The 55925-nt window shown below is 66.8% G+C and carries 54 protein-coding genes (2 of these 54 only partly in view); 31 read left to right on the top strand and 23 right to left on the bottom strand.

What is annotated here, in order from left to right; translation table 11 throughout:
- Positions 1–295, bottom strand: the beginning of a protein-coding gene (locus VEA80_RS02730) for a class I SAM-dependent methyltransferase (RefSeq protein WP_325059153.1). It extends 368 nt beyond the left edge of the window; the window shows 295 of its 663 coding nt (coding positions 1–295); the start codon lies at positions 293–295; its stop codon lies beyond the left edge, outside the window.
- Positions 296–349: 54 nt separating this feature from the next.
- Between VEA80_RS02730 and VEA80_RS02725 the strand changes: the two genes are divergently transcribed.
- Positions 350–793, top strand: coding sequence for a MarR family winged helix-turn-helix transcriptional regulator (locus tag VEA80_RS02725; RefSeq protein ID WP_325059152.1), 444 nt, complete (start codon positions 350–352; stop codon positions 791–793).
- Between the two features lie 58 nt (positions 794–851).
- A complete protein-coding gene (locus VEA80_RS02720; RefSeq protein ID WP_325059151.1) occupies positions 852–2060 on the top strand; it encodes a cytochrome P450 in 1209 nt (402 codons plus the stop codon).
- Positions 2061–2082: 22 nt separating this feature from the next.
- On the opposite strand, the gene VEA80_RS02715 is transcribed toward VEA80_RS02720, so the two are convergent.
- The 5 genes from VEA80_RS02715 to VEA80_RS02695 form a co-directional block, all read right to left on the bottom strand.
- Positions 2083–2979 (bottom strand): NAD(P)/FAD-dependent oxidoreductase, encoded by an 897-nt coding sequence (locus tag VEA80_RS02715; protein ID WP_325059150.1) that lies wholly within the window; start codon positions 2977–2979, stop codon positions 2083–2085.
- Positions 2969–3424: an Rrf2 family transcriptional regulator gene (locus tag VEA80_RS02710; RefSeq protein ID WP_325059149.1), complete on the bottom strand. Its 456-nt coding sequence runs from the start codon at positions 3422–3424 to the stop codon at positions 2969–2971. Before VEA80_RS02710 ends, VEA80_RS02715 begins: the two co-directional genes overlap by 11 nt.
- A gap of 133 nt (positions 3425–3557) precedes the next feature.
- Positions 3558–3962, bottom strand: coding sequence for an HU family DNA-binding protein (locus tag VEA80_RS02705; protein WP_325059148.1), 405 nt, complete (start codon positions 3960–3962; stop codon positions 3558–3560).
- Between the two features lie 318 nt (positions 3963–4280).
- Entirely contained in the window at positions 4281–5063 is a 783-nt protein-coding gene (locus VEA80_RS02700) for an SDR family NAD(P)-dependent oxidoreductase (protein ID WP_325059147.1), read from the bottom strand.
- Positions 5064–5142: 79 nt separating this feature from the next.
- Complete coding sequence (locus VEA80_RS02695; RefSeq protein ID WP_325059146.1) at positions 5143–6300, bottom strand: hypothetical protein; 1158 nt, start codon at positions 6298–6300, stop codon at positions 5143–5145.
- Positions 6301–6368: 68 nt separating this feature from the next.
- On the opposite strand from VEA80_RS02695, the gene VEA80_RS02690 reads away from it, so the two are divergent.
- Positions 6369–7052: a lysoplasmalogenase gene (locus VEA80_RS02690; protein WP_325059145.1), complete on the top strand. Its 684-nt coding sequence runs from the start codon at positions 6369–6371 to the stop codon at positions 7050–7052.
- Positions 7053–7072: 20 nt separating this feature from the next.
- Here VEA80_RS02690 and hutU read toward each other — a convergent pair whose 3' ends face one another.
- Positions 7073–8737 carry a urocanate hydratase gene (gene hutU, locus VEA80_RS02685; protein ID WP_325059144.1) on the bottom strand — a complete coding sequence of 555 codons (1665 nt, stop codon included), beginning with the start codon at positions 8735–8737 and terminating at the stop codon, positions 7073–7075.
- Between the two features lie 188 nt (positions 8738–8925).
- Positions 8926–10263, bottom strand: coding sequence for an amidohydrolase family protein (locus VEA80_RS02680; RefSeq protein WP_325059143.1), 1338 nt, complete (start codon positions 10261–10263; stop codon positions 8926–8928).
- A 55-nt stretch (positions 10264–10318) separates the two neighbouring features.
- On the opposite strand from VEA80_RS02680, the gene VEA80_RS02675 reads away from it, so the two are divergent.
- Complete coding sequence (locus VEA80_RS02675) at positions 10319–11221, top strand: arginase family protein (protein ID WP_325059142.1); 903 nt, start codon at positions 10319–10321, stop codon at positions 11219–11221.
- Here VEA80_RS02675 and VEA80_RS02670 read toward each other — a convergent pair.
- From VEA80_RS02670 to VEA80_RS02655, 4 genes are read right to left on the bottom strand one after another with little or no spacing between them, the layout of a single operon-like run.
- Positions 11218–11685 (bottom strand): hypothetical protein, encoded by a 468-nt coding sequence (locus VEA80_RS02670; protein WP_325059141.1) that lies wholly within the window; start codon positions 11683–11685, stop codon positions 11218–11220. The two genes, VEA80_RS02675 and VEA80_RS02670, sit on opposite strands and share 4 nt — an antisense overlap.
- 4 nt (positions 11686–11689) lie before the next feature.
- Positions 11690–12583, bottom strand: coding sequence for an alpha/beta hydrolase (locus VEA80_RS02665; protein ID WP_325059140.1), 894 nt, complete (start codon positions 12581–12583; stop codon positions 11690–11692).
- A gap of 41 nt (positions 12584–12624) precedes the next feature.
- Positions 12625–13227, bottom strand: coding sequence for an isoprenylcysteine carboxylmethyltransferase family protein (locus VEA80_RS02660; protein WP_325059139.1), 603 nt, complete (start codon positions 13225–13227; stop codon positions 12625–12627).
- On the bottom strand, positions 13224–14219 hold the full coding sequence (locus VEA80_RS02655) for an NADPH:quinone oxidoreductase family protein (RefSeq protein ID WP_325059138.1): 996 nt from the start codon (positions 14217–14219) through the stop codon (positions 13224–13226). Before VEA80_RS02655 ends, VEA80_RS02660 begins: the two co-directional genes overlap by 4 nt.
- Before the next feature lie 77 nt (positions 14220–14296).
- On the opposite strand from VEA80_RS02655, the gene VEA80_RS02650 reads away from it, so the two are divergent.
- The 7 genes from VEA80_RS02650 to VEA80_RS02620 are packed head-to-tail and all read left to right on the top strand — an operon-like array spanning position 14297 to position 17347.
- Positions 14297–14590: a hypothetical protein gene (locus VEA80_RS02650; RefSeq protein WP_325059137.1), complete on the top strand. Its 294-nt coding sequence runs from the start codon at positions 14297–14299 to the stop codon at positions 14588–14590.
- 14 nt (positions 14591–14604) lie between these two features.
- On the top strand, positions 14605–15462 hold the full coding sequence (locus VEA80_RS02645; protein WP_325059136.1) for an isoaspartyl peptidase/L-asparaginase: 858 nt from the start codon (positions 14605–14607) through the stop codon (positions 15460–15462).
- Between the two features lie 11 nt (positions 15463–15473).
- Entirely contained in the window at positions 15474–15770 is a 297-nt protein-coding gene (locus VEA80_RS02640) for an MliC family protein (RefSeq protein ID WP_325059135.1), read from the top strand.
- An 18-nt stretch (positions 15771–15788) separates the two neighbouring features.
- Positions 15789–16118, top strand: coding sequence for a hypothetical protein (locus VEA80_RS02635; RefSeq protein WP_325059134.1), 330 nt, complete (start codon positions 15789–15791; stop codon positions 16116–16118).
- Between the two features lie 52 nt (positions 16119–16170).
- Positions 16171–16434: a type II toxin-antitoxin system VapB family antitoxin gene (locus VEA80_RS02630; RefSeq protein ID WP_325059133.1), complete on the top strand. Its 264-nt coding sequence runs from the start codon at positions 16171–16173 to the stop codon at positions 16432–16434.
- On the top strand, positions 16431–16817 hold the full coding sequence (locus tag VEA80_RS02625) for a type II toxin-antitoxin system VapC family toxin (RefSeq protein WP_325059132.1): 387 nt from the start codon (positions 16431–16433) through the stop codon (positions 16815–16817). The genes VEA80_RS02630 and VEA80_RS02625 overlap by 4 nt, the downstream gene beginning before the upstream one ends.
- Positions 16817–17347 carry an RNA methyltransferase gene (locus VEA80_RS02620; RefSeq protein WP_325059131.1) on the top strand — a complete coding sequence of 177 codons (531 nt, stop codon included), beginning with the start codon at positions 16817–16819 and terminating at the stop codon, positions 17345–17347. Before VEA80_RS02625 ends, VEA80_RS02620 begins: the two co-directional genes overlap by 1 nt.
- 9 nt (positions 17348–17356) lie before the next feature.
- Here VEA80_RS02620 and VEA80_RS02615 read toward each other — a convergent pair whose 3' ends face one another.
- Positions 17357–17653, bottom strand: coding sequence for a hypothetical protein (locus VEA80_RS02615; protein WP_325059130.1), 297 nt, complete (start codon positions 17651–17653; stop codon positions 17357–17359).
- 115 nt (positions 17654–17768) lie between these two features.
- Here VEA80_RS02615 and rlmN point away from each other — a divergent pair, with 115 nt between their 5' ends.
- From rlmN to VEA80_RS02590, 5 genes are all read left to right on the top strand, one after another.
- Positions 17769–18923, top strand: coding sequence for a 23S rRNA (adenine(2503)-C(2))-methyltransferase RlmN (gene rlmN, locus VEA80_RS02610; protein WP_349257199.1), 1155 nt, complete (start codon positions 17769–17771; stop codon positions 18921–18923).
- Positions 18920–19426, top strand: a complete 507-nt coding sequence (locus VEA80_RS02605) for a GNAT family N-acetyltransferase (protein WP_325059128.1) — start codon at positions 18920–18922, stop codon at positions 19424–19426. Before rlmN ends, VEA80_RS02605 begins: the two co-directional genes overlap by 4 nt.
- The gene (locus VEA80_RS02600) at positions 19423–19935 is read left to right on the top strand and encodes a GNAT family N-acetyltransferase (RefSeq protein WP_325059127.1); all 513 of its coding nucleotides are present in this window, start codon (positions 19423–19425) and stop codon (positions 19933–19935) included. The genes VEA80_RS02605 and VEA80_RS02600 overlap by 4 nt, the downstream gene beginning before the upstream one ends.
- Positions 19936–20134: 199 nt before the next feature.
- Complete coding sequence (locus VEA80_RS02595) at positions 20135–21223, top strand: glycosyltransferase family 4 protein (RefSeq protein WP_325059126.1); 1089 nt, start codon at positions 20135–20137, stop codon at positions 21221–21223.
- A gap of 16 nt (positions 21224–21239) precedes the next feature.
- Positions 21240–23435 (top strand): amylo-alpha-1,6-glucosidase, encoded by a 2196-nt coding sequence (locus VEA80_RS02590; protein WP_325059125.1) that lies wholly within the window; start codon positions 21240–21242, stop codon positions 23433–23435.
- Between the two features lie 20 nt (positions 23436–23455).
- On the opposite strand, the gene VEA80_RS02585 is transcribed toward VEA80_RS02590, so the two are convergent.
- Both VEA80_RS02585 and VEA80_RS02580 read right to left on the bottom strand, forming a co-directional pair.
- Positions 23456–24151, bottom strand: a complete 696-nt coding sequence (locus VEA80_RS02585; RefSeq protein WP_325059124.1) for a hypothetical protein — start codon at positions 24149–24151, stop codon at positions 23456–23458.
- Positions 24148–24648, bottom strand: a complete 501-nt coding sequence (locus VEA80_RS02580; RefSeq protein ID WP_325059123.1) for a sigma-70 family RNA polymerase sigma factor — start codon at positions 24646–24648, stop codon at positions 24148–24150. The genes VEA80_RS02585 and VEA80_RS02580 overlap by 4 nt, the downstream gene beginning before the upstream one ends.
- 145 nt (positions 24649–24793) lie before the next feature.
- Here VEA80_RS02580 and VEA80_RS02575 point away from each other — a divergent pair, with 145 nt between their 5' ends.
- Positions 24794–25978 carry a S8 family serine peptidase gene (locus VEA80_RS02575; protein WP_325059122.1) on the top strand — a complete coding sequence of 395 codons (1185 nt, stop codon included), beginning with the start codon at positions 24794–24796 and terminating at the stop codon, positions 25976–25978.
- An 89-nt stretch (positions 25979–26067) separates the two neighbouring features.
- A complete protein-coding gene (locus VEA80_RS02570) occupies positions 26068–26631 on the top strand; it encodes a hypothetical protein (RefSeq protein WP_325059121.1) in 564 nt (187 codons plus the stop codon).
- Between the two features lie 258 nt (positions 26632–26889).
- Here VEA80_RS02570 and VEA80_RS02565 read toward each other — a convergent pair whose 3' ends face one another.
- Both VEA80_RS02565 and VEA80_RS02560 read right to left on the bottom strand, forming a co-directional pair.
- Positions 26890–28125 carry a DUF4189 domain-containing protein gene (locus tag VEA80_RS02565; RefSeq protein ID WP_325059120.1) on the bottom strand — a complete coding sequence of 412 codons (1236 nt, stop codon included), beginning with the start codon at positions 28123–28125 and terminating at the stop codon, positions 26890–26892.
- A 22-nt stretch (positions 28126–28147) separates the two neighbouring features.
- Positions 28148–29266: a ketoacyl-ACP synthase III gene (locus VEA80_RS02560; protein WP_325059119.1), complete on the bottom strand. Its 1119-nt coding sequence runs from the start codon at positions 29264–29266 to the stop codon at positions 28148–28150.
- 164 nt (positions 29267–29430) lie between these two features.
- Between VEA80_RS02560 and VEA80_RS02555 the strand changes: the two genes are divergently transcribed.
- The gene (locus VEA80_RS02555; protein WP_325059118.1) at positions 29431–30033 is read left to right on the top strand and encodes a hypothetical protein; all 603 of its coding nucleotides are present in this window, start codon (positions 29431–29433) and stop codon (positions 30031–30033) included.
- Here the strand turns inward: VEA80_RS02555 and VEA80_RS02550 are convergent.
- Positions 30030–30899, bottom strand: coding sequence for an NAD(P)/FAD-dependent oxidoreductase (locus VEA80_RS02550; protein WP_325059117.1), 870 nt, complete (start codon positions 30897–30899; stop codon positions 30030–30032). The two genes, VEA80_RS02555 and VEA80_RS02550, sit on opposite strands and share 4 nt — an antisense overlap.
- An 81-nt stretch (positions 30900–30980) precedes the next feature.
- Between VEA80_RS02550 and VEA80_RS02545 the strand changes: the two genes are divergently transcribed.
- A complete protein-coding gene (locus VEA80_RS02545; RefSeq protein ID WP_325059116.1) occupies positions 30981–31388 on the top strand; it encodes a hypothetical protein in 408 nt (135 codons plus the stop codon).
- A gap of 131 nt (positions 31389–31519) precedes the next feature.
- On the opposite strand, the gene VEA80_RS02540 is transcribed toward VEA80_RS02545, so the two are convergent.
- From VEA80_RS02540 to murI, 3 genes are all read right to left on the bottom strand, one after another.
- Entirely contained in the window at positions 31520–33196 is a 1677-nt protein-coding gene (locus VEA80_RS02540) for a DUF4332 domain-containing protein (protein WP_325059115.1), read from the bottom strand.
- 68 nt (positions 33197–33264) lie between these two features.
- Entirely contained in the window at positions 33265–34923 is a 1659-nt protein-coding gene (locus tag VEA80_RS02535) for a DUF262 domain-containing HNH endonuclease family protein (protein ID WP_325059114.1), read from the bottom strand.
- Between the two features lie 122 nt (positions 34924–35045).
- A complete protein-coding gene (gene murI / locus VEA80_RS02530; protein ID WP_325059113.1) occupies positions 35046–35876 on the bottom strand; it encodes a glutamate racemase in 831 nt (276 codons plus the stop codon).
- Between the two features lie 223 nt (positions 35877–36099).
- Between murI and VEA80_RS02525 the strand changes: the two genes are divergently transcribed.
- The 7 genes from VEA80_RS02525 to purH all read left to right on the top strand — a co-directional run bounded on the left by VEA80_RS02525 (position 36100) and on the right by purH (position 46878).
- Entirely contained in the window at positions 36100–37053 is a 954-nt protein-coding gene (locus VEA80_RS02525; protein WP_325059112.1) for a hypothetical protein, read from the top strand.
- Between the two features lie 235 nt (positions 37054–37288).
- Positions 37289–38080 (top strand): DUF3108 domain-containing protein, encoded by a 792-nt coding sequence (locus VEA80_RS02520; RefSeq protein WP_325059111.1) that lies wholly within the window; start codon positions 37289–37291, stop codon positions 38078–38080.
- Positions 38077–39333, top strand: a complete 1257-nt coding sequence (locus tag VEA80_RS02515) for an RsmB/NOP family class I SAM-dependent RNA methyltransferase (RefSeq protein ID WP_325059110.1) — start codon at positions 38077–38079, stop codon at positions 39331–39333. Before VEA80_RS02520 ends, VEA80_RS02515 begins: the two co-directional genes overlap by 4 nt.
- Positions 39334–39389: 56 nt before the next feature.
- Positions 39390–40052, top strand: a complete 663-nt coding sequence (gene rpe / locus VEA80_RS02510; protein ID WP_325059109.1) for a ribulose-phosphate 3-epimerase — start codon at positions 39390–39392, stop codon at positions 40050–40052.
- 4 nt (positions 40053–40056) lie between these two features.
- Complete coding sequence (locus tag VEA80_RS02505; protein ID WP_325059108.1) at positions 40057–41733, top strand: heparinase II/III family protein; 1677 nt, start codon at positions 40057–40059, stop codon at positions 41731–41733.
- A gap of 1095 nt (positions 41734–42828) precedes the next feature.
- Positions 42829–43323: a hypothetical protein gene (locus VEA80_RS02500; RefSeq protein WP_325059107.1), complete on the top strand. Its 495-nt coding sequence runs from the start codon at positions 42829–42831 to the stop codon at positions 43321–43323.
- Positions 43324–45291: 1968 nt separating this feature from the next.
- The gene (gene purH, locus VEA80_RS02495; protein ID WP_325059106.1) at positions 45292–46878 is read left to right on the top strand and encodes a bifunctional phosphoribosylaminoimidazolecarboxamide formyltransferase/IMP cyclohydrolase; all 1587 of its coding nucleotides are present in this window, start codon (positions 45292–45294) and stop codon (positions 46876–46878) included.
- Positions 46879–47002: 124 nt separating this feature from the next.
- Here purH and VEA80_RS02490 read toward each other — a convergent pair whose 3' ends face one another.
- The gene (locus VEA80_RS02490) at positions 47003–47692 is read right to left on the bottom strand and encodes a glutathione peroxidase (protein WP_325059105.1); all 690 of its coding nucleotides are present in this window, start codon (positions 47690–47692) and stop codon (positions 47003–47005) included.
- Between VEA80_RS02490 and VEA80_RS02485 the strand changes: the two genes are divergently transcribed.
- Complete coding sequence (locus tag VEA80_RS02485) at positions 47691–48593, top strand: dienelactone hydrolase family protein (protein ID WP_325059104.1); 903 nt, start codon at positions 47691–47693, stop codon at positions 48591–48593. The two genes, VEA80_RS02490 and VEA80_RS02485, sit on opposite strands and share 2 nt — an antisense overlap.
- On the opposite strand, the gene VEA80_RS02480 is transcribed toward VEA80_RS02485, so the two are convergent.
- Positions 48565–53439 carry an NAD-glutamate dehydrogenase gene (locus VEA80_RS02480; protein ID WP_325059103.1) on the bottom strand — a complete coding sequence of 1625 codons (4875 nt, stop codon included), beginning with the start codon at positions 53437–53439 and terminating at the stop codon, positions 48565–48567. The two genes, VEA80_RS02485 and VEA80_RS02480, sit on opposite strands and share 29 nt — an antisense overlap.
- Positions 53440–53593: 154 nt before the next feature.
- On the opposite strand from VEA80_RS02480, the gene VEA80_RS02475 reads away from it, so the two are divergent.
- The 3 genes from VEA80_RS02475 to VEA80_RS02465 all read left to right on the top strand — a co-directional run.
- Complete coding sequence (locus VEA80_RS02475) at positions 53594–53794, top strand: hypothetical protein (protein WP_325059102.1); 201 nt, start codon at positions 53594–53596, stop codon at positions 53792–53794.
- 456 nt (positions 53795–54250) lie between these two features.
- On the top strand, positions 54251–55795 hold the full coding sequence (locus tag VEA80_RS02470; protein WP_325059101.1) for a helicase HerA-like domain-containing protein: 1545 nt from the start codon (positions 54251–54253) through the stop codon (positions 55793–55795).
- A 76-nt stretch (positions 55796–55871) separates the two neighbouring features.
- Positions 55872–55925: the 5' end (the start) of a TonB-dependent receptor gene (locus VEA80_RS02465; RefSeq protein ID WP_325059100.1), read on the top strand. 1926 nt of this gene lie beyond the right edge of the window; 54 of the gene's 1980 nt are visible here — the first part of the coding sequence; its start codon is at positions 55872–55874; its stop codon lies beyond the right edge, outside the window.

Here is a 55925-nt window from a genome sequence, read left to right as displayed (position 1 = left end):
CATGGGCTGCGAAGTGCGCCGCCGTGGCGGACTGATCGACGCCGGCGACGAAGCCGGCGCGCCCCACCCTCTTCAGCGCGGCGCGCACGCCCATGCCGGGCCCGCAGCCGATCTCCAGCACGCTTTCGCCCGGCTTGGGATCGAGCGCATCGAGCGCCGCTTTGTTCTGGCCGCCATTCTTCAGCGCCATCGCCGCGAGCGCGGCAGCGCCTAAGAGGCCGCGCGGATCGCCGAACATGCAGCCCAACCCTTTGCACGGATCACGTTCGGCGCCGGCTGTCATTGACGCGGGCATGCGCTTCTCCCAAGCTGACAACTGAGCTGTCAAATATGACAAGCGGATTGTCAAATGAAAAAACCGCTACAGGCGACGGCTGAAGGCGTGCTCGATCTCTCCGTCGCCGTGATCGAGTTCTATTTTCGTATCGAGGCGATCACGCAGGCGACGGCCGGCTTCGCGCAGGCTGGCGGCGAGTGGGGTTGCCTGCGTTCGCTGGTGAAAGACGGTCCACAGACCGTCCCGGCAATGGCGCGGGCGCGCCCGGTCTCGCGCCAGCACTGTCAGACCATCTGCAACGCGCTCGAGGCGCAGGGGCTGGTCGAGTTCATCGACAATCCGCGCCACAAGAAAAGCAAGCTCGTGCGCGTGACGCGCAAAGGGCGCGACCGCTTCGAGAGCATGAAGAAGCAATTCCTCGCCGCCGCAGCGGTGTACGCGCCGCTTTTCACGGCGGCGGAAGTGGCGACGGCGACGGACGTATGCCGAAGGGCGCGGGATATGATCGAGGTTTGAGCCCCAACGACACTCGTGAACCGCGGCGGCAAGTGCTAGGCTGGAGCGGGAGGTCCCCATGGCTGCACGTCCGCTCTCGGAAGCGCCGGAGTTCGCATTCGGTCCGGCCAGCGATGCGAATCCGCACGAATACCTGAAAGCGATGCGCGAGCAGGCGCCGATCGCGCGCACGCCCATGGGTATCGTGCTCGCGCTGCGGCACCGTCATTTGGAGCTCGTCACCAGCGACGCGACGCGCCAGCTCGAGACGGAAACCAAAGTGATGCAAGGCATCACCAGCGGGCCGATCTGGGAGATGACCAGGACCGGGATGCTGTTCGCCAACGGGGAGACGCACGCGCGCCGGCGCGCGCCCGTGGCCAAGACATTCGCGTTCAAGCTGATGGACGCGATGCGGCCGGCGGCGGCGGCGCTGGCGGCCGAGCTGATCGAACCGCGGATCGGCGCGGGCCCGATCGACTTCGTGAACGAGATCGCCGCGCAAATTCCAGCGCGCATCATCGCCGATATTCTGGGCATCCCGCGCAGCGATCTGCCGGTGTTCATGGGATGGATCGCCGACACCGCCGAGTCGCTGGGCTTCATCGATTTGAAGCGGCGTGAGCAGATCGAAAAGAGTCTGGTCGAATTCAACGACTATGTAGAGAAGCTGCTGAACGACAGGCGCGCGGCGCCGCGCGAAGACTTCCTCAGCGAATATGTGCGCGCGACAGCGAGCGAGGACGCGCTCAGCGAGGCGGAAGTACGCACGCAGATTCTGGGCCTAATTCTGGCGGGCTCCGACACGACTCGCGGTTCGTTGTGCCTTATCCTCGCGCACCTGTTGCGTCACCCTCAACAATGGCGCGCTTTCTGCGCCGACCCCCAAGGCTTGAAAAAGGCAGTCGTCGCCGAAGGCTTGCGCTACGATCCCATCGTCTCCGGCGTGCCGCCGCGCGTGGCGCTGCGCGACATCGAGCTCGACGGCTATTTGATTCCCGCCGGCACGCCGATCGCGGTCTCGCTGATCTCTGCGTTGCGTGATCCGGAGGTCTATGCCGATCCCGATCGGTTCGACATAGCGCGCACGGACCATCCACGCTGGCATCCGATCTTCGGCGGCGGCGCGCACCGCTGCCTCGGCGAAGCGCTCGCGAAAGCTGAAATGGAAGAGACGCTCGCCGTCATCGCCCGGCTCGCTCCGAACACCCAACTGATCGGCGACGTGCCGAAATGCTCCGCCGGCCCGATCCGGCAGGTCGGCGAAATGCGCGTGGCCTTCGCCTAGCCACTTGCGCGAGGCGACGCGTTCAGAGCCCGATCAAATCGTGATGCGCGCCGAGACCGGCCATCATGCCGTCGGCGGCGGCGAAGGCTACGCTGTGCGGCTGCCGGGCCGCGTCGCCGGCGGCGTAGACGCCCGGCACGGTCGTGCGTTTTTGGCCGTCGGTGCGAATGATCGGGCCCATCGGCGTTTCGTCGATGGCGCAGCCGAGCGCTTCCGCCAACGGGCTCGCCATGGTGACGTTGCTGCCGACGAACAGCGCGTCGACCGAGATGCGGCGCCCATCCGCGAGGCGCAGCGCATCGATCGCGGGCGCTTCGCCTTCGATCGCCTCGATCGGCGTGGGAATGATCGCAAGGTCGCGGCGGTGCAGCAGCTCGATTTGCTCGTCGGCGAGACTGAGGCGACCGGGGAAGAAGACCGTCTCGCCCCAATCGGCGATCAGAGCGGCGTAGCGCGCGGAGTGCTCATTGACGCCCAGCACGCCGATGCGGCGGCCGGCGCCTATTTCATAGCCGTGGCAATAGGGGCAATGCAGCACGGTCTTGCCCCAGCGCTCGGCGGCGCCAGCAATGTTCGGCAGACGATCCGCCACCCCGGTGGCCAGCACGAGCTTGCGCGCGCAGGCAACGCGGCCGTCCTGCAGCGTTGCGCTGAAGCCCTCGCCTTCGGACGTGAGGCTTGCGACCTCGCCTTGCATTAGTTCGGCGGTGTCGTAGCGCAGAAATTGCGCGCGCGCGTCGGCGAGGATCTCGGCGCCGGAACGGCCATCGTGGCCGATTACGTTGTGGGCGTGCGAGGAGAAGCGGTTGCGCGGCGCGCCCGCATCGACCACCAGCACGCGGCGGCGGGCGCGCGCCAGCACGGTTGCGGCGGAAAGGCCGGCGAAACCGCCGCCGATGATCAGCGCTTCATGTTCCATGCTGACGCCTTCCTTTCTTGGCGCGTGCGGCACGCCGCTGGAAATCCGCGGCGACGTCGGAGAGGGTGATTTCCGAGAGCCGCTTCAGCAGCAGCTGTTCGGCTTCCTCGAAAGCTGGGCCCATCGCGTCGCCGACAGCGTGGTCGACCAGGCACGGCGAGACTTCAGCGCGCGGGCCGACGTGAAAAATCTCGGGTTCGCCGATGGCGCGGTAGACGTCGAGGAGGCTGATGCTCGCGGCCGGGCGCTGGAGCTTCCAGCCCCCGCCCCTGCCCCCGCCCGACGCGACGGCGCCGGCTTCACGCAGGCCCGCCATGGTGCGGCGGACAACGACGGGATTGGTGTCGAAGCAAGCGGCAATCTCGTCCGAGGTCATCGGCCCGTCGCGCTCGGCCATGTGGATCAGCGCGTGGAGCGCTTGCGCCAGCTGGCTGTTGCGTTTCATGTAACTAGTATTGTTACGATATCGCCGCTCGTCAAGGGACGAACGAAAACGGCCGGCGCTTCGTAGCGCGCCGGCCGTCTCGACAACCCTTGCGGGTCATTAATTTACTGAAGCGTCAGCGACGCGTCCGCTATTAGCGGCCGCCCATCACTTGCGCCTTCATCACCGCCGACTGGCGGAACGCGAGCTTCTTCGACGCCTTGATCTTCACCGGCTCGCCCGTTTGCGGGTTGCGGCCCATGCGCGCCTTGCGCTGGCGGATCATGATCATGCCGATGTCGCCGATCTTCACCTTCGCGCCCTTCATGACGTAGGCCTTCACCACGTCGGTGTAGCCTTCGACGAAGGTCTTGGCTTCGCTCTTCTTGATGCCGAGATGATCGGCGACCGATTGGAGCAGAGCGCTCGCGGTGACGGTCTTGCCGGCCGTGGCCGCGACCTTCACGGCCTTCGGCGCCGGAGCGGCCTTCTTGGCCGCCTTGCGGGCCGGAGCTTTCTTCGCGGTCTTGGTGGTCTTCTTCGCTGCCTTGCGGGCCATGTGCTATTCCCCTCTTCAAAGGTTGTCGTGCGTTAAACTCAACGAAACCGCCGTCGAGACTGGGATTCTTGCGCCCCCTGCTCGCCGCCGGCACGCGAGTGATGCCATTCAATTCTTGATGGAGCGTGACCGCGCCTCTCTCGAACTGCATCAAAAAGCCCATGAAATGGGGCTTTTTCGACGCTACCGGCGGACTCCCTGACACGGGGCAAGGCGAGTCGCAATGCAAAAAAGCCGATTTGCCGGGCTTTTAGCCGCAACGAAAACGGCGTGTTCCGTGCGGAACACGCCGTTTCCTGTGAGAATACGGCTTTTCGCTCAGCGCGGCGCCATGCGGATGGCGCCGTCGAGGCGGACATCCTCGCCGTTGAAGTACGGATTGCGAATCATTTCGAGCGCGAGAGATGCGTATTCCTGCGGGTTTCCAAGCCTTTTCGGAAACGGCACGCTCGCCGCCAACGCTTCCTTCACTTTCTCCGGCGCGCCCATCATCAATGGCGTTTCGAAGATGCCCGGCAGGATGGTGTTGATGCGAATGCCCTCGCCCGAGAGGTCGCGCGCGATCGGCAGCGTCATACCGACGACGCCGCCCTTCGAAGCGGAATAGGCCGCTTGCCCCATCTGCCCGTCTTCGGCCGCGACCGAGGCGGTCATCACCATCGCGCCGCGTTCGCCGCCTTCCAAGGGATCGAGCGTCAACATGCCGGCGGCGCTCTTGGCGATGCAGCGGAAGGTGCCGATGAGGTTCACCTGGATCGTCAGTTCGAAGATGTTCAGCGGGAAATGCTTGATCTCGCCGGTCTCCTTCGAGCGGCTTGCCGTCTTCATCGCCGAGCCGATGCCGGCGCAATTGACCAGGATGCGCTCCTGGCCGTTGGCCTTGCGCGCCGCGTCGAAACCCGCGGCGACGCTGTCGTCGCTGGTGACGTCGACCTTGCAGAACGTCGCGCCGAGTTCCTTGGCGGCGGCGCCGCCGCGCTCTTCGTCGCGATCGAAGATGGCGACTTTTACGCCCTCTGCGCGCAGCTTCTCCACCGTCGCCTTGCCCAGGCCGGACGCGCCGCCCGTGACGACCGCCGCGATATCTGACGAGAGACGCATCGTTTCCTCCTTCTGCGCGCGTGCGTTAGCGCGGCCCGCGTTGTAGCGGGCGCGGGCACGAACGCAATTGCACGCAACGTCAGTTCGGGTCGGCGTCGCCGCCGCGGCGCGGGCGTTCGTCGTCGCTCTCCTCGCGAGAAGGTGCGGGCGGCGGCGATGGTGGGGGCTCGGCCGCCGCCGGCGGCGTTGGCGGCGTCTGGATCGGCTCCGGACGAGGCGGCGGCGGCGTAGTGTTGGTCGGCAGATCGGGCGCGCGCGGCGGCGGACGCCCCACTGGCGGCGAGGGCGGCGGCGTCACCGGCGGCGACACGACCGGTGGCGACTGGGGCGGCTGCGGTGGCGGATAAGATTGCGCGTCGCGCAGCTGGCGGATGCGACGATGCGCGTCATCGCGATACTCGCCGTCCGGCTGCGTGCTGAGATAGAATTCGTACGCGTCGATCGTGTCGCGCCGGGCCGCGCGATCCCATGCATGACGGTCCTCAGCCCGGATTTGATAGATGCCGCGCTCAGCGTCGCGACGATGCAGACCATCGGGGTAGTCGCGCAGATAGCGTTCGTAATCGCGGATCGTGTGACGGCGCCGCGCCGAACTCCACGCATACTCATCTTGCCGCCGAAACTCATCCAGGATCGCGCGCGCTTCGGTGGCGTACGGCGACTGCGGATAGGCGTAGATAAAGTCGGCGTAGCCTGCGGGCGAGTTGAGACGCCGCGTGCGAATCCAAGCGCCTTCATCCGTGGTCCAGAGATAATTCAGCCGTTCGCGCGCTTCGCCAGCGTGCGCGCCCGAGGGCCAGCGATGGAGAAACGCTTCGTAGCGCTCGACCCGGTCGATATCGGCGACCTCTTCCCACTCGGCGCGCTCTTCCGCCGCCAGCCGCGGCGCCGCCAGAATGTCCCGGCGCGCGCGCGCCTCGACCGAATTCGGCGACCAGGCGTAGCGCGCGAGATATTCATTGAGCGCAGCCTCAGTATCCAGACGGCGCGCTTGCGCCCACGCCGCGCGCTCTTCCGCCTGCAGCGTCTCGATGCGCGCCCGGGCCTCGGCGGCGTGCAAGCCGTCAGGATAGGTCCGCAGGTACGATTCAAAGTAATTGGGGTTTGCCGAACTTTCCGCGGCGATCCACGCCTGCGCCTCGAGCTCTTCCGGTGTCGGCGGCGTTGCGCACGCGGCCATCAACGCGGCGACCGAAGCCGCCATCGTCATCTTCAACCGCCAGAAGCTCCCAGCCATCAGCTTTCCTCCCGTCCCTGTCTCTGCTGTAACACGCCAAGCTGAACGGTGGCAGAACGGGGGCGGAAGTGGGGACGTTGACGCTAGGGCCGGCGTTCTGGGCGCTGGGCGCGCTCGGGCTCGCGGCCGCGATCGCCTACGGGATTTTCTATCTCCAGCGTCCGCCGAGCCTGCCGCGCGCGCTGGTGAAAACGGCGTTCCTCGGCTTCATCGCAGCGGCGCTGATCAACGCCGGCGCGCCCTTCCCGCTCGTCTTCGCCCTCATCGCGTCCGCGTTCGGCGACTTCTTCCTCGCCTTCGGCAAGAAGTGGCTGCTGCCGTTCGGCATTCTCTCCTTCCTGATCGCGCAGCTCACGTACGTGCTGATGTTCGCCGCGATCTGGTTCTTCTCGGGCGACAATTCGCCGCTTTGGCCGCGCTATCTCGCGATGGCCGCCGTGATCGCGACCTCGATCGGATTTTTGATCTGGATGACGCCAAAGCTCGGCTGGATGGCGCTCGCAGTCGTGCCCTACGCGATCGCGATCACGGCGATGGGTGTGGCCGCCATGTGGCTGCCGTGGCCCGCGTGGCCCGCTGCGCTCGGCGCGGTGAGCTTTATTGTCAGCGATTTCGTGCTGGCGGCGGAGCTGTTTCGTTTGCCTGCGGACTCGCCGGCGCGGCGCGTCACGGGGCCGGTGGTTTGGTGGACATACGTCGCCGCGCAAATGCTGATCGTGGCGGGAATGATCGTGGTCGTGCAGATGCAGTGATTGGGTTCGCCGATGGGCCGTCAGCTTAGCGACGGGAGATCCAGGCCCTGCTCCTTCGCGCACTGAATCGCTTCTTCGTAACCCGCGTCGGCGTGGCGCATCACGCCGGTGCCCGGATCATTCCACAGCACGCGGGCGATGCGCTTGGCCGCCGCTTCGCTGCCGTCGCAGACGATGACGACGCCGGAATGCTGCGAATAACCCATGCCGACGCCGCCGCCATGATGCAGCGACACCCAGGTCGCGCCGCCCGCTGTGTTGAGCAGCGCGTTGAGCAACGGCCAATCGCTCACCGCATCGGAGCCGTCGCGCATCCGTTCGGTTTCGCGATTGGGAGACGCGACGGAGCCGGAATCCAGATGATCGCGGCCGATCACCAGCGGACCGATCTCGCCGCGCGCGACCATTTCGTTGAAGGCGAGGCCGAGACGATGGCGCTGGCCGAGACCCACCCAACAGATGCGCGCGGGCAAACCCTGAAACGCGATCCGTTCCTTGGCCATGTCGAGCCAGCGGTGCAGGTGCGCGTCGTTCGGGATCAGCTCTTTGACCTTGGCGTCGGTCTTGGCGATGTCGTCGGGATTGCCGGTCAGCGCCGCCCAGCGGAACGGGCCGACGCCGCGGCAGAAGAGCGGCCGCACATAAGCGGGCACGAACCCCGGATAAGCGAACGCGTCGTCGACGCCCTGATCTTTCGCCACCTGGCGGATGTTGTTGCCATAGTCCACGACCGGGATGCCCATGTTGTGGAAGTCGAGCATGGCTTTGACGTGCACAGCGATCGAGGCGCACGCCGCTTCCTTCACCGCTTCGGGGTTTTGCGCGCGCGTCTGCACCCAGCGTTCGACGCTCCAGCCCGCAGGCAGATAGCCGTTCACCGTATCGTGCGCTGAGGTCTGATCTGTCACCGCGTCGGGGCGGATGCCGCGCTTGACCATCTCCGGCAAAATTTCGGCGGCGTTGCCGAGCAGGCCGACGGATATCGCCTCGCCCTTCGCGCATGCCTCGCTGATCAGGGCCATCGCCTGATCCAGCGACTCCGCACGCTTGTCGAGATAGCGCGTTGCGAGGCGCTTCTCGATGCGGTCGCTCTGGCACTCGATCGCCAGGCAACACGCGCCCGCCATCACAGCGGCGAGCGGCTGCGCCCCGCCCATCCCGCCGAGACCAGCGGTCAAAATCCACTTGCCTTTCCAATCGCCGCCGAAATGCTTGCGGCCCATCTCGGCGAACGTCTCGTAGGTGCCCTGCACGATGCCTTGCGTGCCGATGTAGATCCAAGAGCCGGCCGTCATCTGGCCGTACATCATGAGGCCTTTGCGATCGAGTTCGTCGAAATGCTCCCACGTCGCCCAACGCGGCACGAGGTTGGAGTTGGCGAGCAGCACACGCGGCGCGTCGGCGTGCGTCTTGAACACGCCGACCGGCTTGCCGGATTGGATCAGCAGCGTTTCGTCGTCTTCAAGACGGCGCAGCGTTTCGACGATGCGGTCGTAACTCTTCCAGTCGCGTGCGGCGCGGCCGATGCCGCCATATACGACCAGCTCCTCCGGGTGCTCGGCGACGTCCGGATCGAGATTGTTCATCAACATGCGCAGCGCAGCTTCCGTGAGCCAGGATTTGCAGCTGATGTCTTTGCCTCGCGGCGCGCGGACGACGCGCGATGTGTCGCGGCGGGGATCCATGTTCTGCTCCTGAAATTTGCGCGCGTGTTAGCTGCTACACGCCGTTGCGTCCACTTCTCTTCCGTCATCCCGGACGCGCGGAGCGCGATCCGGGACCCAGGCAAACGCTGTGCTTGCGGCCCCCCGGCTCTACGGCGCTTCGCGCCTCCATCCGGGATGACGACGTGAGTAGGTTCTCCTTTCGATACTCACACCACCCGTCCGCCGAACACGCGCTCCTTCAGCAGCGGTGCGCCGAGCCAATAGCTGAGTTCGGCGGGCGCGTTCACGTCCCAGACGGCGAGGTCGCAGACCTTGCCGACTTCGAGCGTACCAACATCGTCCAACATCCCTAGCGCCCGCGCGCCTTCCCGGGTGATGCCGGCGAGGGCTTCTTCAGGCGTGAGGCGGAAGAGCGTGCACGCCATATTGAGCGCGGCGAGCGGCGAGGTCATCGGCGAAGTGCCGGGATTGCAGTCGCTGGCGACCGCCATGTGAACGCCGGCGGCGCGGAGCTTGTCGATCGGCGGCAACTGTTTCTCACGCAGGAAGTAGAATGCGCCGGGCAGCAGCACGGCGACAGTTCCCGCATGCACCATGGCGTGAATGCCGGCGTCGGCGAGATATTCGAGATGATCGGCGCTGAGCGCATTGTAGCGGGCGGCGAGCGCCGCGCCGTTCTGGTTCGAGATCTGTTCGGCATGGAGCTTGACCTGAAGCCCGTTGGCGCAGGCGGCGGAGAACACGTAGTCCACTTCCTCCGCGGTGAAGCCGATGTTCTCGCAGAAAGCATCGACGGCGTCGGCGAGACCTGCTGCGGCGATGGCCGGAATCATCCCGTCGGCGACAAGTTGGACGTAAGCGGCGCGGTCGTCGCGGAACTCGGGCGGCAGCGCGTGGAGGCCGAGGAAGGTGCGCTTGACGCGGATGTGTGCTTCACCCCCGCCCCCTTGCGGGGCGGGGGCTGGGGGGTGGGGGGCGTTCAAACGATCCGGCGCCGCGCGCGCCCCCTCACCCTGCCCTCTCCCCCACAAGGGGGGAGAGGGTTCAAGCGCGTAAGTCTCCAACGCCTTCGCCGCTTCGAGCATCTTGATCTCGGTTTCGAGATCGAGGCCGTAGCCGGATTTAATCTCGACGGTTGTCACGCCTTCGCGCGTCAAGCCCGCCAAGCGCTTGGCCGCGCTCGCGACCAGGTCTTCGCGCGAAGCGGCGCGTGTGGCCGCGACGGTGGAGACGATCCCGCCGCTGGCGCGGGCGATCTCCTCGTAGCTCTTGCCTTGAAGGCGCATCTCGAACTCGCGCGCCCTGTCGCCCCCAAAGACAAGATGCGTGTGGCAATCGACCAAGCCTGGCGTGATCCAGGCATTCTCACACCGCCGCACCTCGCGCGCGAGATCGACCGCGTGGCCCGGCAAGTCGGCGGCGTACCCGACCCAGGCGATCTTGCCGTCCTTCGCCGCCACCGCGCCGCGCTGGATCGCGCCATACGGCGCGCCGCCCGGAATCATCGTGGCGAGGTTCGCGTTAACCCAAAGCGTGTCCCACATGGTTCGCTCTTAGCACCCCCTCCCCTTGTGGGAAGGGGCGGCGTAGAAGCAGCGCATGATTTCAGATTCTGATTGCCGCTCCTGGTTCTCCGCCGCCGATTTGCTGACGAACGACGCCTCCGCCCCAGCCGCGCTGCTCGGCGCGCCGATGGGGCTGGGTTCGGTCACGCCGGGACGCTGCGACGAGGCGCCCGCCACTGTGCGCGCGGCGATGAAGCGGATGAGCGTCTATGATCTGGAGATGGAGATCGATCTTTCCGCGCTGCGCGTGTTCGATGCGGGCGACGCCGACATCGCCAAGCTGCAGCCGGCGGAATCGCTCCAGCCGATCGTCGAACGCCTTGCGCCGCTGACGCAGAAACACGCGCTCACCATCGTGCTCGGCGGCAATAATGCGATCACGCGGCCGTGCGTCCATGCGCTCGACCCGGCGCTACAACGCGTCGGCGTGCTGACGCTCGATGCGCACTTCGATCTGCGCGACACCGATTGCGGCCTCACCAACGGCAATCCGATCCAGGCGCTGCTGCAGGACGGCCTGCCCGGCGCGCACATCGCGCAGATCGGGCTGCTGCCATTCGCCAACACCAAGAAGGCGCACGACAAGGCGAAGGCGGCGGGGATCTACGTCGCCACCGCGGCAGCGTGCAAAGCCGAAGGACTCGCCGCCATCGCCGCCAGCGCGCTCGAACGCCTCGCCGCCCGCTGCGATGTGATCCACGTCGATTTCGACATCGATGTCGTCGAGCGCAGCGCCATGCCGGGCGCGCCCGGCGCGCGGCCGGGCGGCGTTGCGGTGCAGGACTTCTTCGACGCGACGCGCCTTATCTGTGCGCATCCGAAGGTGCGCAGCGTCGATCTGACGGAGTTCGATCCGAGCTTGGACGTCGCCAGCATCAGCGCCCTGACGGCGGCGCGGTGGGTTTGCGACGTGCTGGCTGGGTTCTTGAAGCGCTAAGGGTGGCTCCCAGAGCGTTGGCTTTCACGCCGGGGCCGATCACAACCGAGCGGACGGCGCTCCACCGGAACGCCGCTCGCGTCATCAAACGAATACTCATGCAAAGCCACGACATACAAGATGCGACGCCATCCGTGCTGCTCGACCCGGCCGGTGATATCTACTTTCATGTCCCGCATCCCGCAAAATCGTTCTCTGAAGACGGCGTCTCCGAGAGCATTGCCATCCGTTGATTCCGAGAACGCTTCTCGCTCCGCCCATTCGACGACCTGCTCTGGACAAGAATTGTCAATCAACCCAGCGGCGTGAACACCAAAAACCGCTCGTGCCTGAACGCGCACAAGCTGACCATCGAAATTGCCCGCCGCGATTTCGCATACGTTGGTTTCGATCGCTGACGGCGCAGCGAGTGGGGCGCAGCATGCCACAAATACGACAGCCGCAGCTGCGCCCCACCTGAGCATCTTCCTACTCCGCCAGGAACGCTTCGACATCGGCGATGAAACGTTCGCGCGCGTCGATCATGATGAAGTGCCAGGCGTCTTCGACCTTCACGATCTCGGCTTGCGGCAGGTTCTGGTACGACATGCGCGTATAGGCCTCGTACTGCTCCGGCGTGATCGGCGCGTTGGGCGGGATCACGAACAACACGCGCACAGGCGCGGTGATGTTCGCAAGCTCCGGGCGCAGATCGGTGACGATCAGTTCGTGGAACGCGTTCGCGACCGTGCGGCGATCGCTGATGCGCGCATATTCCGCATGCTGCGCCCGCGCGCTTTCGGTGCGGATCATGCCGGCGATCATCTCTTCGCTCGTCGACGTTTGATCCGCCGGCGCGGCAAGCATCTGCGCGCGGATCTGATCTGCGACCGGGCGCACGCTTTCGGCCGTCGAGCCCGGCGGGCCGAACATCGCGCCCATCCACGGGATCATGTCGACCACCATCAGCTTGCCGACGCGCTGCGGATGGCGCGCGGCCAGCATCATGCCCATCGTGCCGCCCATCGAATGGCCGATCACGGCCGGCCGCTCGAGCCCCTGCTCGGCGATGTAGCGCGCGATCTCCTCCGCCACCGGCGCGGCGACCGGACCTTCAGCGTTGCCCTCGGCCGGGAAGCCGGCGAAGCCGTTGAGCTGCACCAAGTGCACGCGATAGCGGCCTTCGAGCGCGGTCGCGGTGTCGGCCCAGACGTCGCGATGCGAGGTGAGGCCGGGAATGAAGATGACGTCCGGCCCCGCGCCGCGAGTCACCACCGTGATGCGATCGGAGCTGAAGGCTTGCGGCTGGGGCGTTTCGGCCGTCGACGCGCACGCCGCCAGCAGCGTGGCCGCGAGCATCGCCAGGAATCCACGTCTTTCCATTTGTTCCTCCACCGGCGCGAGTCGACGCGCCTTCCACCTGCTCAACCGCCGCCGGAGCGGCGCGCGGATGCAGCGGCGCCAAATTTCGCAAACGGCAGCAGCATCGGCACGCGCGCGCGATAGCTCGCATAGGCCTCCGCGCCCAAATCGCGGCGCAGGAAACGCTCTTCGAGCTTGGCCCGAAGCGAAACCGCCGCGACCAGCACCAAAGCGCCGGCGAGCGCCTCGATGCGGCCGCGCTCGATTGCGGTCGCCAGCGCCGCCAGCAGCAAGCCGGCATAGACCGGATGACGCACAATTCCGTAAGGGCCGGTGTCGACGATGCGATGCGCTTCCGTCGGCGCGGCGGCGTCGGACCAGAGCGGGCCAAGGTGGAGCCGCGCCGCCCAGGCGAACGCGAAACCGATCACGGCCAACGCCAACATCGCCCAGCCGATCACAACTGGCGTCGTCCACAGCACGCCCCAGGGCGCTGGCCAGTACGCGGCGATCATCATCACTACGGCCGCGAGCGTCAGTACGCGAGAGGGCGACTGAGCGCCGAGATCGGCGCGCGAGGCCGTGCGCGCGCTCCATCCCGCAGCGAGGATCCAGCTCACCAGCCAGAAGATCCACGCCGCGACGATGGCCGCGCTTGGGCTCATTCCATCACCACCACGAGCTTGCCTTGGGCGGTGCGGTCCATCAGCGCGCGGATCGCCTTGCCGGCGTCGCGCAGCGGATAGCGCGCGGAGATGCGTGGTTTGATCTTGCCTTCGCCATAGAGCCTGAACAGGTCGCGCACATTGCCTTCGTGCAGCTTCGGCTCGCGCGCCACCGAGGCGCCCCAGAACACGCCGACGATGGAGGAGCTCTTCAGCAGCGTGAGATTGAGCGGGGGCGTTGGAATTCCGGCGGGGAAACCAATCACCAGATAGCGGCCGTTCCAGTTCATGGCGCGCAGCGCCGGCTCGCAATAGTCGCCACCGACCGCGTCATAGACGACATCGGCGCCGCCGCCGCACGCCTGCTTGAACGCTTCGGCCAAATCCTTGCTCTGCTGCTTCGACATGCCCGAGGCCGGGTAGATCACCGTCTCGTCCGCACCTGCGTCGCGGGCGAACCTGGCTTTGTCTTCGCTCGACACTGCGCCGACCACGCGCGCGCCCATCGCCTTCGCCAGCTCGATGGCGGCGACGCCGACGCCGCCGGCGGCGCCGAGGATCAGCACCGTCTCGCCAGCTTTGAGCTGGCCGCGATCCTTGAGCCCGTAATACGAGGTGCCGTAAGTGAGAATGAAGGCGCTCGCTTCGTCGAACGGCATGGCGTCCGGGATCGGCATCACGCGCGCCGCCGGCAGCTTGATCTTCTCGGCATAGCCGCCCCAGCCGGACGAGCCGATCACGCGCTGGCCGACCTTCACGTGCGTCACGCCCGCGCCGACGCTTTCCACCACGCCCGCGACTTCGCCGCCCGGCGCGAACGGGCGCTCGGGTTTGAACTGGTATTTGTCTTCGATGATCAGCGCATCCGGGAAGTTGACGCCGGCGGCCTTCACCGCGAGCACCACTTCGCCCTCGCCCGCGAGCGGATCTGGCGCCTCGCCGAACTCCAATTGCTCCGGCGGACCGACCTTCGTGCTCAGCAGCGCTTTCATGTGAACTCCCTCACGGCTCCACCGGATCGTGTTCGTCTCTTCTAGCGGCCTGTGCGCAAAGGGTACAAACTCCGCAAATGACCCGCCGCGGCTATTTCCTCCGCCTCGCCTTCTCGATGCTTATCGACGTGCTCGACTTTACCTTGGGTCGCATCCCGATCTTCGGCACGGTCACGGACGGCGTCGGCACGGCCGTCCTGTTCCTGCTGTGGGGCAAAGCGGGCCTCGCCTATGCCTGGGAAGTCGTCGACATTACCGACCAGCTCGACGGCTTCATTCCCACCGCCACCTTGATCGCGCTTTGGGTCGGCTGGAAGCAGGGGATGTTCGGCAGGCGTTCTGGCGTCCCTAGCGCGCCCGCGCAAGAATAGGGCTATAGAGCGCCATGACTTCCACCTGGGCGATCGCCCTACATGGCGGCGCCGGCGCCATCGCCGCGCGCGCTTATCAGCGCGAAGAGGAACACATGGCCGCCCTGCTCGACCGGGGCGCCGCCATGCTGGCGCGCGGCGAGAGCGCGCTCGACGTCGTCACCGCGATGGCGGCGGAGCTCGAGGCCTGCGGGCTGCACGTCGCCGGCAAGGGCGCTGCGCCGAATGCCGCCGGTTTCGTCGAACTCGACGCATCGCTCATGGACGGCTCTTCTCGCGCCGCCGGCGCGGTCGCTGCGTTGCGCGGCTTTCTCTCGCCCGTGCGCGTTGCGCGCGGCGTGATGGAGAAGACGCCGCACGTGCTGCTCGTCGGCGAAGGCGCGGCGCAATTCGCGGCGAAGGAAGGTTTCGAACCGGTCGACGATCCTGTGGCCTACTACGCGCCGGCGGAGAGCGGCCTGCCCAACAGCGGCACCATCGGCGCGGTCGCGCTCGACACCAGCGGCCGGCTCGCCGCCGCCACCTCTACCGGCGGCCTCTCCGGCAAGCTTCCCGGCCGCGTCGGCGATACGCCGATCATTGGCGCCGGCTGCTGGGCGGACGAGCGCGCGGCGGTCTCCTGCACTGGCGTCGGCGAATACTTCATGCGCGTGAACGCCGCCGCCGACGTCTCCGCCCGCATCTTCTATGCCGGGCAGTCGCTGGAACAGGCCGCTGCCGGCGTCATTGACGAAGTGCGCAAGCTCGGCGGCCTCGGCGGCCTCATTGCCGTGGATGCGCGCGGCAACGTCACCGCGCCGTTCGCCAGTCAGGGCATGAAACGCGGCCTCGCCAATGCGAGCGGCCTGCGCGAAGTGAAGACATTCCAGTAGGAGATCACGGCATGAACAAGCTGCTCATCCTCGCCGCCCTCGCCGCGCTCGCCGCGTGCGGGACGACGCAACGCGCCGGCGGGCCGCGCGCCGACTGGCGCTGCGACGGCGGCGCCGCGTTCTCCGTGCGCTTCAACGACAACGCCGCCGAAGTGTTCGCCGGTGGCCAAGTCTACACTCTGCCCGCGGCGCAATCGGGCTCCGGCGCCCGCTATTCGAACGGAACCGTGGAATACTGGGAGCACCAAGGCGAAGCGACCCTCAACGGCGCCGCCGGCGGCCCGTACACGAACTGCCGCAGCAATTGATCTTCGGAGGGGGTGGGGATGACACGAACGTTTCTCCTAGCCGGCGCGCTGCTCGCGCTCGCCGCATGCCAGAGCGCGGCCAATCTCGACGAGGGCGAGCGTCTCGCGTGGCGCTGCGCCGGCGACAAGGAATTCTCCTTGCGCGCTGTCGGCGATGCGATCGAGGTTTACGCCGCCGGCGAAACCAATCGGCTTGAGCCGATCGCCGCGGAAAGCGGCCGCGCGTTCTCCAACGGCGAGATCACCTACGCCGAAGCAGGCGGCCGCGCGACGCTCAGCGGCGTCCACGGCGGCCCCTACGAAAACTGCAGCCGCCAGCGCAGCGACTGGTGGCTGGATTTGTGGTGAGGCGTTTGTGGTACCGCTTCAAACTCAAGTGCTTTCCTGCTATGTTCCCAAAATGGCCGACACCACCATCCTCATTCGCGACCCGGACGTTGTCCGCGACATTGAACGGCTCGCCGAGCGCAAAGGAAAACCGGCGCAGCAGGTGGTGGCTGAAGCGGTGCGAGCGGAACTGGGAAGCGATGCCGCCGCCAATGCTGACAGAGCAAAGCGGGACGCAGAACTCAAAGAAATACTCGCCCGCATCGATGCCCTGCCTCACGACGGCGAACCTCTGACGGACGCGGACCTCTACGACGAAGACGGTCTTCCACGGTGATCGTCGTCGACGCCTCGGCGTTGCTCGCCGTATTCTTCCGTGAGCCCGAACGCGAGCGATTCATCGAAGCGATGCGCCGTGCGGCCGCGCGCCAGATGTCTCCTGTCAACTTCTGGGAAGCGTTTGTGCGCGTGCGCGCCGCTGACGGCCCGAAAGGCGCCGCCGAGCTCGACGTCATGTTGGCCAATCTGGCCATAGAAATCGTCCCGATTGATGAAATGGGCGCCCGGCTCGCTGTTGACGCTTTCGCGCGCTACGGCAAACGCACGCCCGCCAATCTGAACCTAGGCGATTGTTTCGCCTACGCGCTCGCCAAGCAGCGCAATGCGCCGCTGCTCTACAAAGGCGACGATTTCGCCCAAACCGACATCGTGGCGGCCTGATGCGCGGCTATTTCGGCATTGGCGCGGAGGACATTTCCAAGCCCATGAATCTGGGCGCGCTAATGCGCACGGCGCATGCGTTCGGGGCGAGTTTCTTTTTCACCGTCAACGCGCATCCGAAGGTGCGCGAGGCCTACAACAGCGACACCTCCCGCAGCTTCGATCACGTGCCGTACTATCCGTGGGACACGATCGACGACATGCGCCTGCCGAAGGGCTGCGCCCTCGTCGGCATCGAACTCACCGAGGATGCGGTCGAGCTGCCGCGCTTCCAGCATCCGCAGGCGGCGGCTTACGTGCTCGGCCGCGAGCGCGGCTCGCTCTCGCCGGCGCTGCTCGCGCGCTGCCGGCACGTGGTGAAGATCCCAACCAAATTCTGCATCAATGTCGGCCTCGCCGGGGCGCTCGTCATGTACGACCGCCTGCTCGCGCACGGCGGCTATCCGGCGCGCCCGATCATGCCCGGCGGGCCGACGCCGGAGATGACGGAAGCGCCGCGCGTTCGGCGCGGCGCTTCTTCCACGAGTTGAAGCCTCGTTTCAGGCCTGCGGGGCGCCGGCGCGGGCGTTCTTGAGCGCCGGCCAATCGGAGAAGGCGAACCAGATCCAGACCACCAGCATCACGATCGCGCCGATGATGTTGAGAATCGGGATCAGCAGCAGAAGGTTCAGCAGCGCCAGCGCGCCGGGATGGCCCGCCTTCGAGAAGATCTTCCACTGGATGAAAATCATGAACGCGAAGATCGCGATGCCGACGATGGCGAACACGGCGAACATCGGCCCCATCGCCGCCATCATCGCCGACGGGTCGCCGCCATATTGAGAATAATCGTTCATTGGATCCCTCCCTCCTTAGGAACGCGCGGAGCCTAGCTGCGAAAACCTGCGCCGCAAGCGCCGACGGGGCGCTTCGGGGCCACGCTGGGGATTGCGGCGCCTGCGAAGCGTCCCCATAAACCCGCCCGTGACCACGTCCCAACCCTCCGCGTCCAAGCCTTCCTTGGCCGGCCTGACCATGGCCGAACTCGCCGAGAAGCTCGTCGCCGTCGGCGTCGAGCCGAAGAAGGCGAAAATGCGCGCCGAGCAGCTTTGGCGCTGGATCTACCATTATGGTGTGACGGATTTTTCGGCGATGACCAACGTCGCCAAGGAGTTGCGCGCGACGCTGGCCCAGCATTACACGCTGGCGCGCCCGGAGATCGTCACCCAACAGCTCAGCACCGACGGCACCCGCAAATGGCTGATCCGGCTCGGGCCCGGGACGGAAGCGGAAGCCGTCTTCATTCCGGGCGTCGGCCGCGCCGGCGCGCTCTGCGTCAGCTCCCAAGTCGGCTGCACGCTCAACTGCACGTTCTGCCACACCGGCACGCAAAAGCTGGTCCGCAATCTGACCGCGCAGGAGATCGTCGCTCAGGTGATGATCGCACGCGATGCGCTGGGCGAATGGCCGACGCAGGAGCGCCCGCTCAACGACGGCGACCGCCAGCTCACTAATATCGTCTTCATGGGTATGGGCGAGCCGCTCTACAATCTCGACAATGTCGACGCGGCGATCGACGTCATCTCCGACGGCGACGGCATCTCGATCTCGCGCCGCCGCATCACCGTGAGCACCGCGGGCGTCGCGCCGAAGATCGCCGAACTGGGCGAGCGCACCGGCGCGATGTTGGCGATCTCGCTGCACGCCACCAATGACGCGCTGCGCAACCAGCTCGTGCCGCTCAACAAGAAGTACGATCTCGAAGAGCTGTTCGCGGCGATTCGCGCCTATCCGCAGCTCTCCAACGCCAAGCGCGTGACGTTCGAATACGTGATGCTGAAGGGCGTCAACGACTCGCTGCCGGAAGCGAAGGCGCTGGTGAAGCTGCTCGCCGGCATCCCGGCCAAGATCAATTTGATCCCGTTCAATCCGTGGCCCGGCACGCAGTACGAGTGCTCGGACTGGGATACGATCGAGCGCTTCGCCGAAGTGCTGAACCGCGCCGGCTATTCCTCGCCGATCCGGACCCCGCGCGGGCGCGACATCCTCGCCGCCTGCGGCCAGCTGCGCAGCGAAAGCGTCAAACAGCGCGCCAGCGAGCGGCTGAAAGCGGAGGCTGCGCAATGAAGACGCCGCGGCTCGAAGCGCCGGGCGTCGTGCTGCGCCCCCTTGCTCGCGCCGATGCGCCTGCGCTCTTTCTCGCCATGAGCGATGCAGAGGCGCAGCGCTACCGGCGCCAATCGCCGCATCAGACGGTTATGGAGACAGCGAGTTATATCGACGACACGCTGGCGCGCGGCTTCGGCTGGGCGATCACCGTGGATGGCGAGGAAGCGCTCGGCCGCATCGCCTTACGCGTGGATGGCGCTACCGGGCAGATCGGCATCATCCTACGGGGCAGCGCTCAAGGCCGTGGGCTTGGCGCAGCTTCGCTACGGCTGGTGCAGGCGTTTGCGTTCGAGGCGCTGAGGCTCGAAAAGCTGACAGCGGACATCGACAGCGAAAATATGAAATCTCTGCGTCTGTTCGCACGTGCGGGTTTCACACAGACCGGTTTTATGCGCGCAGGCGCGATCACGCATGCCGGCGTGCGCGACAGCGTGATCGTCGCCAAAGCAGCGGCGCAATGACGACGCCGCGCCTCGATGCGGCGGGCGTCGTGCTGCGTCCGCTCGACCTTGCTGACGCCGAAGCGCTCTACGCCGCCCACAGCGATGAGGAAACGCATCATTATTGGTCGAGCCCCGCGCACAAGAGCGTCGAGCAAACCCGCGCCTACATCGCCGACACGCTCGCCCTGCCCGGCGCGCACGTCTGGGCGATCACCGAATCCGGCGGAGAAGCGCTCGGCCGCATCGGCCTCTTCAGCGAGCGCGAGGGAGTCGGCGAGATCGGCGTCATCATGCGCCGTGAAGCCACCGGCCGCGGCCTCGCCTCGAAAGCGCTCAATCTGGTCATCGAGCACGGCTTCCACGCGCTCGGCCTCCACCGCATGGCCGCGGACATCGATCCCGACAACACCAGTTCGATCAGCCTCTTTCTCCGCGCCGGCTTCCAGCGCGAGGGCGTTTTGCGCGGCAACTGGAAAACCCATCTCGGCATCCGCGACAGCGTGATCATGGCTAAGCTGCGGGACTGAGCCCGCAAAGCCCCCGGGCGCCCTGCGGCTGACGCCCGTTTCTCTTGCACGATCACGGGAACCTGAAACTCCAAACAGGCGAGCGCGTTGATGGTTCAGGAGACGGAACCATGGGCGGCAGGCAGGCAAACAAAAACCAGAGGCGCGCCGTCAGAACATCGCACGCCGCGCCGGTGGACAACACAACCCCGAGCCGCTCATGAAGATCGCCCAGATCGCGCCGCTGGCTGAACGCTGTCCCCCTCTGCTGTACGGGGGCACGGAACGCGTTGTCTCATACCTCACCGAAGAATTGGTCGCGCAAGGTCATGACGTGACCTTGTTTGCGAGCGGCGACTCCATAACCGCCGCCGAGTTGGTCCCCTGCTGCGAGCGCGCGCTCAGGCTTGCCGATCCGCCCGTCGAGGCACTGCCGTTCTACGCGATCATGCTGGAGGAGATCGCACGGCGCGCGGACGAGTTCGACGTCCTGCACTTTCACATCGACCTGATGCACGCGCCGGTCGTGCGCGCGTTCGCCGAACGCACGCTGACCACGTTGCACGGCCGGCTCGATTTGCGCGAGCTGCAGCCGTTCTACCGCGCCTTCCCGCGCTTGCCGCTGGTGTCCATCTCGCACGCTCAGCGCCGGCCGATGCCGCCGGTGAATTGGGCGGGAACCGTCCACCACGGCCTGCCGCGCGATCTGCTGACGTTCACGCCGCAGCCGCGCGAGGGCTATCTCGCCTTTCTCGGCCGCATCTCTCCGGAGAAGCGCCCCGATCGCGCCATCGAGATTGCGGCGCGCACCGGGATGCCGCTCAAGATCGCCGCCAAAATCGATCGCGCCGACAAAGTCTACTGGGACGAGAAGATTGGGCCGCTGGTGCGGGCGCATGCGAACGTCGAATACATCGGCGAGATCACCGAGCGGCAAAAGTCGGAATTCCTCGGCGGCGCCAAGGCGCTTCTGTTCCCGATCGATTGGGAGGAGCCCTTCGGCCTCGTCGTGATCGAAGCGATGGCGTGCGGGACGCCGGTCGTCGCCTTCCGCCGCGGCTCCGTGCCGGAAATCCTCGATCACGACGTCAGCGGCTTCGTGATCGACTCCATCGATGAAGCCGTCGCCGCGATCATGCGGCTCGACAGCCTCGATCGCGAAACCGTGCGCGCCCAGTTCGAAGCGCGTTTCACGGTGGAGCGGATGGCGCTAGACTATGTCGACATCTACCGGCGGCTGTCCGCCGGCGCTTCCGCGGCGGTGTTGCCGCAACTTGTGCAGCCAAGTCAGGTGAGCCTCGCCGTCTGAGATCGCGGAGGAGAGATTGACCGCCGTTCATAACGCGCGCGATCATGCCGACGACACCGCCAGCGAAAGCGCTCCTCATCTTGTCCAGGTGCCGAATTCGCTGCAAGAGCAGCGGCCGCGTACGCTCAAGCACGGCGACACATTTGCCGTTTATGATCACAACGGCGACGTTCTGGCGGGCCTAGGCAGCCCAGAAGGGCTGTTCCACGCTGACACCCGCCATCTCTCTTCGCTGCAATTGCTGATCAACGGCGCGCGGCCGATGCTGCTGCGCTCGAGCCTGCGCGACGACAACGCCGCGCTGATCTGCGATCTTTCGAACCCGGACCTGCACGATAAATCCGGCCGCATCGTGCTCAACCACGATTCGATCCACGTCCGGCGCGTGCGCCTGCTCTGGGACGGCGCGGCTTACGAGCGCGTTTCCATCCACAATTTCGACCAGCGCCGCCAGCGCCTTCGGATCACCGTGTCATTCGCAGCCGATTTCGCGGATATCTTCGAGGTCCGCGGCGCCGAGCGCGCCAAGCGGGGCCGCACCGAGCCGCCGAAGTTCGATCGCGACACTGTCACGCTGAGCTATACCGGGCTCGATCACCTCCTGCGGGTGACTCAGCTCCGGTTCGACCCGGCGCCGCGCACGCTCACCGCCAGCGGCGGCGAATACGTGTTCGAGCTCGAGGCCGGCGAGACGTTCGTCTTCTTCTTCGAAATCAATTGTAGCGGCCTGCCTTCGGCGCTGACCGGGCGCCGCGCCTTTTTCAGCGCCCTGCTCGCTTCGCGCCGCAGCTTGCGCAACGCAATCTCCGGCGCAGCCGAGATTGTGACGTCGAACCAGATTCTGAACGAGGCGCTGCAGCGCAGCGTCTCCGATCTCTTCATGCTCTGCACGGAGACGCCGGAGGGTCTTTATCCCTATGCCGGCATTCCCTGGTTCAGCACCGTGTTCGGGCGCGACGCGCTGATCACGGCGCTGCAGACGCTCTGGTTCGATCCGAGCATCGCCCTCGGGGTACTGCGCCACCTTGCGGCCAACCAGGCGACCGCATTTGACGACGCCGCCGACGCCGAGCCGGGAAAAATCCTGCACGAGTTGCGGCGCAGCGAAATGGCGGAACTCGGCGAAGTGCCGTTCCGCCGCTATTACGGCAGCGTCGATTCCACGCCGCTCTTCGTCATGCTAGCCGGCGCCTATCTCGAGCGCACGGGCGATGTCGACTCGATCCAGAAGCTTTGGCCGCACATCGAGGCGGCGCTCGGCTGGATCGAACATCACGGCGACCGCGACCGCGATGGGTTCGTCGAGTATCACCGCCAAACCGAGGCGGGTCTCGCCAACCAGGGCTGGAAGGACAGCCACGATTCCGTCTTCCATGACGACGGCGCGCTGGCGAAGGGCCCGATCGCGCTCGTCGAAGTTCAGGCTTACGTCTATGGAGCCTGGCGCGCCGCAGCGCAGATCGCCCGCCGGCTCGGCGACAAGCCGCGGGCGGAAAACCTGAGCATCCGCGCCGACGCCTTCCGCCGCCGCTTCGACACCCATTTCTTCGACGAAGAGCTCGGCACCTATGTGCTGGCGCTCGACGGCGCCAAGCGGCCGTGCCGCGTGCGCAGCTCGAACGCCGGCCACGCGCTGTTCACCGGCGTCGCCCTGCCGGAACGCAGCGCGAGCGTCGCCGACGCGCTGATGGCCTCGTTCTCCGGCTTCGGCATCCGCACCATCGCCGCCTCCGAAGCGCGCTATAATCCGATCAGCTACCACAACGGCTCGATCTGGCCGCACGACAATTCGATGATCGCCGCAGGCCTTGCCCGTTACGGCTTCCGCCGCGAAGCCGGGCAGATTTTCGCCGGCCTGTTCGAAGCCTCGACCTACATGGACCTGCGGCGGCTGCCGGAATTGTTCTGCGGCTTCCCGCGCCAGCGCGGCGCGGGGCCAGTGTTCTACCCCGTCGCCTGCGCGCCGCAGGCCTGGGCGGCGACGGCGCCGCTGCTGCTGCTGCAAGCGTGCTTGGGTCTCGAGTTCGACGCGCAGGAGTGCCGCATCAGCTTCAACAAGCCGTTCTTGCCGTCGTTCTTGGACGAAGTGACCCTTTCGCGCTTACGCGTGGCCGACGCGGAAGTGGACGTGGCCTTGAAGCGGGCAGGATCGGATGTGCTGCTGCACGTGCTGCGCCGCACCGGCGACTGCCGCGTGGTCGTTACGCATTAGGCCTGAGTTGGGGCGAAGGCTCAGCGCCAGCCGCGGTCGCGCGCTTGCCGTTCGGCTTCCGCATCGAGCGGTTCGCCTTCGATAATCTGGTCGACCGAATCCATGATCGCGGGCGCCGACGCCATGCGCACTTCACCAGCGTTCTGCTCGCGTGCGGTCACCAGCACGCGCCAGCTCTGCCGCTCGCGGCACGCGAGCCCCGACACGTCATTTTGCGTCAGCGAAAAGGTGCGGCAGTAGTCGCCGCTTTGGGCGCGGAAGCTGAGACCAACGCGCACGGCGCCCGCCTCATCCGACGCAAGCTGCGTATCGAGCGCCCGCGACAGCACCCCTGACGCGACCAGTCCGTCGCCATCCGTCTTCAGCGCGGGCGTCGTGCTGGTGAACAGCCCGACAGCAATTAGCCAGCCGGCCGCCAGGCTCGCGCCCATCGCGCCCCACTCGCGCATGGACCACCGGGCGCTGCGTCGCGCGCCGAGTTGGACGACCTCCGCCGACTGCGCCTCGCCTGCCGCCGCGGCGCGCAGGCGCGCGGGCATGTCTTCACTCAATACGCCGCTGAACGCATCCGCGAGCTTCGTCCGCATCCGCCGATGCGCTTCGACTCGGCGCTGCAGCGCCTCGTCCGCCTCGACCGCCGCTTGAATGATAGCGCGCCGTTGCGCGTCGAGTTCGCCGTCGGCGAACGCCATCAGCTCCTCATCGCTCACGCTCATGTCGTCTCTCCCAGCATGCGCTGCAGCGCCTCGCGGCCCCGCGCCAGACGGCTCGTCAAAGTGCCGATCGGCACGCCGAGCGCATCGGCCGCTTCGCGGTAGGCGAAACCCTCGACGCAGACCAAAGCCACCGCCTCGCGCTGCTCCTCCGGCAGCCGGCGCATCGCCGCCCAGACTTCGCCCGCTTCCAGCCGCGCGTGCGCGGTGGCGGCGGCGTCGTCACCCACCTGCTCGCCCAGCTCCGCCGGGGCGAAAACCTTGGCGCGGCGTTGGCGGCTGCGCGCCTCGTCGATCCAGGCGTTGCGGACGATGCTGTAGAGCCACGCCTCGAGACGGGTGCCCGGTTCGAACTGGTCCAGCCGCATCAATGCGCGCTCCACTGCCGTCTGCACGACGTCGTCGGCGTCGGCCACCTGACCCGTCAGCGCGCGCGCGAAGCGCCGCAGGCGCGGCACGAGGGCGGCGATGTCGGACCGGATCTGGTCGGCGCTCGGCATCTCTTGTCCAGCTGAACGGATGGATGGGGCGGTTTCTTCCGCAGTGCGACTGCTCTATTGCAGGAATGAAAAAGCTGCGGTCAAACGTTCTGGCAACGTGAAGCGCCTTACCGCCCTCCTTGCCGCTCTATTGTGCCTCGGGACAATGCCGAGCGCGCATGCGCAATTGGGCGGGTTGCCGCCCCTACCTCAGGTTCCCTCGGTCGGTGACGTCGTTCGCGATCTCCCCGACGCCGCCGAGAGCGCGGACGCCGCACTCGGCGAGGTTCGCCGGCTCGAGATTCAGCGCCTGCTCCGCGCCCACCGCCGGGAGCTGGAAGCCGATCCGAACGGACAACCGATCGTGCGCAGCCAAATCATCGCTTTGGGCATGAACGGCGAAGCGCTCGAGCGCGCTCGGGCCAGCGGCTTCCAAATCGTGGCCACCGACGACCTCGGCGACGGCGCCGTGCTGGTGACCTTGCGGGCGCCTCCTCGCATGTCGACGCGGCGCGCGCTGCGCTGGCTGCGCGAAGCGGATCGACAGGCGACCTACGACTTCGACCACCTCCACCTGCAATCGGGCTTCATCGCCGGCGCTTCCCTTACATCGCAGCTCGCAGCGCCGGGCGCCGTAACAGACGTTCGCATCGGCCTCGTCGACACCGGCGTCGCCGCTCATGCCGAGATCGACGCATCCATTGCTGCGGCACGAGCGTTCGCCTCCGCGGAGATCCTGCCGGCTGCGCACGGCACGGCGGTCGCATCGCTGCTGCTCGGCGCCGCGCCGGGCGCGCGGATTTACGCGGCCGACGTTTATGGCGGCGCTCCGACGGGCGGCGCTTCCTCGGCATTGGCGCGGGCGCTGTCGTGGCTCGCCAGCGAAGGCGTCGCGGTGATCAATGTCAGTCTCGTCGGCCCGCGCAACCGCGTCGTCGAAACCGTCGTGCAGCGCTTGACACAGCGCGGTGTTCTGATCGTCGCCGCCGTCGGCAATGACGGCCCGGCCGCGCCGCCGCTCTATCCAGCCGCCTACGACGGCGTGATCGGCGTCACCGGAGTCGATTCCCGGTTCAGGGTGCTCCCCGAGGCCGGGCGAGGTCCGCACGTGGACTTCGCCGCAACGGGCATTCTAACCGCCGCCGCGCCTGGCGGCGGTTCCACGCGCGTGCGCGGCACGTCCTTCGCCGCGCCGACCGTCGCCGGCCTGCTTGCCGATCGCGCCCGCAATGGGCGCAGCGACGCGATCGACGCCTTGCGCAGGCAAGCGCGCGATCTCGGCGCGCGCGGCCGTGACGAGATCTACGGCGCCGGCTTCGTGGGCGTGGGAACCGTCGCTGCGCAGCGCTGAGAATCTTCGGAAGAAATCGCCAGGCCCGGTCGTTCCTTCTCGGAAGCCAACGCGCTGCGTCGGCTGCAGAACCGAGGAGAGACAGCATCATGAAACTCAGCCTTTTGATCGGCTCGGCGACGGTCGCGGCGATGCTCTGCGTTGCGCCGGCCTCAGCGCAATTGATCGGCGGCGGCGGCGGAGTCACAGGCAGCATTGGCGGCCAAGTCGGCGGCGCCACAGGTTCGGTCGGCGGCGCGGTCAATGGCGCGGGCAGCGTCGCGGGCGACACCGGGGCCGTCGATGAATTGACCACCCGCGCCGAACGTGAGGCGCGCCGCGCCGAACGAGCAGCGCGCCGCGCCGCGCGCGCCGCCGAAGCGGAAGCGCGGCGCTCACGCTCCGTCGATGCCGACGCCGGCGTCGATACGAGCGCAGGGGCCCGCGCAGGCTCGAACGAGGCGCGCGCCGGCGCTTCGGCCGACGCTTCGGCGAACGCGACCGTCAATCCGGGCGCGGCGGTCGACGCCGCCGCCAACACGTCGCGGCGCGCCGTCAACAGGGCGCGCGCCGCCGCCCGGCGCGCCCGCGACGCAGCGTCCAACGTCAATGTCGAGGCCGAAGCCGAAGCGGAGGCCTCCGCTTCCGGCCGCGCTCGGCCCGACCGCCACTGAACGACGTCACCGGCGGCGCGCCTTGCTGCGGCGCGCCGCCGCCACGTGTGGGCCTTCATGTCCGACGCAAAACCGAAACCCACAATCCAGAGGCCGGGGAAAACACGTATGCGCAACCCGATCACTGCGCCGCGCGCGCCATCAGCGCACGCCATCTACGCGCTGGTGGCGCTCTCGTGGATGCTTGGCGTTCTGGCGCTGCTCGCCGCGCGCGTAGGGGGCTGAGGCCGGACTACCCGCAAGCGCGCGTCGGCGCGTTCACGGCGAGGCTGCGGACGCGGCGGCCCCAGCCTGCTGCGAACTCGGCGTGCATTGCGAGGCCACCGCCACGCAAGAGCGGCCGCCGCGCTCGCGGCAACCAGCCAGCGCCGTGCGCACCGCGTCGTCCTGCTCGTGCGCCCAGGCGAGCCCCCGCACCCGATCGCGCGGACTGATCGACACCGCGGCGCAGACGTTGCGGAAGGCGTAGGCCTCGCAATCGCGCACGGAGCCGTTGTGGCAAACGCCGGCGGCCGCGCGCTCGGCCTCCTCGCCCGTTGCATAATCGGTCGCGAAGGCGATGCGCCACGTCGAGCGTGAGATGGCGATGGCGCCGTAGCTGTCGGACGCGGGGCCGGACCCACGGGTCTGCGCCAACGAAAAGCCCGGCAGCATCAGACGTCCAGCGCCCTCCTCTTCGGCTATCCAGGCGTGGATCTCGTCGATGTGCGTCTGAGCCTGAGCCGCGTGCGCGCCTTGCGGATAGACCGCCAGATACTGCCGCAGCCGCGCCAGCGACCGCGGTTCGGTCGCCACAGCGTACGCGGCGTCGTCGAACTCGCGGACGATCTCGACACCGACGCCGAACTGCGCGAACTCGGCGGCGACGCCGGGGTTCGACTGCAGCGCCAACTCAATGTCCTGACGGCCCTGCGGCACGCGGCCTTGGCTCCACGCCGCGACGCCGCGGCCGAACAGGCGCCACGCCACCCACTCGTCACTGCCCCCGACTCGAAGCGCCGTGTTGAAGTCGTTCCACGCGTCGCCGTGATAGCCCTGCTTCAGTCCTACCAAGCCGCGATTGCCGTAGGCGCTGGCGAGCGCGGGATCGATTTCGAGTGCGCGGTCACAGTCGTCGCGGGCGCCGTCCAGCGCGCCCTTGCGTGCGCGCAGCCAGCAGCGAAGACTATAATTCGCCGACAGGCCGCCTCCGCTGCGGATGAGCTTGTCGAGATCACGCAGCGCGCCATCATAGTCACCGCGACCGACGAGCAAAGTTGCGCGCGTGCGCAGCGCGTGGTTTTGCCCATCGAGGCGGGTGGACTCGTTCAACGCCTGCAACGCCGCGTTCTGGTCCCCCGTCTCCAGCGCGGACTGCGCCTGATCAAACAGCGCGCCGGCGCGTTCGCGATCCGCCGCGCTCGCCGGCAGGCGAAGATCGAAGAAGAACACTGCGGCGATCGCCCCGCCAAACAGCAGAGCGGCCGCCAACGCCAGCATCACCCTCTTGCCCATGGCCTCCCCCAAAGCCGCGAATTTACATGCGTTCGATGAAGTTTAGCCCATGCAGGCCCTCGAGCGAGCGCTGTTTGGCTTTGCGCGCGCGGATGTCCTGCACCATTTCCAGCGCGCTCTTCTTCGCCGGCGGCAGCTCGGCGTCGCTCTGCGCCAGCGGCGTCACCCGCTCGCCCCAACGAACCAGGTGCGCGCAGACGGTGAGACCAGCGCCGAACGCCGGCAACAGGATGAGAGCGCCGGGCTTCACGCGGCCATGCTCCAGCGCTTCCGCGAGCGCCACCGGCACTGTCGCTGCGCTCATATTGCCGTAGCGCTCGACCGTCAGCATCACCTTGTCCATCGGAATGCCGCTGCGCGAGACCACCGCATCGATGATGCGCAGGTTCGCCTGGTGCGGCACCACGAGATCGATATCGTCCGGCGTCACGCCGCATTTGGCCATCACCGCCTGGCTCGCCTGCACCATGCCTTGCACGGCGCGCTTGAAGATCTCCTGGCCGTCGAAATCCCAATCGGTGTCGCCCGAGGTCACGCCGCGATTGGTGTAGAGCGTGCCCATGCCGCGCACCCGCAGCGTCTGGCGCGCATCGGCCAAGCATCCGAGTTGCTCCCCGAGCACGCCCCCTTGCTTCTCGCTCGCCTGCAGCACGACCGCAGCGCAGCCGTCGCCGAACAGCACGGCGACGTTGCGGTTGTCCCAGTCCATGAACGGCGAGATGATTTCGACGCCGATGACCAGCGCCGTCTTTGCGACGCCGGTGCGGATCATCGAAGTCGCGGCGGTCAGGCTGTAGAGAAAGCTCGTGCACGCCGTGTTGAGATCGATCGAAGCCGCTTTCGTCGCGCCGATCGCCGCCTGCACGCCGCTCGCCGTGTTCGGCACCTGCTCGTCATTCGAGCAGCTGCCATAGACAATGAGATCGACATCCGCGGCGTCGACGCCCGCGCACGCCAGCGCGCGCTTGGCCGCCACCACCGCCATCTCCGTCGCCGATACGTGCGAGACCCGCCGCTCCTTCATCCCCGTGCGCGAGACGATCCATTCGTCACTGGTGTCGAGGAAGGTGGAGAGGTCGGCGTTCGTCAGCACCGCCGGCGGCATGCATTTGCCCCAGCCCGTGATCGCAGCATAAGTCATGAAAACCGCCCTTCGTTCCAGCTCCATCGCTAGCCCAGATCGGGGCCGAGCGTCACCAGCGAACAGCCGTTGCGGCGCACCGCGCTATTTCCTTCGGCCTAGCGAAGCTGGCGATCCCGCGTGCGGAGCGCTAGGCTGCGCCCCCCAACGATCCTGGAGGATGGATGAGAGCGCTCGTCGTCATCGCACTTGCAGCATGCCTGATCGGCTGCGGCCGCGAGCAAGCCGCCGCGCCGCCGCCCACCTCTGCGCCAGCGCCTGCGTCGGCGCAAGAAACGGGTGACGCGGGCCTCACCGCCGAAGGCTGGGGCCCGCTGCGCATCGGCATGACGATGGACGAGATTACGGCCGCGCTCGGTCCCGACGCAAATCCCGATGCTGTGGGCGGCCCCGATCCCGAATCCTGCAATCAATTCCGCCCTGAGCGCGCGCCGGAAGGCATGCTGCTGATGGTGGAGAATGGCGAGCTCACCCGCATCTCGCTGACTCACGGCAGCCAGATCAAAACTGACCGCGGCTTCGGACTTGGCGACACCGCCGCGGCGATCAAAGCGGCATATGGCGGCGGCGCCGTCTCCAATCCGCACCATTACCTCGGTCTGCCCGCCGAATACATCGCGGCCTGGACCAACGTGCGGCCGGCGCCTGGCGAGTACGTGCGCGACGCCAATGCGCGCGGCATCGTTTACGAAACCAATCTGGAAGGCGTCGTGGAAGACATTCACGCCGGCGGGCCAAGCATTCAGTACGTCGAAGGCTGCGCCTAATCCCGCGTACGCAGGTCATTGTGGATCGTCGTCGCCGCGATGGCGGCGTGGCCGAAAGCGACCGCGATCTGATCCAACGCATGCACGACGTCGCCCGCTGCAAACGCGCCGGCGACATTGCTACGCTGGTGTTTGTCGACTTCAATAGTTTGCTCGGCCGCAAGCGCGACGCCCAGCTGCTGCGCCAACGCCGTTTGCGGCGTGACGCCGAGGCACGAGTAGAGCGTGTCGAACGTGCGCACCCCGCCTCGCAGCGTAACCTCGACATCATCGCCACACCGCAGTGAGGTCGCGATCAGATGCGGCTCATTGGCTTCGCACAACTCGCCGGCGGCTTTCTCGCTGTCGGCGACCAGCTCCACGCGCTCCGAATAGGTGCGCAGGAAGTCCAGTTCCGCCGCACCGCGGGCGCAATTCGTCAGCACGGCGATGCGCTTGTTCGTCACTTCCGGCGCATCGCAGATCGGGCAATAGCGGATCAGGCCGCGCCGCACCGCGTCGTCGTGATTCTCCACCTCCGGCTCGATGTTGGTCACGCCCGTCGCGAACAGCACGGCATCGCCCCTGATCTCGCCGGCGCCGGTCTCGAGCACGAAGCCGTCCGCACGCTTCCGCGCCGCATTGGCGGTCGCGCTGACGATCTCAGCGCCGTACGCCGCCGCCTGCAGCCGCAGACGCTGCAGCAGCTCTTCGCCTTCGATGCCGTCGGGAAACGCGGGCGCGTTACGCGTGCGCGGGATCAAGGCCGCGCGGCTCTTGCCGCCGTCGAGCACCACGACGCGCCGGCGAAACCGTGCGAGATACACCGCCGCTGTCAGCCCCGCGGGGCCGCCGCCGATCACGATCGCGTCTGCTCGTTCCGTCATGCGAACGGAAAGCGTGAGCGCCGCGCATCGGTTCCGCGTACGAACCGAACTCAGCCGCCCGACTCATGCTAAGCGCACTTCATGCAAGCAACCGCTCAGGCCGCCGCCATCATCCTCGCCGGCGCATCGCTCGGCTGGATCGCGCTGTTCTCGTTCGTGCTTTCCCCGGTCGCGTTCAAGCAGTTCGACACCGGCCGCGCCGAGCGCCTGGTCAAGCACGTGATGAACGCCGGGCACGGCATTCTCGGCTTGATCGCGTTCGCGTCCGCCGCCGCGGCTTTGATGGCCGGCGCCGTCGCCGGCGCTTCCGTGGCGGCTGTCGCCGGGGCGTTCGCGTTCCTCTGCAAGTTCGCGCTTGCCCCACGCGACGACAAGCCGCTCAAAGGCCATCGCGTGCTGAAAACCGCGCGCATCGTCGCCTCCGCCCTGACCGCCTTCATCGCCCCAGTGCTGATCGCCGCAATCGTCCTGACGCTGATGGGAATCTAGAAGGCAGAAGCCAGAAACCGGAAATCAGAAGTCAGAAGTCGGAAGTCGGAAGTCGGAAGTCAGAATGGTCGTTCGTCTCGACTTCTGACTTCTGTTTTCTGATTTTCTGCCTTCTGTTTACTGGCTTCTGATCAAGCCGCCTTCGCCTCTTCCAACGCGCGCCGCGCGCGTGCGATCCAAGTCGCAACGTCATCCTCCGACGGCGCGGGCGAGGCGCCCCAGGCGCGCTGGCCTTCGTCCGACAAGCCCCAGCGCGCGACGCCGTCGCACAGGTCGGTCGCATCCATCTCGATCAGCTCTTCCGGCGTTGTCACGCCGCACGCCACCAGCGCCTGCGCCTCGCGCGACTTGAGGCCGGGCACGGTGCAGGCCAGCAGCGCCTGCGCCTGCCAGTCGCGGATCACTTGCGCCGAGATGTGGCGCGTATCGATCTTCGTCTCGCCGTCGTCCGCATCCATCGCCAACAGATCGGCGATCGTCTTCACCCCGACGGCTTCCAGACGCTTCGCCGTCTTCGGCCCGATCGACGGCGCCTGCACCACGGGCGCGCGCTCGGTCAGCGTAGGTTTCGGCAGTGACTTCTCGCGCTTGGCCAGCGGCGCGCCGACCGGCAGTTCGCGCGGCAGCGCCGGCTCTTTTGCTTTTTCGGATTTGGCCGCCCTTTCCGCCTTCGCCGGCGCCACGTCGTTTGCGGGCGCTTCCGCTTTCGGCGGATCGAGTTCGATCACTTTCACCGGCTTCGACTTCTCCGCCTTCACCGGCGCCGGCTGCTTTTCTTCGAGGGCCGGCGCGGGCTTCGGCTTCGGCGCAGCTTTGGTCTTGCCGCGCGCCGGCGCACCCTGGCCGATCTTCGAGCCGAGCTCGCGCGGCCATTTGGCGTCGAGCGAGGAGAGCGGCGTCTTCAGCACCTCGGCCGCATGCAGCGCGCGCACGACCTTGTCGTCTTCGCCCAAAGTGGAGCGCACCTTCCCGGTGCGGCGGAATTCCTCGTACTGCGCCTCGACTTCCCGCCGCGCCGCGGCGTCATCCATCAGCTTCAGCACGCTCTGGATCGGCGCACCCAGCGCGACGAAGAACGCGTCGAGCCCGCCGAGGACGCTCGGCGGCTTCACCGCCGCCTCCTCGAACGCGCGGTCGAGAATGCGCGCGAAGCCGACGGCGGCGTGCCCGACCAGCTTCGCGATCGTGTCCTTCAGCTCCTGATCGAGCCCCGACTCCGGCTTCTTCACCCCGGCGGCGAGATCATAGTGATCGATGATCAGCTCATAGTGTGGGTTGGCCGCCTTCGCGCCATCGCGCACCATTTTCGCCAGCCACTTGTCGCCGCTCGGCGCGTCGATATCGGGATAGCCGCCGAGATCGTTCTCGAGAATGCGCTGGAACGTCTTGTACGACTTCGAGAAGCTCCACTCGACCGCGCGGTGGATGACGCCCTCTTCCTCCGTCTGATGCGTGTGGAACGGCTGGATCGGGTCGACATAATAGTGCGAGAGCACGCCCGCCGACCACGCCGCCTGCTTCCAATCCTTTTCCGCCAGCGCCCGCACCGTGCGGCGATACCATTCCTCGCAGGCTTCCACCGCGCCGCCCCAATCGCCCTCACGCACGTGCAGGACGTGGTTCTTGAAGTCCTTGAACACCTCGTCCGGCGCCTTAGCGCCGGCGAGATACTCGCCATGATGATGCAGCAGCAGCGTGCGCCATTTTTCGGCGTCGGGGCCGCGGAGATGCCGCAGCGCGTCCACCGCCAGGCGGTGGTGATTGGAACGGCAGCGGCTCGCGAACACGACCGCATACAACAAAGACATTTGGCCCGAACCTCGCCCCAGGCATGAATGCGAAGTTAAAAGTTCGGGCCGGACTGGTTAGCGAGAGGTTAACCGCCGCGGATCAGACCCCAGTCTTCACAGAGAATCCGCACCAGCCGCTCGTGGCGCATCTCGATCGCCTGGAAGGTCCAGTCCGGGATTTGGTGGATATCTTCTGTGACGGCATGCACCGGGGCGTTCGGACGCTCGAAGAAGATCTCGCGCTTCTTCGGATACGGCTTGGTGTCGGCGTCCTTGTTCTGTTCGTAGGTGATCAGCACCAGATTGCCGAGCAGGTTCGTGAGCTCCTCGCGCAGCTTCTTGTCCGGGAAATGTTCGTTCCACCAGCCGCCGCCGCTCTTCGGCAGCACGTGCTCCACCGTAACGTCGTCCGTCATCGTCAGCAGGTGACCGCCCGGCATCGCCGCCTCGAGCCGCATCATCAAGAGGCGCCGTTGCCGATCGCGCGGGCGCGAGCGGTTCAGGTTGAAGATGAACTTGTCGTTCTCCGCCTCGCTGAGCAGCAGCCCGCCTTCAGTGTAGAGCGCCCTGTCGTCGCCGCACTTCTTCACCGCAAGGGCGTAGCGCTTCTCGCGCACGCGATTGTCGATCACCGCGAGTTCGCAGGCAAAGGTGAAACGATCCAGCGCCTGGAAGAATTTGCGCGCCCGCTCCGGCTCGTGCGAATGCTCGGCCAGGAACGCGATCGCCGCCGGCGCCCAATCCCATTTCTCGACCTGCTTCATCAGCGCCACGCGCCGGTTCACTTCGACGCTGGCCGGGCCGACATTGATCGACCCGGCGAAAATCGAACGCAGCGCCAACGCATAACGCGGCAATTGCTCGAACAGGAAATTGTAGACGCCGCCGGCATTGTCGATCGCCGTGCGGAACGAGGCCAGATCGCCCGGCGAGCGGATCGCCTCGCCGGTCAGCAGGAATGGCATCATGTAGAGGAGCTTGGCGAAATCCTCGCGTTCGAACAGCGCCTCCATCTCCTCCCACTTGCGCGCCGCCGCCTCCGCTTCGGCGCTCGAGAGCTTCGAGTTCTCGATCAGATCGCTCTTGATGATGTCGGCGCTGGAGAGCGGCGAGCCGCGTTTGTTCAGCGTGTGAAACACCGTTTGCGCGCAGCCGCGCTCGTCCGCGTCGACGACGTTCAATGTGCAGCAGCGCGCGACGTAAGACATGAACCCGTCGAGTTCGCGATCGTCCTCGATCTTCGCCATCTCGGTTTCGATCGTGTGCGCCGCCAGCGCGAACAGATCCTTCGACTCGTTGCCCGTCTCCTGCGCCCGCGCCAGCGCCTTCATCTGCCCCGGCTCCTGCACCATGCCGCGGAAATAATTGGCGTCCTCGTCGCGCAGCAACAGCCGCGGCGCGTCGCCGTCGAGGATCAGCGTCTGGTACGGTTTCGCCCGCGCCGGCATGCGGTCGCGCGCATAGGCGAACAGCATCGTGAGCGTCGCCAGCCGCTGCTGGCCGTCCGAAATCTCGAACTTGCCCTTGTTCTTCACCAGCACGATCTGGCCGATGAAATAGAACGGCGCCTTGCGGTCGTGCGCGGCGCGCAAATCCTGGATCAGCTCGCGCACTTCGCTGTCGGTCCAGGTGTATGGGCGCTGATAACGCGGCACTTTCAGATCCGGCTTGCGCGTCAGCACCCCGCCCAGATTCAGGATCTGCGACGAAAGCCCAAGCGGCGTGTTGCCAAATGCTCCTGCCATGCCCTGCGCTCCCGCTGTTCTTTGTAATGTGCGCCGGATCGTTACTGGCGCGAACCGTCCGCGCAATGCGGCGCGCGCGCTTTCTCGGCGCCCAGGTGAGCTGCGTTTCCGAAACGACACGCCTAAGGGGTTACGCCGCCCACGATCGCCGCCGCCTCGAACCCCGGCGCGGCGCCGATCTCCGCGAAACTCGCGAACCCGCGCGTGCGAAACGCAAGGTACAGCTCGCGTGCGCCGCGTGCGTCGGTGAAGCCGGCGCGCCCAATGCGGGCGTTCCCCGGCGCCGCAATCAATACATTGGCGACGCGCCGCGCGATCGCTTCGCCCGAGTCCAGCCACACCACCGGCCGCGGCGCCGCTTGCGCCAGTTCCGGCGCCAACAGCGGAAAATGCGTGCACGCCAGCGCGATGACGTCGATCTCGGCGCCTCCCGGCGCGCCGAACAGACCTTCCATCGCCTCCGCGAGCGCCGCCGGATCGAACGGCTCGCCGCGGAGCTTTCGCTCCGCCGCCTCCACCAACGCCGCCGAACCGAACCGCACCACGCGTTTGTCGGCCGCGAACTGGGCGATGAGATCGCTCGTATAGGCGCGCCGCACCGTCGCCGGCGTAGCCAGCAGCCCGATGACGCCGGTCCGTGTCAGCGCCGCCGCCGGCTTGATCGGCGGCACGACGCCGACGACTGGAATTGCGAGTCGTTCGCGCACCGCATCGAGCGCAATGGTCGAGGCCGTGTTGCAGGCCACCACCACCGCGTCGGGCGCCCATTGATCCACAAGCCGCTGCAATAAGGCCGGCACGCGTGCGCGCAATTCCGCGTCCGATTTCAGCCCGTATGGCAGCCAAGCATTGTCCGCAGCGTAGTCGAGCTCAAGCGCATGACCGGACGCCGCGACCGCGTCGAACACCGACAAGCCGCCGACGCCGCTGTCGAACACCAGCACCCGCTTCATCGCGTTAACCATTTGGGCAACCGACCATTGCGCTCAGTTATTAACCAAATTGCTGATTTGCGTTTGCTTTTGGACGTTTGCAATCGCTGCGAAGCAGTCCAACACGCACCTGTGGAAACCAGTCCTTAACCGAGTTTGCCGGAATCATGGCGTGGGTTAGTGAGACTTGGTGGGGTTTACGTCAACGCGCCGCGGCGCGCGTTAACAAAGCGGGGTCGGAATCATGAATGCGATCGGCAAATCGTCCGCGATTTTCGTGACGCTGTCGGGGCTGTTCTGGGGCGGCTGGATCGTCGGCTCGCAGACGCCTGAGGGCCAAGAGGCCATCGCCCGCGCTTATGCTGCGTATGAAGAGCAGCAAACCGCCGCCAGCGCCAATCTGTTCGATTCGACCGCGCTGCGGGCCATCGTCTGCGGCGATCCCGAAAGCACCGAACAAAAGCCGTGCCTCGCCGTCGTCGCCGCCGGCCGCATGTTCATCGTCGACGCCGGCTCCGGCGCCGCCTCTTCGCTCACGCGCCGCAACATCCCGATGGAGCGCCTCGCCGCAGTGCTGCTGACGGACGCCGATCTGCCGCAGGTCGCCGATTTGAGCGCCGTCTACGGCGCCACGACCCACGGCCGCGCCGATGCGCTGCTGCCGGTCTACGGCCCCGCCGAAACACAGCGCCTGGTCGATGGCCTCAACCAAGCCGGCGGCTTCGACGGCGCCTCGCGCGGCTTACAAGCCTGGGGCCCCTCGCCTGAGCCGGGCCGCTCCGTCATCGTGTTCGAAGCCGACGGCCTCATCGTCTCCGCCTTCACGACACAAGAGGACGCGTTCCAAGGCCGCGTCGGCTATCGCTTCGACTATCGCGGCCGCTCGATCGTCGTCGGCGGCGACGGCCGCGTCGCCACCGCTTCCGCGGCGCGCGACGCCGACATCGTGCTGCAAGGCGCCGAAACGCAGCGCGTGGCGCAAGTCACCGGCGAGTTCTCCGCCGCCGAGGCCGCCGCCAACGCGCAAGCGCTCAACACCGGCATGATGATGCTCACCGGCGCCGACACGCCGCTCGCGGCGCAAACGCAAGTCGCCGAAGCCCGCGCCGCCGGCTTCAGCGAAACCACCGCCGCCCGCGTCGGCATGCTGGTCGAGCTTCCGCTCGCCAACAGCGAAATCAACGTCCGCCCGCTGTAAGGGCTGCGCATGTCTAACGTTCAAAGGGGAGCCCAACGGCTCCCCTTTTTTGCTGCGCGCAACCTTCCCGCCTTCGACAAGCTCAGGCCGACGCCGTCTGAGATGCCTGAAGCTGGCTCCAAGCGCCGGCGCCTGACAGCGTCACGCTGAGCCTGTCGAAGCGCGACGCCCGCACCGCCGCCAGCAACAGCCAGCGGATGGACTCACGATCCTCCCCCACTAAACTCCGCGCCCGATGCGCGCCGTCCTTCTCGCCCTTGCCGCCCTCCTCGTGAGCGCCGGCCCCGCCGCGGCGGACCGCTTCTCGCTTACCTATGACGGCGTAGGCCTCGGCTTCGTGCCGCTCGGCGGCGTCACTGTCGACGCCGAGGTCACCGAAGAGCGCTACGACATCACCGCCACGCTGCAGTCGCGCGGGCTGCTCAACCTGTTCGAACGCACCAACCTCACCGCGCGCTCGACCGGGGCGATCGACAACGGCGTCGTTCGCTGGCGCAGCTACGACCTCGATCACCACTACAGCCGCAAGCGCCGCGTCATCAGCATGAGCGTCGGTGAGAACGGTGTCTTCATCCGCACGATCGAACCGAATTACCGGCTCTGGGGCGATCCGGCGACGAGCGAGGAACAGCGCAGCCGCTCGCGCGACCCGCTTTCGAGCATGGTGGCGATGTCGATCGATGTCGGCCAGACCCGCCGCTGCTCCGGCGCCTACCCGACTTTCGACGGCCGCTTCCACTATCTGCTCGAGCTCGCGGGCGGCGAGATCGACGATTTCGACGATGCGGGCTACGAGGGCGAAGTGCTGAAATGCTCGCTCGCCTACATCGCCGTCGCCGGCTTCGAGCGTCGCGACGCCGGCCGGCGCCGCATTCCGCACGGCGAAGTCTGGTTTGCGCTCATGCCGGACACCTCGTTCGCGCCTGTCGTGCGCATCGCCACGCCGATGAGCGCCGGCGGCGCCACCATCCGTCTCGACAGCTTCCGCCGCGCCCGCGTCGACGTGCAACTGACGTCGACGCCTTGAACGCCCGCGTCGCCGCCGCCGAATTGTTGATGACGGTGATGGATCGCGGCCGCGCGCTCGAGGACGCGCTCGCTGTGGTCCACAGCTTCAACGCGCTCGAAGGCCGCGACCGCGCCTTCGCCCGCGCCCTCGCCACCGCGGGTCTTCGGCGCCTTGGCGGCGTCAACGCCGTGCTCTCTCGCTTCCTCGACCGGCCGCTGCCCGAGACCGCGCCGCACGCGCGCGCGCTGCTCCACATCGGCGCGACCCAGCTGCTCGTGCTCGGCACCCCGCCGCACGCCGCGGTCGGCGAAACCGTCGAAGCCGCCAATTCGCTCCGCGAAACCCGCGGCTTCGCCAAACTCATGAACGCCGTTCTGCGTAAGGTCGCCGCCAACGGGCCGCAGCTCCTGCAACAACTCCCGCCCGGCGCCGACCTGCCGCCCTGGCTCTACACACGCTGGCGCGCCACGTACGGCGACGCCGCCCCCCACATCGCCCAAGCCCTGCTGCAAGAACCGCCGCTCGACATCAGCGTCAAAAGCGATGCTGAAGAGTGGGCCGAAAAACTCGGCGGTGTTCTAACGCCGACAGGCAGCATCCGCCTCACCTCGCCCCCGCCGATCGAATCCCTCCCCGGCTTCGACGACGGCGCCTGGTGGGTGCAGGACGCCGCCGCCGCGCTTCCCGCCCGCCTGCTCGGCGACGTCGCCGGCAAACGCGTGCTCGACCTCTGCGCCGCGCCCGGCGGCAAGACGCTGCAGCTGGCCGCCGCCGGCGCCCATGTCACCGCCGTCGACAAATCCGAACAGCGCCTCTCGCGCCTCCACGAAAACCTCGCCCGCACCAAACTCAGCGCCACCGTCATCGCCGCCGACGCGCTCGACTTCCGCGCCGAACCGTTCGACGCCATCCTGCTCGACGCGCCCTGCACCTCGACCGGCACGCTGCGCCGCCATCCCGACGTCGCCTGGCTCCGCCGCCCGACCGACATCCGCACCCTCGCCGAGCTACAGAACAAACTGATCGCCGCCGCCGCGCCGCTGCTCAAACCCGACGCGCCGCTCGTCTACGCCGTCTGCTCGCTCGAACCGGAGGAAGGCCCCGGCGTCGTCGCCGAAGCGCTGCGCAATGGCTGGCGCCGCCAACCGCTCACCGACGAAATCCCAAGCGAGTTCATCACCGCCGACGGCGACATGCGCACCCACCCCGCCCACTGGCCCAACATCGGCGGCCTCGACGGCTTCTACGCCGCGCGGCTAGTGCGCGCCTGACCGGTACGGGAACCCGTTGCCTTGCGCAGGCGTCGCTGCGCCGCTAACCAAATCCCATGGCGCACACGCTGATCGCACCCTCCATTCTCGCCGCCGACTTTTCCAAGCTCGGCGAGGAAGTGCGCGCGGCGGAGGCGGCCGGCGCCGACATGATCCATGTCGATGTGATGGACGGCCATTTCGTGCCGAACATTTCGATCGGCCCCAGCGTGGTGAAATCGATCCGCCCGCATTCGAAGCTGCCGTTCGACGTGCACCTGATGATCGCGCCGGTCGACCCTTACATCCAGGCCTTCCGCGACGCCGGCGCTGACATCATCACCGTCCATCCCGAAGCCGGCCCGCACGTCCACCGCACGCTGCAGGCGATCAAGGCGAGCGGCGCCAAGGCGGGCGTCTCGCTCAATCCCGGCACGCCGGCCGAAGCGATCGATCCGGTGCTCGATCTCATCGACCTCGTTCTGGTGATGAGCGTGAACCCCGGCTTCGGCGGCCAGAGCTTCATCGAAACCGCGCTGCCGAAGATCGAGAAAATCCGCAGCAAGATCGATCAAAGCGGCCGCGACATCATCCTCGAAGTCGACGGCGGCGTGAACGCCAAGACCGCCCCGCGCGTCATCGCCGCCGGCGCCACCGCGCTCGTTGCCGGCACCGCCGTCTATGGCGGCGATCCCTCCGCCTACGCCGACAACATCAAGCGGCTGCGGAGCGCAGCCTAGCGCCGTGAACGGCCCGGCCTCCCCGCGGCCGCCCCGGCCCATCGCCGCCAGCGAACACTGGCGCGCCAATCCGTTTCACCGCATGCGCCTCGGCGACGCCGCCGCGCCCGACCGCATTCAGCATTGGGGCGCCGATCCGCGCGTCGGCAATCTCGAACGCGGCCGCGACATCCTGCAGGGCCGCTGGCGCATCGGCGCCGAACATATTCGCGGCGAGTTCGCGTCGCCCTGGACGCTCGCTCATCCCTCGCGCCACTTCACCGCGCGGCTTCATTCGTTCAGTTGGCTGATCGATCTCGCCGCGCTCGGCCCCGTCGCCGACGAGCGCATCGCCCAGCTCGTCGACGAATGGGTCACCGCGTTCGGCGAGTGGGACGAGATCGCCTGGGATCCCGAACTCACCGCCGAGCGCGTCTACGCCCTGCTCTGCTGGGGCCGCCCTGCCTTCGAGCGCGGCGCGCCGGAGCAGCGCCTCGCGCTGCTGCGCTCGATGGCGCGGCAAGCGCGGCTGCTGATGCTCGCGCACAGCGAGCTCGGCGAACGCCATCTCGGCTCGATCAAGGCCGGCGCCGCTTTGATCCTCGCCGCCGCCGCCGGTCTCGCCGATCCCGCCCGTCTCACCGAACAGGGCGAGGAAATGCTGATCGAAGCCTGCGCCAAGCAATTCTTCCCCGACGGCGGACACATGTCGCGCTCGCCGGAAGCGCTGGCGAAAGCGATCTTCGACATGACGACGGCGCAGGAAGCGCTCGAAGAGCCGCCGCACCTGCTGCGCGAGACGCTGCCCAAGCTCGCCAACATGCTGCGCATGCTGCGCCTCGGCGATGGCGGGCTCGCCTGCTTTCACGGCGGCTCGGAAAGCTCCGCCGCCTCGATCGACGCCGCGCTCGCGCGCTGCCACGGCGACATTCGCGCCTTCCAGTTCGGCAATCACACCGCCTTTCACCGCCTCGAAGGCGGCGCCTTGCGCGTGCTGTTCGACGTCGGCGGCGCCCCGCCGCTCTCCTACGCCGAACGCGCCCATGCGAGCGCGCTGGCGTTCGAGATGTCGAGCGAACGCGAACGCCTCATCGTCAATATCGGCGCCGGCCGCGAGCTCGCGCCCGATGCGCGCCAGGCCGCGCGCGCCACCAATGCGCACTCGACGCTCGCGCTCGGCGACGCACTCTCCGCGACGCTCGAAGACCGCCGCGGCAAAGGCAGCCCGCGCCTCGTCGGCCCCACGCTCGACGAAGTCCGCCGCTCCTCCGATGAAAGCGGCATCACCGTGCAAGGCCGCCACGACGGCTACCGCGCCGCGTTCGGCCTCTTCCACCGCCGCTATCTCTTCATCGACAATGACGGCCGCAACCTCCGCGGCATCGACGAACTGATCCGCCCGCAAAAACACAAAGGCCCGACGCCGAAAGGCGAAGTGCCCTACATGATCCGCTTCCACCTGCACCCGAGCGTGCGCGCAACTTTGGTCGAACACCAGATGGCGCTGCTGGAAACCCCTGGCGGCCAAGCCTGGCGCCTGCGCACCGACGCGCCCCTCATCAACATCGAGCCCTCCACCTATTGGGGCGGCCACTTCCCCCGCGACACGCACCAGATCACTTTAAGCGGCGGCGCCGATCCGCTCGGCCACGGCCTCAGCCCGCCCAACCGCATCCGCTGGGCGCTTGCGCGGGCGAATTGATCTCAGCGTCCTTCTCCCCTTGTGGGAGAAGGTGGCTCGGCGCGCGAGCGCCGAGACGGATGAGGGGTGCTGGCGCAGTCCGAGCCGAGCGTTGTTTAGCAGAATGAGTCCGCTTTGCGTGGACCTCAGGAAATTCGAGAGAAGGTGATGGTCTCTGACTCCAACACTGCGCCATCGACCACTTCTTGCTCAACGCCGCTCCTAGTCTCAACGAAGCTAGTGCAAGGTGTGAATTCGGTCGAAACGGTCGTCGATAGTTCGCTCAAGTCATTAAGGCCAGTTAGAGACTGGACGTCGACACTGTCGCCAAAGCTCGCGCCAGGCTGAAGCACGACCCACGTGTGCCGAGCACGTTCGCTCGGCTGCGCTTGTATTCTGGCCGGCAGCGTAGACTCGAAGAACATGTACGATTCCGGTGGAAGGCGAATGCCGAGGAAAGCGACACAACGACCGGAGTCGTTGGTCAGCTCGAACTCAAAGTCGCACCCACGACGACTTGGTTCACAAGGCTCAATTGCCAATGAGACGCCTTGTGCGTCGACGTGCGAGGCCGAAGCGCGAAATCGGGCCTGCTCACTGCATCCCGCGACGGCGAGCAAGACAAAAAGCAGGGACCAACGGAACGCCATGCACGAAACGTCGCCTCGCGAGCGTTCCCCGTCAATGTCCGCTTCGGCCAACGGCACATCACCACACCCAAAACCACCGTCATCCCGGACGCGCGAAGCGCGATCCGGGCCGGAATGATGGGGCGCCGGCGCGGACGAATTGGTCTCTGCGTCCTTCTCCCCTTGTGGGAGAAGGTGGCTCGGCGCGCGAGCGCCGAGACGGATGAGGGGTGCTGGCGCAAACGAATCGACACTCGCGCTCACACCCTCACCCGCATCGGTGCAACGGAAACAGCAGCGCTCGCGACCCCTCTCCCACAAGGGGAGAGGAGCAGGACGGCGCGTTCGATCAAACGCTGCTCGCCGGCAGCGGGCATTCCCGCTAAAGTGAACGGAGACCACCGCAACGGCGGCCAGCTGGCTTACGGATATGCGCCTTACTGACCGCGTGCTCTCGCTTCACCCCGTAGTCGTGACGATCTTGTTCTTGGTGCTGTTTGTCGGAGGCAGCATCGCCATCGGCAGCGCTACGTCGGCTCTGATCTTTTCTTTCGCGATGCTGGCGATACTCGGCCCAGTGATGTTCTGGCACTACAGCCTCTACCGCGCCGCGTCAGATCGAAGCGCTCAAAGCGTTGGGCATAGTGGCCGGCGTGGCTTCTTGTTCTTGCTAGCCGTTGTCGGCCTGTGCGCCTTCCTCATCCTATTCTTGATACAAATGGCTACCGCGCAAACCGATCCCGCCTATCCGATGATCGAGGCCGCACTCCCCATTTCAATGCTGGTGGGCAATCTCTCCTATTTCGCTTCCATTTGGGCGGCGGCGAACGCGCTCACTCGGTTTGAGGATCGAACCAAATCCGCAGAGTTTCATAAGACGCTCGGGACATTCATCCTGGAGGCTTATTTGCCCATCGGCATTTGGGTGATCTACCCCCGCATCAAACGTTTGTTGGCCGCGCCGTCGCTACTCCAGACGTAGGGCCTGCTTTCCGTCCGCAACAGACATCGCCACATCAACACCACCGTCATCCCGGACGCGCGAAGCGCGATCCGGGACCCAGGGGCCGCTGCACTGCGCTCGAAATCCGGGGCGAACTTGGCTTAGAGTCCGCTTCTCGCCGAATACGGATACCCAGAGCGGACCTTAGCGTTGAGCTTCTGGTAGCGCGAGCGGACCGGTCTCGATTGATCGTTGCCAGCCAGCGCCACCGATGAGCCGACCCGCTTGGAAGGTGAACTCTATTCGAGAGCTTTTTTGACCGCGAGTGTCAACGAACTCAACCTCGACTCGTTGGACGGCGCAGGAGTCCGCAGGAAGGTCCATGTAGTCCCACCCGTAGAAGCGGAATGCGTCGGCGTTCATGAGCAGGGCCAGCGCGTGCGCGCCAGATGGGCCCGCGCCCGCGGGACGCCCCACATCGCCCGCGCCAAGGCTGAAAGACGCGGATGGGCTGACAAGCTCTGCTAGCCTTGCATCGAGTCGCCACTCGCTTGTGGTGGCGCGCTCGATAATTTCTATTGCGCGGCGGCTCAGTGTTTCGTGCAACTCTCGGGCGCCGCTGAAGTGCGCCAAATCGCAGCTCGCAGGTTCGCCGGCGGATGCTTCGGCGACCAGAGTCAGGGGCGCCACGAGCGCGACCAGCCATAATCGTATTGTCATCGGCCCACACGCCTCCAGCATTCAAGTGAGCACTCCTACGCTCCGGCCACTCAGCAGGCGTAGGGGCTGGGATGAAATTCCAACAACTTCGGTGATTGGACGAGGTGGCGCGGAATCCCAAATCGTTGATAGAGAATTATTCCGGTTATCGTTGAACCGGGCGGCACTCGCACCGCACATTCATCTCCAGGACAAAATCCGGCGTTGTAGTCACCGTCAATCGGGAAGCGATCCGCGCCGATTGCCACCGTCGCTGTCTGCGGTGCGGCAGGCATCGAGCCATGCGAGTTGGGCCAGAACTCGGGAGACAAGCATAACCGCTCTGAACTGTGCGACGTGAGTGATACCTCAAACAGTTCTCGTTCAGGCCGGTCGCGCACCTCCACGGTGAACCTATCGTCCGGCTGGCTATTAGCAGTCGCGCATGCAGTGAGAGCAGCTAGGAGCAACGAGGCCAACAATCGCATGATACGGGTCCGCCCCAATCATGTGATTTCTCGCTCCCTGCGAGGACAATTCAAGTCACGATGACTTGTGATCGAATGTCTGCTCTAGACCAGCAACGCAACACGCCATCCCGGACGCGTGGAGCGCGATCCGGGACCGAGATGAAGCAGTGCTTGCTGCGACGCAATTGAGCGTCGCTGCCGCCATCTATCCCCCACCCGCACCGCGCCTTTCCCAACAAAATCAACGCCCGCGAAAAAAATCGCGCAAATCTATCCTACACCTCCAAAGCTGAGCGATAATGCGCTCATCCCTCGCACGGGAGGCTCACACGGCTAGCCGAGCCAAGCGAGCGCGAGGGGCGCGATCGAGCGTGATGCACGGGCAAGCCATCGCCCGCGCTGAAGCCCGCGGGAGAGCAGCGTAAGGCGCTAACCGCGGGAGGAGACCGGGCTTTCAGGCAAAGTCCGCACGCGGTCGGGGGACCGATCCAGGAGAGTGAAACAGCTCCCCGCGACGGCCCGATCGAAAACGATTCGCTTAGGGGCGCGTGCGATGCGCGGCGGCGTTCGAGCGATCGAACACCGCACTACGGACTACCCAGGCGCATCCCACGCGCCCCTGCTCCCGATTGGGCGGCGCTTCGATGCTCGAAGCGTCAGGCGCCCAGCCGCGCCCGGCGCACTATTCCGTCATCCTGGGGCTCGCGTCAGCGAGAACCCAGGATCCAGGGGCAAACGCGCAGCTCTACGATCCCCTGGATCCTGGGCTCGCCCTTCGTGCGCCCCAGGATGACGGATGTCGCATTGACCCATTGCCGACTCGGAGCCATCAGACGCCATGACCGACATCCTCCCCATCAAGCGCGCCCTGATCTCCGTTTCCGACAAAACCGGGCTCCTCGAACACGCCAAAGCGCTCTCCGATCTTGGCGCGGCGCTCGTCTCCACCGGCGGCACGCACAAGGCGATCGGCGATGCCGGCCTCAAAGTTGAGGACGTTTCCGCCGTCACTGGCTTTCCGGAAATGATGGACGGCCGCGTGAAGACGCTGCACCCGAAAGTGCACGGCGGCCTGCTCGCACTGCGCGACAACGCCGAACACACAAAGGCGATGCAGGCGCACGGCATCCAAAGCTTCGACGTGCTCTACGTGAACCTCTACCCGTTCGAAGCGACGGTCGCGCGCGGCGCCGATTTCGACACCTGCATCGAGAACATCGACATTGGCGGCCCGGCCATGATCCGCGCCGCGGCGAAGAATTACGGCTTCATCGCCGTCGCCACCGATGCCGAAGACATGGAAGCGATCCTCGCAGAAGCGAAGCAGCACGGCGGCACCACGCTGGCGCTGCGCAAAAAGCTCGCGGCGAAAGCGTTTTCGCGCACCGGCGCCTACGATGCGGCGATCTCGTCTTGGTACGCTGAGCAGCTCAAGGAAACCGCGCCGACCTGGCGCGCCTTCGGCGGCAAGCTGAAGCAGACCTTGCGCTACGGCGAGAACAGCCACCAGGGCGCGGCCTTCTACACCAATGGCGAACAGCGCTACGGCGTCGCCACGGCCAAGCAGCTCCAGGGCAAGGAGCTGAGCTACAACAATTTGAACGACACCGACGCCGCGTTCGAACTGGTCGCCGAGTTCGATCCGACGCAAAGCGCCGCCGTCGCCATCATCAAGCACGCCAATCCGTGCGGCGTGGCGCTCGGCGCCGATCTCTCCGAAGCCTACGCCCGCGCACTCGAATGCGATCCGGTGTCCGCCTTCGGCGGCATCATTGCGGTCAATCGCAAGCTCGATAAGGCCGCGGCCGAGCGCATGATCGAGATCTTCACCGAAGTCGTGATCGCGCCGGCCGCGGATGAGGACGCGATCGCCGTGTTCGCGAAGAAGAAGAACCTGCGCCTGCTCGTCACCGGCGGGTTGCCGGCGCCAAACCAGCGCGCCCTCACCTACAAGACGCTCGCCGGCGGCTTCCTGGTGCAGGACCGCGACATTGGCCGCGTGACCAAGGACGAGCTCAAGATCGTCACCAAGAAAGCGCCGACCGACGCGCAGCTGCGCGACCTCTTGTTCGCGTTCACCGTCTGCAAGCACGTCAAATCGAACGCGATCGTCTATGCCCGCGACGGCCAAACCGCCGGCATCGGCGCCGGTCAAATGAACCGCCGCGATTCAGCCCGCATCGCCACCATCCGCGCGAAAGAAGCGGCGGAAATGGCCAAGAAAACCGGCTCCCTCGCCGACGGCTCAGCCTGCGCCTCCGACGCCTTCTTCCCGTTCCCTGATGGTTTGCTCCAAGCCGTGGAGGCCGGCGCGACCTCCGTCATCCAGCCCGGCGGCTCGATCCGCGACGACGAAGTCATCGCCGCCGCCGACGAGGCGGGCATCGCCATGGTGTTCACGGGGATGCGGCACTTCCGGCACTAGCGAGATGCGCCACCTTCGTCATTCCGGGGCAATGCGCAGCATTGAGCCCGGAATCCAGGGGCGACCAGCTCTATGTTTGCCCCTGGATTCCGGGCTCTCGCTGCGCGAGCCCCGGAATGACGATTTAGTTGAGCGCCGTTGGCGTCGCCCGCGCCGGCGCAGCGAGCGCGGCATCGATCGCGCGCCGCACTTCTTCGCTCGTCGGCTCGGTCCGCGTCGGGAACGCCGCAATCAAGCGCCCATCGCGGCCGATCAGCAGCTTATGGAAATTCCATTGCGGCACCGCGGCTTCACCGAGCTGCGTTTCGGCCCAGGCGTAGAAAGGATGGCGCTCATCGCCGACCACATCGGTTTTCGCCGCCATCGGGAAGGTCACGCCGTAATTCAGCGTGCAGAATTGCTGGATCTCTTGCTCGGAGCCCGGCTCCTGACTCATGAAATTGTTCGCCGGCACGCCGACGATCTCGAACCCGCGGTCGCGATATTCGGTGTAGATCTGCTGCAGCCCCTCATATTGCGGCGTGAACCCGCAGCGCGAGGCCGTGTTGACGACCATCACCACGTCGCCCGCGAACGCCGTCATCGGCACGCGGTCGGTGAAGAGGCCGTCGAACGCGAACTGGTAGGCCGTGCTCGTGTCGGCCTGCGCCGGATCAGGCGCCGCCGCGAACGCGGCGCGCTGCGCTTCGACGGCGGCGGCCACGGCGGCGGAGCGCTCCGCCGCGATATCGGGCGGCGGCGGCGCAGGCGCCTGGTTGCAGCCGGCGAGTGCGAAAGCTGCGCCGGCGAGTAGAATGCGGCCGATCGTGTCCATGAGCCTCACCTCCGCGGCTAATCTGGCGCAATGGCGGCCTGCCCGCCAGTCTTGCGCGCGCGTCCTCGGCCTCCCCATCTTGGCGGCGGCGCTCGTCTTGTTTGGATTTCTGATGCCGGCGCACGCTTCAGCCGAAACCCTGGAACAACGCATCGGCCGGCTGGAGCCGCATTTCACCGTGGTGCGCCCGCAGACGCCCGGCCGCACGCCGGTCGTCATCATGATGCACGGCTGCGGCGGCCCGCGGCCCTTCATCGAAGCCATGGCGGCGCAGGCCGCGGCGGCGGGCGCGACGGCGATCGTCGTCGATTCCTACGCGCCGCGGCGGATCAGCCGCATCGCCGCCTTCGCCACCGTCTGCACCGGCGCGCGCCTGCGAGGCCGCGAACGCGCCGGCGATCTCTACGCCGCCCTCGCCTGGGCGCGGCGCCAGAGCTGGGCCGACGCCGAGCGCGTCGCCGCCGTCGGCTGGAGTCACGGCTCCTGGACCATCATGGACGCGCTGGCGCTCCGCTCCGGCCCGGAGATGCGCCGCGCCACCGGGCTCGCGGATTTGAGTGAGGAGCCGCTGCTGGGCCTGCAGCGCACGATGCTGGTCTATCCTTACGCCAATATCGGCAGCTTCTGCGGCCGGCGCGACTGGCGGCTGACGCCGGCGAGCCTCGCCATCATCGCCCAGCACGACTACATCGTCGGCCCTACCCGCGCGGCGCTCGAACGCCAGCGCGCCCGCGGCGCCCCGATCGAGATCGTATTGTTCGAAGGCGCGACGCACGCGTTCGAGGACGAACACGCCGAAGACCCGCGCGTGCGCTACAACCCCGCCGCCACCCAACGCGAGGTGCAGATGCTGCGCGACATGATCGCCGCGCTCAGCGCACCGACGCCGCCAGCGCGTTGAGTTCGGCCGAGATCAGCATCAGCTTGGCGAACGTCCACTGGCCTTGGCCGTCGAGCTCCGTGAACGCGCTGCGCGCCCGCTGCGCCGGAGCGCCGAGCGAGCCGATCCAGCCCTTGGCCGCCTCGGCGGTCCAGGCGGCGTCCGCATTCTTCGGCGGCGCCCCGATCGCCGCCGCCGCCGCTTCGGCCAGCTTCAGCTGGATCGCGGCGAACTCCTCCGCCGCCCGCCGCACCACCAGCCGGTCCCAGTGCTGCTCGAGCGTCAGCGACCCCGCCGCGTCCCGCAGCGCATCGAGCCCGAACTCGGCGCCGACCAGGCAATGCAGCCGCGCCGCCGGATGGAGGGGCCACCCCGACCGCCGCGCCAGGTCCGCCACATCAAGCGCCACCGTCAGCGGCGCAAGCAGCGCCGCGTCCCGCGCCAGCTCCTCCGGCGCGCCGAACTCGGTCAGCACCGTATGATCGGTGAGCACGCGCGCGCGCTCGAGTTCGCTCATCTCGTCCCAGATCGAGGTGCGCTGCTCCGCCACCGCGTCGCGATAGCGCGCGGCGACATCGAGCACGGACGGCGGCGTCTCCGTGTCGAAGCCGGCGTTGCGGGCGAGATAGGTGGTGAGACGCCGCAGCGCCTTGGCCAGCCGCTGATGCAGCGCAACCTGCGCCGCCGCGGGCGCCTTGTTGTCGAGCGCGTTGATGCGGTCGACCATGGTTTCAAGATCGTAGATCCGCCGCGCGGCTTCGAACGCAAGCGCAATCGTCACCGCATCCGCGCGAGACACTTCGTTGACGCGGTCGACGAACGACGGCCCGCAGCGATTGACGAGATCGTCGGCCAGCTGCGTAGCGATGATCTCGCGCCGCAGCCGATGCGTCTGCATCTGCGGCTCGTACCTCCAGAGCGCTTGCGGGAAGTAGCTCTTCAGCGGCTCCGCGAAGGCAGGATCATCCGGCGCCTTCGTGGCCATCAGCTTGTCGAACAGGTCGATCTTCGCATAGGCGACCAGCTTGGCGAGCTCGGGGCGCGTGAGCCCGAGGCCCTGCCCGCGCAGCAGTGCGAACTCGCTGACCAGCGGCAGCCCCTCGACGCGCCGGGCCAGCTTGCCGGCGACTTCGAGCCGGTGAATCAGGCGCTCGTGGCTGTCGAGGTCGGCGGGGGCCGAGGCCTGCGCCAGCGAGATGGCGCCGGTCTGGTCGTAATTGTCGGCGAGCACCAGCTGGGCGACTTCGTCGGTCATCGACTCGAGCAGCTTGTCGCGCGCCTCCGCCTTCAGGCCGCCGGTGCGGACCACGTCCGCCAGCAGGATCTTGATATTGACCTCGTGGTCGGAGGTGTCGACGCCGGCAGAATTGTCGATGGCGTCAGTGTTGATGCGCCCACCCTGGCGGGCGAAGGCGATGCGGCCCTTTTGCGTGACGCCGAGATTGGCGCCTTCGCCGATCACTTGCGCGCGCACGTCCTCGGCGTCGACGCGCAGGACATCGTTGGTCTTGTCGCCGACATCGGCGTGGCTCTCGCTGCGCCCCTTGATGTAGGCGCCGATGCCGCCGAACCAGAGCAGTTCGCACGGGCTCCTCAGCAGCGCCGACATGAGTTCGGCCGGCGTGACCTGCGCCTTGTCGAGACCCGTGAGCGCAGCGATTTCCGGCGTCACGTCGATCGACTTCAGGCTGCGCGAGAAGACGCCGCCGCCCTTGGAGATCAGCTTCTTGTCATAATCCTGCCAGCTCGAACGCGGCGTATCGAACAGGCGCTTGCGCTCGACCCAGGACTTCTCGACGTCCTTCGGATTGGGATCGATGAAAACGTCGCGGTGATCGAACGCGGCGAGCAGGCGAATCTTGCGCGACAGAAGCATGCCGTTGCCGAACACGTCGCCCGACATGTCGCCGACGCCGATGACGGTGAACTCCTCTTCCTGGATGTTCTTGCCGATCTCGCGGAAGTGGCGCTTCACCGCCTCCCACGCGCCCTTGGCGGTGATGCCCATGGCCTTGTGGTCGTAACCGACCGAGCCGCCCGAGGCGAACGCATCGCCGAGCCAATGGCCGTATTCGGCGCTGATGCCATTGGCGATATCGGAGAACGTCGCCGTGCCCTTGTCGGCGGCGACGACCAGATAAGCGTCGTCGCCGTCCCAGCGCACCACGTTCTTCGGGGCAAGGATCGCATCGCCGACGATGTTGTCGGTGATGTCGAGCATGCCGCGCAGGAACGTCTTGTAGGCTTCGACGCCGGCTTCCTGATAGCCCGGCGCGCCGCGCGGCGGCAGGCGCTTCGGGAAGAAGCCGCCCTTGGCGCCCACCGGCACGATGATGGCGTTCTTCACCTGCTGGGCTTTGACGAGGTCCAACACCTCGACGCGGAAGTCGTCGCGCCGGTCGCTCCAGCGCAGGCCGCCGCGCGCGACCGGGCCGAAGCGCAGATGCACGCCTTCGACTTGCGGGCTCGCCACCCAGATCTCGCGATAAGGCTTCGGCGCCGGCAGCTCGGCCACGGCGTGCGAGTCGATTTTGAACGACATGTACGCCTTCGGCTGTCCGTCCGGCCCCGGCTGATAGTAGTTCGTGCGCCGGATCGCCTTCACCAGATGCGCGATGCGCCGGAGCGCGCGGTCATCGTCGAGGCTGACGACCTCGTTCAACGCCGCCTCGATCATGAATTCGAGCTTGCTGGAGCGGACCTCGCGCGTGTCCATCGTCTCCGGCAGGTTGGGATCGAAGCGCGCCTTGAAAAAGGCGAGGATGAGCGCCGCGATCTTCGGGTTGCTGGCGAGGGCCTGTTCCTGGATCGCTTGCGAGGGGTCGAGTCCGGTCTGCTGACGGAAGCGCGCGAGCGCCCGCACCAAAGCCGCTTCGCGCCACGAGCACGGGAGCGTCAGGATCAGCCGGTTGAAGCCGTCGCTTTCGGCCCGGCCGGTCCAGATCGCCGCGAACGCCTGCTCGAACATCTTGCCGGCGCGCTCGAGATCGATCGGCTTGCCGTCGGCCGAGCGGGTCTCGATGTCATGGATGAAGATGCGTTGCGCCGGATGCAGCGGACCGGCCTTGAGGTGCAGTTCGTAGTTCACCTCCGAATCCACGAACAGACCCATGTTCTCCAGAATCGGCACGGTGGCCGAGAGCGCCAGAACATCGCCGCGCGCATAGAACTTGCAGCGCATGATGTTTGGCGCGTCCGTCGCCAGCCGATAGGCGCGGGCGCGGATGATCTCGTGATCCTCGGCGCCGAGTATTTCGGCGGCGTCGATCATCGCCTCCTCGACCGGATAACGCTCGCGGTAGGCCGCGGTGAAAGCATCCTGGAAACGGTTGGCCGCATTCTCGCGACCGGGCGCGTCGAACAGGTCGGACCTCAGCAGAGCCGCCGAGAACGCGTCTTCCCAGGTGTTGGTGAGCTGAGCGATCTCCGCATCGAGCGCACGCGGATCGGGATCGGGCCGCGTCTTTTCGATGTCGCCGATCACGAACAAGACGCGCGCCAGCTGGCCTTCGCCGAGCTGCGGCTGGAAGCTTTCGACCGTGCCGCCATAGGCGCGGGCGATGAGTTCGCCCACACGTTCGCGCACGCCGGAATCGTAGCGGTCCTTCGGCACGTAGGCGAGCGCGGTGACGAAGCGGTTGAAGCGGTCACGGCGCGTAAACACGCGTGCCCGCGGCCGATCGAGCAAGTGGAGAATGCCGCGCGAGATCGTCAGCAATTCCTCGCGCGACATCTGCCACAGCTCTTCGCGCGGATAATATTCGATGATCTTGCGCAGCGTCTTGGCGTTGTGGCCGCCGGGCGTGAAGCCCGCCCGTTCCATCACCCATTCGGCCTTGCGGCGCAGCACGGGAATGTTGCGCGTCGGCTCGGTGAAGCTCTCGCTGGTGAAGAGGCCGACGAAGCGCACTTCGCCGATCGCCTCGCCTTGCTCGTTATAGCGCTTGACGCCGACATAGTCGGCGGTGGCGCGCCGGTGCACGCGCGCGCGCAACGTCGACTTGGAGACGACCAGCGGCGCCGGTTCGGAGACGAGGCGCCGCAATTCCGGCGTCAGCACCATAGGTTCAGCGGAGGTGCGCAGCACGTAGCGCTCGACGTCGCGGAGCACGCCGAGACAAGTGCGCGACAGGATTTCCGGCTCATCGGCCTTGTAGCCGCCGTCGGGATCGCGCTGGTAGCGATAGTCGCGCGAGCCGAGAAAGGTGAACTTGTCGGCCGCCAGCCAGCGCAGCAGCGCGACCGCTTCGGCCACTTCCGCTTCCGGCGCATTGGTCTTGGCCTGCTCGAGCTCGGTCGCGCAATCCAGCATGCGCGTGCGCATGGCGTGGAAATCCTTCACCGCGAGGCCGACGTCCGTGAGCGTGGCGCGCACGCCCTCGTGCAGCGCCTTGGCGCGCTGCGCCGAAAGCCGCGGCAGATGGATCTGGATCAGCGAGTCGCGGCCATCGCCCTTCGAGGCCGGCGCGACCGGGTGAAACATCGCCAGCGCAGCAACGCCCTGTTCGGCCAGTTCGCCCATCACCGAGTCGACCAGGAACGGCATGTCCGGGCCGACGATCTCGAGGATGTCGCGGTCGAGCTGGCGCCCGCCGGCGCCGACGCCGCGGCGGATGCGCGTCAGCCGCTCGTCCGAGGCGCGCTCGGCGCGCCAGAGCCAGAAATCGTGCGCCAGTGCGGCGAGGTCCGCCAGCGAGAGATCGCCCAGTTCGTCGGCGGAGGCGTCTTCATAGAGACCCCGCAAGAACGCCTCTGCGGCCGCGTCCACCGTTCCGCCGGACTTGAAGGCAGGCCACGGCCCCTTGGCTGCGGTTGCGACGAACTCTTCGGCCGTCTCGGAGAGAGCGGCCTGCGCGGCGGCGTCCATGAGCGTTCCCTGAAAATTTGGCGCGACCCTAGCCTCCCCGGCGGAAGGTTCAACTGGCGGTCGGCGGTTCTACCGCCCAGGAACGGGGCGGCGTATTGCAGCAGCGGATGGCAAGCTCGAGGGAACGGCGCCCAGCGGCCGGCGTTAGCGGAACATGTTCGTCCGAGACCACCTCGCCGTCGTCTCCCACTGGGCCAGAGATCAGCTCCGCGACGGCGCCGACACGCCCGAACACGCCGAAGCGCTGAGGCAGTTGATCGAAGCGGCCGAAGCGCTGCGCAGCGAGCTGACGCCGGCGCCGCAATCGGGCGCCAACATCATCTCGCTCGACCAATTCCGGCAACGCGCGAGCTGAAGCGCGTCAGGAACAGCAGGGATCAGAAATTGTCGGCGCCGCCGAGCGGGGACAAGCTGCTCGGCGGCGCCTGCAGGCCTCGCAGCAGGCTGGGTGGGGGACGCACGCGGAGGCCTGGTCTGATGAAGACGCCCCGGTCCGCGCGAATAAGCCCCCCTCAGAGCCCACGAGTGCGGATCGACACGTCGAATGACGCTCGATCGCCGCCGGTGCACATCCGTCCGGTAGTCTGGTTCGAACCGTCACGAGCCCCGGCGACGTTCGTCACATTAGCGATACATGTTCCTTGTCGATTCGCAACATGCATCGCGATACCGCAGCTAACAAAAACGCAACGCCGTAAGCGGTTTTTCGCGGGCGCGCCGTTCAGCGCCCTTTGTCGAGGCTGTCGCGCGTGCGCGTGCTTGGTCTAAAAGCGCTGATGCGCCAAGCTGTTGGCGAAACCAGGAGGCGGGAATGGCGGCACAGATCGAGATCGGCGCATCGCCAGAAGGCGTGCAGACGATGTCGCTGAAGCGGGCCAACCGCCATGGCCTTATCGCCGGCGCCACCGGCACCGGCAAGACGGTGACATTGCAAGTGCTGGCGGAAGCGTTCGCGCGCGAAGGCGTCAACGTCTTCGCCGCCGACATTAAGGGCGATCTCTCCGGCTGCGCCGGCACGGACGCGTCGCCGCCCGAATGGGCCAGCGCGCGCGCCGCCGAGATCAACCTGCCGCTGACGCCGGAAGCCGCGCCGGTGACGTTCTGGGACGTCTACGGCGAACTCGGCCACCCGGTGCGCACCACCGTCACCGAAATGGGCCCGGTGCTGATGGGCCGCGTGCTGGAAGCGACGGCGGCGCAGGAAGGCGCGCTGACGATCGCGTTCCGCTTGGCGGACGATTGGATCAAGGACGGCAAGAACGAAGGCCTCTTGCTCGATCTCAACGATCTGCGGGCGCTGCTGACCTACATCTCCGAAAACAGCGACGATATCGGCAAGCAATACGGCCTCGTCACACCGCAGTCGATCGCGGCGCTGCAGCGCAAGATCTTGCAACTCGAAATGGACGGCGCCGACCGCTTCTTCGGCGAGCCGGCGTTTAAGCTGGAAGAGCTGCTGCGTCCGCGCGAGGACGGCAAGGGCACGATCCATGTGCTGGCGTCGGAACGGTTGGTGCAGAGCCCCCGGCTCTACTCGGCGTTCCTGCTCTGGCTGATGAGCGAACTCTGGGAAGAGCTGCCGGAAGTCGGCGATCAGCCGAAGCCGAAGCTCGTCTTCTTTTTCGACGAGGCGCACCTGCTCTTCCGCGATGCGCCGAAGGAGCTGGTGAACAAGGTCGAGCAAGTGGTGCGGCTGATCCGCTCCAAGGGCGTCGGCATCTATTTCGTGACGCAATCGCCGACCGACGTGCCGGATATTGTTCTCTCCCAGCTCGGCAACCGCTTCCAGCACGCGCTGCGCGCCTACACGCCCACCGACCAGAAAGCGGTGCGCGCGGCGGCGCAGAGCTTCCGCGCCAACGAGAATGTCGACGTGGCGAAAGAAATCCAGGAGCTCGGCGTCGGCGAAGCGCTAGTCTCGACACTCGACGACAAAGGCGCGCCCACGCCGGTGGCGCGGACGAAGATCCGCCCGCCCAATTCCCATGTCGGCCCGATCCTGTTGAGCGAACGGCAAACCATGATGCGCGCCAACACGGCAGGGCGCGTGTACGAGAACGCCGTCGACCGCGAGAGCGCGCACGAGATTCTCGGCCGCCGCGCTGAAGAATTGGCGGAATTGGCCGCGCGAGAAGAAGAACGCGAGGCGCGCGAGAAGGAAGACGCGCGCGCCGCCAAGGGCCGCGCGCGCGCGGGCGGCGCCTCCCGGAGCGGCGGTTCGACCCGGCGCCCGCCGTCGCGCACGACTCCGCTCGAGCGCCAGGGCGGCCGCGTCGCCAGCGGCATGATGAACACTATCGTGCGCGAACTGATGCGCGGCATTCTAGGCACGCCGACACGCCGGCGGCGGCGTTGAAATTCTGGCATCGGAACAAGGTTGATTATTCCGGACGCACGAACCGCGATCCGGATCCCAGGGACCAGGGCTGATCATGGACGGGGCGGTCGAAACCGAAACCATCGTCGTCACCGCGCCGCGTTTGCCT

Source organism: Vitreimonas sp. (assembly GCF_035627415.1).
GTDB lineage: Bacteria > Pseudomonadota > Alphaproteobacteria > Caulobacterales > Aquidulcibacteraceae > Vitreimonas.
The sequence above is the reverse complement of the archived record's forward strand: the minus strand, read 5'-3'. Positions and strand labels throughout refer to the sequence as shown.

Bases quoted from the DNA above. Each gene is read 5' to 3' on its own strand.
- VEA80_RS02725 (WP_325059152.1), top strand. From the start codon at position 350: ATGAAAAAACCGCTACAGGCGACGGCTGAAGGCGTGCTCGATCTCTCC.
- VEA80_RS02720 (WP_325059151.1), top strand. From the start codon at position 852: ATGGCTGCACGTCCGCTCTCGGAAGCGCCGGAGTTCGCATTCGGTCCG.
- VEA80_RS02715 (WP_325059150.1), bottom strand. From the start codon at position 2,979: ATGGAACATGAAGCGCTGATCATCGGCGGCGGTTTCGCCGGCCTTTCC.
- VEA80_RS02710 (WP_325059149.1), bottom strand. From the start codon at position 3,424: ATGAAACGCAACAGCCAGCTGGCGCAAGCGCTCCACGCGCTGATCCAC.
- VEA80_RS02705 (WP_325059148.1), bottom strand. From the start codon at position 3,962: ATGGCCCGCAAGGCAGCGAAGAAGACCACCAAGACCGCGAAGAAAGCT.
- VEA80_RS02700 (WP_325059147.1), bottom strand. From the start codon at position 5,063: ATGCGTCTCTCGTCAGATATCGCGGCGGTCGTCACGGGCGGCGCGTCC.
- VEA80_RS02695 (WP_325059146.1), bottom strand. From the start codon at position 6,300: ATGGCTGGGAGCTTCTGGCGGTTGAAGATGACGATGGCGGCTTCGGTC.
- hutU (WP_325059144.1), bottom strand. From the start codon at position 8,737: ATGGATCCCCGCCGCGACACATCGCGCGTCGTCCGCGCGCCGCGAGGC.
- VEA80_RS02680 (WP_325059143.1), bottom strand. From the start codon at position 10,263: ATGTGGGACACGCTTTGGGTTAACGCGAACCTCGCCACGATGATTCCG.
- VEA80_RS02675 (WP_325059142.1), top strand. From the start codon at position 10,319: ATGATTTCAGATTCTGATTGCCGCTCCTGGTTCTCCGCCGCCGATTTG.
- VEA80_RS02670 (WP_325059141.1), bottom strand. From the start codon at position 11,685: ATGCTCAGGTGGGGCGCAGCTGCGGCTGTCGTATTTGTGGCATGCTGC.
- VEA80_RS02665 (WP_325059140.1), bottom strand. From the start codon at position 12,583: ATGGAAAGACGTGGATTCCTGGCGATGCTCGCGGCCACGCTGCTGGCG.
- VEA80_RS02660 (WP_325059139.1), bottom strand. From the start codon at position 13,227: ATGAGCCCAAGCGCGGCCATCGTCGCGGCGTGGATCTTCTGGCTGGTG.
- VEA80_RS02655 (WP_325059138.1), bottom strand. From the start codon at position 14,219: ATGAAAGCGCTGCTGAGCACGAAGGTCGGTCCGCCGGAGCAATTGGAG.
- VEA80_RS02650 (WP_325059137.1), top strand. From the start codon at position 14,297: ATGACCCGCCGCGGCTATTTCCTCCGCCTCGCCTTCTCGATGCTTATC.
- VEA80_RS02645 (WP_325059136.1), top strand. From the start codon at position 14,605: ATGACTTCCACCTGGGCGATCGCCCTACATGGCGGCGCCGGCGCCATC.
- VEA80_RS02640 (WP_325059135.1), top strand. From the start codon at position 15,474: ATGAACAAGCTGCTCATCCTCGCCGCCCTCGCCGCGCTCGCCGCGTGC.
- VEA80_RS02635 (WP_325059134.1), top strand. From the start codon at position 15,789: ATGACACGAACGTTTCTCCTAGCCGGCGCGCTGCTCGCGCTCGCCGCA.
- VEA80_RS02630 (WP_325059133.1), top strand. From the start codon at position 16,171: ATGGCCGACACCACCATCCTCATTCGCGACCCGGACGTTGTCCGCGAC.
- VEA80_RS02620 (WP_325059131.1), top strand. From the start codon at position 16,817: ATGCGCGGCTATTTCGGCATTGGCGCGGAGGACATTTCCAAGCCCATG.
- VEA80_RS02615 (WP_325059130.1), bottom strand. From the start codon at position 17,653: ATGAACGATTATTCTCAATATGGCGGCGACCCGTCGGCGATGATGGCG.
- VEA80_RS02605 (WP_325059128.1), top strand. From the start codon at position 18,920: ATGAAGACGCCGCGGCTCGAAGCGCCGGGCGTCGTGCTGCGCCCCCTT.
- VEA80_RS02600 (WP_325059127.1), top strand. From the start codon at position 19,423: ATGACGACGCCGCGCCTCGATGCGGCGGGCGTCGTGCTGCGTCCGCTC.
- VEA80_RS02595 (WP_325059126.1), top strand. From the start codon at position 20,135: ATGAAGATCGCCCAGATCGCGCCGCTGGCTGAACGCTGTCCCCCTCTG.
- VEA80_RS02585 (WP_325059124.1), bottom strand. From the start codon at position 24,151: ATGAGCGTGAGCGATGAGGAGCTGATGGCGTTCGCCGACGGCGAACTC.
- VEA80_RS02580 (WP_325059123.1), bottom strand. From the start codon at position 24,648: ATGCCGAGCGCCGACCAGATCCGGTCCGACATCGCCGCCCTCGTGCCG.
- VEA80_RS02575 (WP_325059122.1), top strand. From the start codon at position 24,794: ATGCCGAGCGCGCATGCGCAATTGGGCGGGTTGCCGCCCCTACCTCAG.
- VEA80_RS02570 (WP_325059121.1), top strand. From the start codon at position 26,068: ATGAAACTCAGCCTTTTGATCGGCTCGGCGACGGTCGCGGCGATGCTC.
- VEA80_RS02565 (WP_325059120.1), bottom strand. From the start codon at position 28,125: ATGGGCAAGAGGGTGATGCTGGCGTTGGCGGCCGCTCTGCTGTTTGGC.
- VEA80_RS02560 (WP_325059119.1), bottom strand. From the start codon at position 29,266: ATGACTTATGCTGCGATCACGGGCTGGGGCAAATGCATGCCGCCGGCG.
- VEA80_RS02555 (WP_325059118.1), top strand. From the start codon at position 29,431: ATGAGAGCGCTCGTCGTCATCGCACTTGCAGCATGCCTGATCGGCTGC.
- VEA80_RS02550 (WP_325059117.1), bottom strand. From the start codon at position 30,899: ATGACGGAACGAGCAGACGCGATCGTGATCGGCGGCGGCCCCGCGGGG.
- VEA80_RS02545 (WP_325059116.1), top strand. From the start codon at position 30,981: ATGCAAGCAACCGCTCAGGCCGCCGCCATCATCCTCGCCGGCGCATCG.
- VEA80_RS02540 (WP_325059115.1), bottom strand. From the start codon at position 33,196: ATGTCTTTGTTGTATGCGGTCGTGTTCGCGAGCCGCTGCCGTTCCAAT.
- VEA80_RS02535 (WP_325059114.1), bottom strand. From the start codon at position 34,923: ATGGCAGGAGCATTTGGCAACACGCCGCTTGGGCTTTCGTCGCAGATC.
- murI (WP_325059113.1), bottom strand. From the start codon at position 35,876: ATGAAGCGGGTGCTGGTGTTCGACAGCGGCGTCGGCGGCTTGTCGGTG.
- VEA80_RS02525 (WP_325059112.1), top strand. From the start codon at position 36,100: ATGAATGCGATCGGCAAATCGTCCGCGATTTTCGTGACGCTGTCGGGG.
- VEA80_RS02520 (WP_325059111.1), top strand. From the start codon at position 37,289: ATGCGCGCCGTCCTTCTCGCCCTTGCCGCCCTCCTCGTGAGCGCCGGC.
- rpe (WP_325059109.1), top strand. From the start codon at position 39,390: ATGGCGCACACGCTGATCGCACCCTCCATTCTCGCCGCCGACTTTTCC.
- purH (WP_325059106.1), top strand. From the start codon at position 45,292: ATGACCGACATCCTCCCCATCAAGCGCGCCCTGATCTCCGTTTCCGAC.
- VEA80_RS02485 (WP_325059104.1), top strand. From the start codon at position 47,691: ATGAGCCTCACCTCCGCGGCTAATCTGGCGCAATGGCGGCCTGCCCGC.
- VEA80_RS02490 (WP_325059105.1), bottom strand. From the start codon at position 47,692: ATGGACACGATCGGCCGCATTCTACTCGCCGGCGCAGCTTTCGCACTC.
- VEA80_RS02480 (WP_325059103.1), bottom strand. From the start codon at position 53,439: ATGGACGCCGCCGCGCAGGCCGCTCTCTCCGAGACGGCCGAAGAGTTC.
- VEA80_RS02475 (WP_325059102.1), top strand. From the start codon at position 53,594: ATGTTCGTCCGAGACCACCTCGCCGTCGTCTCCCACTGGGCCAGAGAT.
- VEA80_RS02470 (WP_325059101.1), top strand. From the start codon at position 54,251: ATGGCGGCACAGATCGAGATCGGCGCATCGCCAGAAGGCGTGCAGACG.